This is a genomic window from Pedobacter nototheniae (assembly GCF_004335085.1).
Lineage (GTDB): Bacteria > Bacteroidota > Bacteroidia > Sphingobacteriales > Sphingobacteriaceae > Pedobacter > Pedobacter nototheniae.
Genome location: NZ_RQRS01000010.1, coordinates 115,343 through 173,013 on the forward strand (window position 1 = coordinate 115,343; position 57,671 = coordinate 173,013).

Annotated in this window: 51 protein-coding genes (2 of these 51 running past the window's edge); 27 read left to right on the plus strand and 24 right to left on the minus strand. The window is 34.9% G+C overall.

Annotated elements, in window-relative coordinates; all coding sequences use genetic code 11:
• Positions 1 to 247, plus strand: partial view of an NADH:flavin oxidoreductase gene (locus EHC72_RS10710; protein WP_131537687.1) — the 3' end only. The gene continues 854 nt to the left of window position 1, outside the view; 247 of the gene's 1,101 nt are visible here — the last part of the coding sequence; its start codon lies beyond the left edge, outside the window; the stop codon is at positions 245 to 247.
• A 109-nt stretch (positions 248 to 356) separates the two neighbouring features.
• Positions 357 to 1,247, plus strand: a complete 891-nt coding sequence (locus EHC72_RS10715; protein ID WP_131537688.1) for a pirin family protein — start codon at positions 357 to 359, stop codon at positions 1,245 to 1,247.
• On the opposite strand, the gene EHC72_RS10720 is transcribed toward EHC72_RS10715, so the two are convergent.
• Both EHC72_RS10720 and greA read right to left on the minus strand, forming a co-directional pair.
• On the minus strand, positions 1,244 to 1,642 hold the full coding sequence (locus EHC72_RS10720) for an HIT family protein (RefSeq protein ID WP_131537689.1): 399 nt from the start codon (positions 1,640 to 1,642) through the stop codon (positions 1,244 to 1,246). The two genes, EHC72_RS10715 and EHC72_RS10720, sit on opposite strands and share 4 nt — an antisense overlap.
• Before the next feature lie 88 nt (positions 1,643 to 1,730).
• Complete coding sequence (gene greA, locus EHC72_RS10725; protein ID WP_131537690.1) at positions 1,731 to 2,204, minus strand: transcription elongation factor GreA; 474 nt, start codon at positions 2,202 to 2,204, stop codon at positions 1,731 to 1,733.
• A gap of 1,343 nt (positions 2,205 to 3,547) precedes the next feature.
• Between greA and EHC72_RS10730 the strand changes: the two genes are divergently transcribed.
• Positions 3,548 to 5,434, plus strand: coding sequence for a M1 family metallopeptidase (locus EHC72_RS10730; protein WP_131537691.1), 1,887 nt, complete (start codon positions 3,548 to 3,550; stop codon positions 5,432 to 5,434).
• 75 nt (positions 5,435 to 5,509) lie between these two features.
• Here EHC72_RS10730 and EHC72_RS10735 read toward each other — a convergent pair whose 3' ends face one another.
• Positions 5,510 to 5,986, minus strand: coding sequence for an OsmC family protein (locus EHC72_RS10735; RefSeq protein ID WP_131537692.1), 477 nt, complete (start codon positions 5,984 to 5,986; stop codon positions 5,510 to 5,512).
• Positions 5,987 to 6,126: 140 nt separating this feature from the next.
• On the opposite strand from EHC72_RS10735, the gene EHC72_RS10740 reads away from it, so the two are divergent.
• On the plus strand, positions 6,127 to 7,047 hold the full coding sequence (locus EHC72_RS10740; protein ID WP_131537693.1) for a tetratricopeptide repeat protein: 921 nt from the start codon (positions 6,127 to 6,129) through the stop codon (positions 7,045 to 7,047).
• A 96-nt stretch (positions 7,048 to 7,143) separates the two neighbouring features.
• Here EHC72_RS10740 and EHC72_RS10745 read toward each other — a convergent pair whose 3' ends face one another.
• The gene (locus EHC72_RS10745) at positions 7,144 to 8,067 is read right to left on the minus strand and encodes an NAD(P)-dependent oxidoreductase (protein WP_131537694.1); all 924 of its coding nucleotides are present in this window, start codon (positions 8,065 to 8,067) and stop codon (positions 7,144 to 7,146) included.
• Between the two features lie 243 nt (positions 8,068 to 8,310).
• On the opposite strand from EHC72_RS10745, the gene EHC72_RS10750 reads away from it, so the two are divergent.
• From EHC72_RS10750 to EHC72_RS10760, 3 genes are all read left to right on the plus strand, one after another.
• Positions 8,311 to 10,794, plus strand: coding sequence for a TonB-dependent receptor domain-containing protein (locus tag EHC72_RS10750; RefSeq protein ID WP_131537695.1), 2,484 nt, complete (start codon positions 8,311 to 8,313; stop codon positions 10,792 to 10,794).
• 104 nt (positions 10,795 to 10,898) lie between these two features.
• The gene (locus tag EHC72_RS10755) at positions 10,899 to 11,453 is read left to right on the plus strand and encodes an NUDIX domain-containing protein (protein ID WP_131537696.1); all 555 of its coding nucleotides are present in this window, start codon (positions 10,899 to 10,901) and stop codon (positions 11,451 to 11,453) included.
• Between the two features lie 29 nt (positions 11,454 to 11,482).
• Complete coding sequence (locus EHC72_RS10760) at positions 11,483 to 12,226, plus strand: lysophospholipid acyltransferase family protein (RefSeq protein ID WP_131537697.1); 744 nt, start codon at positions 11,483 to 11,485, stop codon at positions 12,224 to 12,226.
• A gap of 23 nt (positions 12,227 to 12,249) precedes the next feature.
• Here the strand turns inward: EHC72_RS10760 and EHC72_RS10765 are convergent, their stop codons facing one another.
• Entirely contained in the window at positions 12,250 to 12,999 is a 750-nt protein-coding gene (locus EHC72_RS10765) for a LytR/AlgR family response regulator transcription factor (protein ID WP_131537698.1), read from the minus strand.
• 39 nt (positions 13,000 to 13,038) lie between these two features.
• Positions 13,039 to 14,070: a sensor histidine kinase gene (locus tag EHC72_RS10770; protein ID WP_165585803.1), complete on the minus strand. Its 1,032-nt coding sequence runs from the start codon at positions 14,068 to 14,070 to the stop codon at positions 13,039 to 13,041.
• Positions 14,071 to 14,270: 200 nt separating this feature from the next.
• Here EHC72_RS10770 and EHC72_RS22665 point away from each other — a divergent pair, with 200 nt between their 5' ends.
• From EHC72_RS22665 to EHC72_RS10800, 7 genes are all read left to right on the plus strand, one after another.
• On the plus strand, positions 14,271 to 14,444 hold the full coding sequence (locus EHC72_RS22665) for a hypothetical protein (RefSeq protein ID WP_165585804.1): 174 nt from the start codon (positions 14,271 to 14,273) through the stop codon (positions 14,442 to 14,444).
• A gap of 5 nt (positions 14,445 to 14,449) precedes the next feature.
• Entirely contained in the window at positions 14,450 to 15,358 is a 909-nt protein-coding gene (locus EHC72_RS10775; RefSeq protein WP_131537699.1) for an ABC transporter ATP-binding protein, read from the plus strand.
• Between the two features lie 2 nt (positions 15,359 to 15,360).
• Complete coding sequence (locus EHC72_RS10780) at positions 15,361 to 16,158, plus strand: ABC transporter permease (protein ID WP_131537700.1); 798 nt, start codon at positions 15,361 to 15,363, stop codon at positions 16,156 to 16,158.
• A 165-nt stretch (positions 16,159 to 16,323) separates the two neighbouring features.
• Positions 16,324 to 17,886 carry a M28 family metallopeptidase gene (locus EHC72_RS10785; RefSeq protein ID WP_233166925.1) on the plus strand — a complete coding sequence of 521 codons (1,563 nt, stop codon included), beginning with the start codon at positions 16,324 to 16,326 and terminating at the stop codon, positions 17,884 to 17,886.
• A gap of 140 nt (positions 17,887 to 18,026) precedes the next feature.
• Positions 18,027 to 18,404 carry a BlaI/MecI/CopY family transcriptional regulator gene (locus EHC72_RS10790; protein WP_131537701.1) on the plus strand — a complete coding sequence of 126 codons (378 nt, stop codon included), beginning with the start codon at positions 18,027 to 18,029 and terminating at the stop codon, positions 18,402 to 18,404.
• Complete coding sequence (locus tag EHC72_RS10795) at positions 18,401 to 20,092, plus strand: M56 family metallopeptidase (protein ID WP_131537702.1); 1,692 nt, start codon at positions 18,401 to 18,403, stop codon at positions 20,090 to 20,092. The genes EHC72_RS10790 and EHC72_RS10795 overlap by 4 nt, the downstream gene beginning before the upstream one ends.
• 48 nt (positions 20,093 to 20,140) lie before the next feature.
• Positions 20,141 to 20,569, plus strand: a complete 429-nt coding sequence (locus EHC72_RS10800) for an energy transducer TonB (RefSeq protein ID WP_131537703.1) — start codon at positions 20,141 to 20,143, stop codon at positions 20,567 to 20,569.
• A 352-nt stretch (positions 20,570 to 20,921) separates the two neighbouring features.
• On the opposite strand, the gene EHC72_RS10805 is transcribed toward EHC72_RS10800, so the two are convergent.
• The 3 genes from EHC72_RS10805 to EHC72_RS10815 form a co-directional block, all read right to left on the minus strand.
• A complete protein-coding gene (locus EHC72_RS10805; RefSeq protein WP_131537704.1) occupies positions 20,922 to 21,692 on the minus strand; it encodes a succinate dehydrogenase/fumarate reductase iron-sulfur subunit in 771 nt (256 codons plus the stop codon).
• Positions 21,693 to 21,778: 86 nt separating this feature from the next.
• On the minus strand, positions 21,779 to 23,758 hold the full coding sequence (locus tag EHC72_RS10810) for a fumarate reductase/succinate dehydrogenase flavoprotein subunit (RefSeq protein WP_131537705.1): 1,980 nt from the start codon (positions 23,756 to 23,758) through the stop codon (positions 21,779 to 21,781).
• 18 nt (positions 23,759 to 23,776) lie between these two features.
• On the minus strand, positions 23,777 to 24,457 hold the full coding sequence (locus tag EHC72_RS10815) for a succinate dehydrogenase cytochrome b subunit (RefSeq protein WP_131537706.1): 681 nt from the start codon (positions 24,455 to 24,457) through the stop codon (positions 23,777 to 23,779).
• Between the two features lie 346 nt (positions 24,458 to 24,803).
• On the opposite strand from EHC72_RS10815, the gene EHC72_RS10820 reads away from it, so the two are divergent.
• Together EHC72_RS10820 and EHC72_RS10825 are read left to right on the plus strand one after the other, a co-directional pair.
• Positions 24,804 to 25,622 carry a DUF695 domain-containing protein gene (locus EHC72_RS10820; protein ID WP_131537707.1) on the plus strand — a complete coding sequence of 273 codons (819 nt, stop codon included), beginning with the start codon at positions 24,804 to 24,806 and terminating at the stop codon, positions 25,620 to 25,622.
• A gap of 30 nt (positions 25,623 to 25,652) precedes the next feature.
• Positions 25,653 to 26,036 (plus strand): DoxX family protein, encoded by a 384-nt coding sequence (locus EHC72_RS10825; protein WP_131537708.1) that lies wholly within the window; start codon positions 25,653 to 25,655, stop codon positions 26,034 to 26,036.
• 100 nt (positions 26,037 to 26,136) lie between these two features.
• Here the strand turns inward: EHC72_RS10825 and EHC72_RS10830 are convergent, their stop codons facing one another.
• The 10 genes from EHC72_RS10830 to EHC72_RS10875 all read right to left on the minus strand — a co-directional run bounded on the left by EHC72_RS10830 (position 26,137) and on the right by EHC72_RS10875 (position 35,489).
• A complete protein-coding gene (locus EHC72_RS10830) occupies positions 26,137 to 26,328 on the minus strand; it encodes a cold-shock protein (protein ID WP_121952386.1) in 192 nt (63 codons plus the stop codon).
• A 108-nt stretch (positions 26,329 to 26,436) separates the two neighbouring features.
• Positions 26,437 to 27,060: a tetratricopeptide repeat protein gene (locus EHC72_RS10835; protein ID WP_131537709.1), complete on the minus strand. Its 624-nt coding sequence runs from the start codon at positions 27,058 to 27,060 to the stop codon at positions 26,437 to 26,439.
• Positions 27,048 to 28,190 carry a tetratricopeptide repeat protein gene (locus EHC72_RS10840; RefSeq protein WP_131537710.1) on the minus strand — a complete coding sequence of 381 codons (1,143 nt, stop codon included), beginning with the start codon at positions 28,188 to 28,190 and terminating at the stop codon, positions 27,048 to 27,050. The genes EHC72_RS10835 and EHC72_RS10840 overlap by 13 nt, the downstream gene beginning before the upstream one ends.
• Positions 28,169 to 30,313, minus strand: a complete 2,145-nt coding sequence (locus EHC72_RS23240; protein WP_131537711.1) for an urea transporter — start codon at positions 30,311 to 30,313, stop codon at positions 28,169 to 28,171. Before EHC72_RS23240 ends, EHC72_RS10840 begins: the two co-directional genes overlap by 22 nt.
• Positions 30,314 to 31,657 carry a type III PLP-dependent enzyme domain-containing protein gene (locus EHC72_RS10850; protein WP_131537712.1) on the minus strand — a complete coding sequence of 448 codons (1,344 nt, stop codon included), beginning with the start codon at positions 31,655 to 31,657 and terminating at the stop codon, positions 30,314 to 30,316.
• A gap of 32 nt (positions 31,658 to 31,689) precedes the next feature.
• Entirely contained in the window at positions 31,690 to 32,739 is a 1,050-nt protein-coding gene (locus tag EHC72_RS10855; RefSeq protein ID WP_131537713.1) for an ATP-grasp domain-containing protein, read from the minus strand.
• A gap of 16 nt (positions 32,740 to 32,755) precedes the next feature.
• Positions 32,756 to 32,998, minus strand: coding sequence for a PqqD family protein (locus tag EHC72_RS10860; RefSeq protein WP_131537714.1), 243 nt, complete (start codon positions 32,996 to 32,998; stop codon positions 32,756 to 32,758).
• Between the two features lie 2 nt (positions 32,999 to 33,000).
• Positions 33,001 to 33,705 (minus strand): LytR/AlgR family response regulator transcription factor, encoded by a 705-nt coding sequence (locus EHC72_RS10865; protein WP_131537715.1) that lies wholly within the window; start codon positions 33,703 to 33,705, stop codon positions 33,001 to 33,003.
• Positions 33,706 to 33,723: 18 nt separating this feature from the next.
• Complete coding sequence (locus tag EHC72_RS10870) at positions 33,724 to 34,908, minus strand: sensor histidine kinase (protein ID WP_131537716.1); 1,185 nt, start codon at positions 34,906 to 34,908, stop codon at positions 33,724 to 33,726.
• Between the two features lie 71 nt (positions 34,909 to 34,979).
• Positions 34,980 to 35,489 (minus strand): hypothetical protein, encoded by a 510-nt coding sequence (locus EHC72_RS10875; protein WP_131537717.1) that lies wholly within the window; start codon positions 35,487 to 35,489, stop codon positions 34,980 to 34,982.
• Positions 35,490 to 35,705: 216 nt separating this feature from the next.
• Here EHC72_RS10875 and EHC72_RS10880 point away from each other — a divergent pair, with 216 nt between their 5' ends.
• Positions 35,706 to 36,050 (plus strand): four-helix bundle copper-binding protein, encoded by a 345-nt coding sequence (locus EHC72_RS10880; RefSeq protein WP_131537718.1) that lies wholly within the window; start codon positions 35,706 to 35,708, stop codon positions 36,048 to 36,050.
• Between the two features lie 57 nt (positions 36,051 to 36,107).
• Here EHC72_RS10880 and EHC72_RS10885 read toward each other — a convergent pair whose 3' ends face one another.
• Complete coding sequence (locus tag EHC72_RS10885) at positions 36,108 to 37,658, minus strand: trypsin-like peptidase domain-containing protein (RefSeq protein WP_131537719.1); 1,551 nt, start codon at positions 37,656 to 37,658, stop codon at positions 36,108 to 36,110.
• A 244-nt stretch (positions 37,659 to 37,902) separates the two neighbouring features.
• On the opposite strand from EHC72_RS10885, the gene dapF reads away from it, so the two are divergent.
• The 4 genes from dapF (at position 37,903) to EHC72_RS10905 (ending at position 44,873) form a co-directional block, all read left to right on the plus strand.
• Positions 37,903 to 38,685: a diaminopimelate epimerase gene (dapF, locus tag EHC72_RS10890; RefSeq protein WP_131537720.1), complete on the plus strand. Its 783-nt coding sequence runs from the start codon at positions 37,903 to 37,905 to the stop codon at positions 38,683 to 38,685.
• 383 nt (positions 38,686 to 39,068) lie between these two features.
• On the plus strand, positions 39,069 to 40,238 hold the full coding sequence (locus tag EHC72_RS10895; RefSeq protein WP_131537721.1) for an efflux RND transporter periplasmic adaptor subunit: 1,170 nt from the start codon (positions 39,069 to 39,071) through the stop codon (positions 40,236 to 40,238).
• Positions 40,239 to 40,283: 45 nt separating this feature from the next.
• Complete coding sequence (locus EHC72_RS10900) at positions 40,284 to 43,460, plus strand: efflux RND transporter permease subunit (RefSeq protein ID WP_131537722.1); 3,177 nt, start codon at positions 40,284 to 40,286, stop codon at positions 43,458 to 43,460.
• Between the two features lie 12 nt (positions 43,461 to 43,472).
• Positions 43,473 to 44,873, plus strand: coding sequence for an efflux transporter outer membrane subunit (locus EHC72_RS10905; RefSeq protein WP_131537723.1), 1,401 nt, complete (start codon positions 43,473 to 43,475; stop codon positions 44,871 to 44,873).
• A 135-nt stretch (positions 44,874 to 45,008) separates the two neighbouring features.
• Here EHC72_RS10905 and EHC72_RS10910 read toward each other — a convergent pair whose 3' ends face one another.
• A complete protein-coding gene (locus tag EHC72_RS10910; protein ID WP_131537724.1) occupies positions 45,009 to 45,950 on the minus strand; it encodes an EamA family transporter in 942 nt (313 codons plus the stop codon).
• 10 nt (positions 45,951 to 45,960) lie between these two features.
• Positions 45,961 to 46,443 (minus strand): Lrp/AsnC family transcriptional regulator, encoded by a 483-nt coding sequence (locus EHC72_RS10915; RefSeq protein ID WP_170311725.1) that lies wholly within the window; start codon positions 46,441 to 46,443, stop codon positions 45,961 to 45,963.
• Between the two features lie 227 nt (positions 46,444 to 46,670).
• On the opposite strand from EHC72_RS10915, the gene EHC72_RS10920 reads away from it, so the two are divergent.
• Entirely contained in the window at positions 46,671 to 50,207 is a 3,537-nt protein-coding gene (locus tag EHC72_RS10920; protein ID WP_131537725.1) for a gliding motility-associated C-terminal domain-containing protein, read from the plus strand.
• Here the strand turns inward: EHC72_RS10920 and EHC72_RS10925 are convergent.
• On the minus strand, positions 50,204 to 51,214 hold the full coding sequence (locus EHC72_RS10925; protein ID WP_131537726.1) for a PorP/SprF family type IX secretion system membrane protein: 1,011 nt from the start codon (positions 51,212 to 51,214) through the stop codon (positions 50,204 to 50,206). The genes EHC72_RS10920 and EHC72_RS10925 overlap by 4 nt on opposite strands.
• 255 nt (positions 51,215 to 51,469) lie before the next feature.
• On the opposite strand from EHC72_RS10925, the gene EHC72_RS10930 reads away from it, so the two are divergent.
• The 4 genes from EHC72_RS10930 (at position 51,470) to EHC72_RS10945 (ending at position 56,307) form a co-directional block, all read left to right on the plus strand.
• The gene (locus EHC72_RS10930) at positions 51,470 to 54,361 is read left to right on the plus strand and encodes a DEAD/DEAH box helicase (protein ID WP_131537727.1); all 2,892 of its coding nucleotides are present in this window, start codon (positions 51,470 to 51,472) and stop codon (positions 54,359 to 54,361) included.
• An 85-nt stretch (positions 54,362 to 54,446) separates the two neighbouring features.
• Entirely contained in the window at positions 54,447 to 54,758 is a 312-nt protein-coding gene (locus EHC72_RS10935) for a YgaP family membrane protein (protein ID WP_131537728.1), read from the plus strand.
• Between the two features lie 66 nt (positions 54,759 to 54,824).
• Positions 54,825 to 55,607 (plus strand): 3-keto-disaccharide hydrolase, encoded by a 783-nt coding sequence (locus EHC72_RS10940; protein WP_131537729.1) that lies wholly within the window; start codon positions 54,825 to 54,827, stop codon positions 55,605 to 55,607.
• 109 nt (positions 55,608 to 55,716) lie between these two features.
• Positions 55,717 to 56,307, plus strand: coding sequence for a TMEM175 family protein (locus EHC72_RS10945; RefSeq protein ID WP_131537730.1), 591 nt, complete (start codon positions 55,717 to 55,719; stop codon positions 56,305 to 56,307).
• A gap of 26 nt (positions 56,308 to 56,333) precedes the next feature.
• On the opposite strand, the gene aat is transcribed toward EHC72_RS10945, so the two are convergent.
• Positions 56,334 to 56,963: a leucyl/phenylalanyl-tRNA--protein transferase gene (gene aat / locus EHC72_RS10950; RefSeq protein ID WP_131537731.1), complete on the minus strand. Its 630-nt coding sequence runs from the start codon at positions 56,961 to 56,963 to the stop codon at positions 56,334 to 56,336.
• A 73-nt stretch (positions 56,964 to 57,036) separates the two neighbouring features.
• On the opposite strand from aat, the gene EHC72_RS10955 reads away from it, so the two are divergent.
• Positions 57,037 to 57,671: the 5' end (the start) of a DUF1800 domain-containing protein gene (locus EHC72_RS10955; RefSeq protein WP_131537732.1), read on the plus strand. Its footprint extends 793 nt past the window's final position; only the first 635 of its 1,428 coding nucleotides appear in the window; the start codon lies at positions 57,037 to 57,039; its stop codon lies beyond the right edge, outside the window.

A 57,671-nucleotide genomic window follows, 5' to 3' on the forward strand; every position in this document is an offset into this window, starting at 1 on the left:
TGGAAAAGCAACTATTACCGTTGGTTCTGTTGGCTTGGATGGCGATTTCTTCGGCGCTTTTGCCGGACAAAGCTCTCAACCTAGCTCATTAGATGAACTGGTGCGCAGAATGGATAGAGGTGATTTTGATTTAGTTGCTGTTGGAAGACCACTTTTGGCAGATTCTCACTGGGTTGAAAAAATTAAAAATAATCGTACCGACGAGTTGAAAGGCTTTAGTAAAGAGTATTTAGCTCAACTGGTATAATTCTAAAATAATGAAGGGCATCCTGAAAGGGATGCCTTTTTTTATCACTCAATTTTCGGTAACCAGGAAGATTTACTTAAATTACGTTATCAAATTATTAAGCAAAGTTATGTCAAACATCAAGCTCATTATAGAAGAAAGACCAGCCAATATTGGCAATTTTATGGTTGGCAGATTGTTACCTTTCAGAGAAAAAAGAATGGTTGGGCCATTTTCTTTTATCGATCATATGGGGCCAGCAGCTTTAAAAGATCACCAAAATCTTGATGTTCCTCCGCATCCACATATAGGTTTATCAACGTTAACATTTCTTTTTGAAGGAGAAATAACCCATAAAGATAGCCTAGGTACAAACGTAGTTATTAAGCCCGGGCAAGTAAACTGGATGACATCCGGAAGTGGTATTGTACACTCAGAAAGAACCCCAGAATATTTGCGTCATACGGATAAAATGCTCCATGGTTTACAAATTTGGGTGGCTTTGCCTAAAGATTTAGAACAAATGGAACCTGCATTTTTTCATGCCGATGAAACTGATATTCCATCGTGGCAACAAAATGGTGTTGACTTTAAACTAATTGCTGGCGAAGCTTTCGGAAAAAAATCTCCTGTTCCGGTTTATAGTCCATTATATTTTTTGGAACTAAAAAGTAAAAGCAAACAAACTATAAATATTGGTAGTGATTTATATGGAGAAAGTGCCTTATACATTTTGGAGGGTGCAATAGAAAGTGAGGGCCACGTTTATGAACCTAAACAAATTTTAATTGCCAAAGACGCCAAACTTTGCTCTTTTGAAATGCACGAAAATACAACGGTTTATATTTTTGGAGGAGAACCTTTTCCTGAAGAACGTTTTATTTATTGGAATTTTGTTTCTTCCGATAGAGCGCTAATTGAAAAAGCCAAAACTAAATGGCTTGAGCAATCATTTAAACCTGTACCTGGCGAAACGGATTTTGTTCCTTTACCAGAGCAGCATCCACACATTAAAAACTAAACGGCGAGTAAAGCCTCTCTAATTTTTGTAGCGGCTTCTGCTAATTCTTCTTGTGTTGGATTAAGTTTTTCCTTACTAAAGTTCATATCGCTTACATTATTCATCGGGATTAAGTGAATATGTGCATGAGGAACTTCTAAACCTATAACAGAAACACCAACCTTTTTACAAGGAAAGGCAACTTTTAATCCTTTCGCTACAATTTGCGCAAACATCCAAAGGCCAACGTATAAATCCTCTTCCATATCGAAAATATAATCTCTTTCAACTTTCGGAATCACCAATACATGTCCGGCTGTTAAGGGCTGTACATCTAAAAAGGCTAAATATTCTACGGTTTCGGCAACAACATGTGCGCTAATTTCTCCGGCAACAATTTTCGAAAATATTGTCATTGTGTTATGAGGATATAAGGTTAAAGAAAAAGGTTTATAAATAGCGGAGAGCAATAATTGGTTACTAAACCCTCCGCCTTTTACCTTATTATCTTGAAATCTCTAAAACTTCAAACTGCATTTTACCTGCAGGCACTTCAATTTCGGCAAACTCACCAACAGATTTACCTAATAAACCTTGTGCAATTGGAGATTTTACTGAAATTTTTCCTGTTTTTAAATCAGCTTCAGTTTCGGCAACCAATTGATAAGTCATGGTAGCGCCGTTTTTAACGTTTTTAATTTTAACTATAGATAATGCAAGTACTTTTGAAGTATCCAACTTAGATTCATCAATTAAGCGTGCATTTGCAAGCGTATTTTTTAGTTTAGAAATTTTAGCTTCGTGCAAACCCTGCGCTTCCTTAGCAGCATCATATTCTGCATTCTCAGATAAATCACCTTTATCTCTCGCCTCAGCAATTGCTTTAGATATTAGCTGACGGCCGGTGGTAGTTAAATAATGTACTTCCTCTCTTAGTTTATCTAAACCCTCTTGGGTATAGTATGTTACCTCTGTCATTGCTCAATTAATTTTTATGTAATCCTATAAAAAACAAACAAGACTACATCGGCTTTAGGCCTACATAGTCTTGCTTCAATTATAACGAAGATAAAATGCTCAAATTACAAAAGCAAATAAATAATCATGTTTTTAGGTTTATCTACTTCTAAACTATAAAAAGCAATAGATTTTGACCTCATTAATACTAAACGAATAAGATTTATATTAAAAAAGATGAGTTCTTCCTTTTTAAAGAACACTTGGAAAGGCCCATTAACTTTTATTAAATAAACCCGACCAAAAGCGGTATCCCCGATTCTTCATCGGGATTTAGCAAAGGGCGGGACTGCTTTGAGCTAAAAGCCACCACCGATAATTTTCTAATGGTCAACCTTTGTTAAATAAACCTCTCGCTTGTGTCCTTATACTAAAGCCTGGGTACTTGTAATTATGGCTCATTAATTAAATATATTGTAGCATGTGTTACTACCTGACTACCACAAGCGGGATGCTTGCGGTAGCGGCGGCGGATTTAAGTAATGTATTATAATGTGATTATATGCGATTGGTTATAACATCAACCGCAAGGGTAACAACAGATAAGATTTAACTTTTTACCTCAATTTTGATACTATTAGTCTATAATTAATCACTAATAGTATCAAAATATATACTAATAGTATCAAAATATAGATTAATAGTATTTAAGCAGTTACTAATAGTATCTACTTAATACCGCAGAGTATCAAATTATATACTATTAGTATTTAATTAATAGCTATTAGCCTTAAGTTAATTTCTAATTGTATTTAAGAAAGTGGCAAGTGAAAAAGTTGAGGAGCGTAATTAACGACTAGCAGCTGTTTATTTTCGTTAAGTAGCTAATGCTTTTTGCTAAGCATTATAATTTGGAAATGAACGCTTCGGTGTGCATGGCAATTGAAGTCAGGCTTTCCTCTATATCCCGATGGAAAAAATCGGGATGCCGTTTCAATCCTGTTTAGATACAATGTTTGTGCCCTTGATTTGACAAATTTATTGCTGCCTTTGTTAAATAAACCAGACCAAAAGCGGTATCCCCGATTTTTTCTATCGGGATTTAGCAAAGGGCGGGGCTGCTTTGAGCTAAAAGCCACCACCGTTAATTTTCTAATGGTTATTGTTAATTTAGTATTTAGAAAAGCATGGTCAGTAATTTTTTAAAAAATGTGTTCCTGCTAACGTTGCAAGTCCTCGCTATGCTGTGGGCTTTCCACTTATATCAGGTTTATGAATTAAGATAGTGCAATAACTTTAAGCCAAGAGTTTAAAACATTCGATCAATTTTATTTAGCTTAGCTTTAAATTATTCAAAAAAAATCATGAAGAAGTTATTCTCTGTATCGATGATTCTGTTTTTAGCCAGCGGAAGCATCTTTGCGCAATCCCTTTATATGCCAAGAAATATTAAGGCTGCGTACGATAAAGGCACCCGATCTTATGACGGGAAACCTGGCAAAAATTATTGGCAAAATCATGGTAAATACAACATGGATTTAACCGTTGATGCCGAAACAAAAGTTGTAACAGGTAAGGAAGAGATTATATACAGCAACAATAGTAAAGACACGTTAAAAAATTTAGCCATCCGCTTTGTTAACAATTTGCATAAGCCAACTTCGCCACGAAATGGTAGTGTAAGCGAAGACTTTTTAAGCACTGGATTAAATATACAAGCCTTTTCTGTAGATGGCGAAGTATATAAAGTAGATAGCAAAAACTGGGGAACGGTGGGTAATGTTAAACTAAAAAAACCTTTGCTTCCGGGCACTAAAATTACCGTTAAAATAGATTGGGATTATCCTTTATCTAAAGAAAGTGGCAGAGAAGGACAAATAGACCCAAATTCTTTTTATGTAGCATATAGCTATCCTCGTATTTCTGTTTACGATGATTATAATGGATGGGATAGAATTCCGCATACGGATAGGGCTGAGTTTTACAACGATTTTAATGATTATGTTTTTTCTGTTAAGGCACCAAAAAACTATGTTGTTTATGCTACAGGCGATTTCTTAAACCCGGATGAAGTGTTACAACCAGAAATTTCTGCCCGATTAAAAAAATCTTATCTAGGGGAAGAAGTAATCCACATTGCAAACGAGCAAGAATTAAAGGATGGAAAGGTTACTTTACAAAACGATTGGAATACCTGGAAATTTTCTGCCAACCACATTACTGATGTATGTTTCGCTTTAAGTAATCATTATTTATGGGATGCGGCGAGCGTTGTTGTTGATCCAAAAACCAACCGAAGGGCAAGTGCTCAGGCAGCATACAATGGCGCAACAGGCAAAGATTTTATCAACTCCGTTAAATATAATGTTTTTGCTTTAGCCTGGTTTTCAAACAACTGGCCTGGTGTTCCTTATCCGTTTTCTAAAATGACAGCTTTTCAGGGCTTTGCAGATATGGAATACCCAATGATGGTAAATGATTCTAACTTTGGCGATCCTGTTTTTGCACAATTGGTACAGGATCATGAAGTTGCACACACTTATTTCCCTTTTTACATGGGCATAAATGAAACTCGTTATGCTTATATGGACGAAGGTTGGGCTACAACTTTTGAATATTTAATTGGCATTGCCGAGCACGGCAAAGAATCTGCTGATAAATTTTATAAATCATTTAGAGTTAACCAATATATTAACGATAAATCTACAGAAGAAGACCAACCAATAATTTCAATGTCTGATCAGGTTTCGGGTGCAGGTTACGGCAATAACTCATATGGTAAGGCATCTTTATCTTACTTAGCATTAAAAGATATGCTTGGCGATGATTTGTTTAAAAAAGCATTACATACTTATATGGACAACTGGAATGGTAAACATCCAATTCCATGGGATTATTTTAACTCCATGAACAGTGGTTCTGGTCAAAACTTAGACTGGTTTTTTAATAACTGGTTTTTCACTAATAACTATATTGATTTGAAATTAAATTATAGGATAAAGAAAATGGCAAACTCACCTACTACGGTAGAAAATGTTGGCGGTTTTGCTATTCCTTTTGATTTGGTTATTACTTATCAAGATGGCAAGGTTGATAGAATTCATTACACCCCAGCTATATGGAAAAACAATCCTAAAGCGGCTACAGTAATTGTTAAAAATAACGGCAAAGCGATGAAAAGTATAGCCATTGATGGAGGTATTTTTATGGATGCTACCCCAAAAGATAATATTTACGAGTTTAAAAATTAAGATACAGTTGGCGGTTTTCAATATAGAACACCGCCAATTGTTATTTATAGTATTTGAAACTGTTTACAGAAGCTATTAACTGTTTTCTGCCTTAGAGGTTGCTTCGTGCTTTACCGGAAAATTAAGCGAATTAGCAATAAAACACATTTTATTTGCCTCCTGATGTAATGAATTAGCCAGCTCTAAATGTGCCTTATCAGCGATTAAAACCTGTGGGTGCAAGGTAACTTCTTTAAACTTTCCACTCCCATCTGCCAATTCTTCCATTACGCCTGCGGCATCATCTTTATAATCAATAACCACAATTTCATTTTTTGAGCATAGGTGTAAATACCAAAGCATGTGGCAGCTCGATATTGATGCCAATAATAAATCTTCAGGATTATGTTTTGATTTATCGCCTAAAAAGGCAGAATCTGATGAACCTGAAATATCGGCTTTGCCATTAACAGAAATAACGTAATCGCGGTCGTATGAACGGTAATCCATTGTACCCGAACCTTTATTGCCCGTCCAGGTTACTGTGGTTTTGTATAAATGATCTTTCGGCATGATATAATGAGTTAGAATGTATAGCCAATTTAAGAAATTAAGATTAATTTGATGGTAGATTTTTAAGGAAAGATTAGTAGGCTATTTCAAATACGTTAATATTAGATAGCAAAGTTTATATTCGTATTTAATGCTTAAAAATGAAACATAAAATATTAACGCTATTTTTATTATTAACTACATTAATCGCTTTGGGACAACAGAAAATTGAAAATACTTTTATTACTACGGATAATTTTAAAAAACATTTGGGTGATGAGATGGCAATATCAGGAGCCGCTTTTAGTAGAATGTCCAAAAGTGGACTTAAAGACAACTGCTTAAGCAAAATGGATTTCACGTTTGTTTCTGACAAAAAAGAAAATCTGCTAAAATTAGGTGATTTTATAAAAACACATTATCCCTATTCAATTACAAAAGTTAAAAAGAATGGTAAAATTTGGGAATTGAATGGGGAAACTAACGAAATTCCTGTAACAGCAGATAATCTGCTGTGTTGGTGTTTAGATATGTACAAAAGAGGATACGAATTCGACTCAAAACTTGAAGCTTATGGTGGGCTGTTTGATCATAAAAATCAAAAATTTCTAGAATTAGATGAATCAAAAGAAGATTATTATTTTGACAAAGGGCTTGAATGTTATAACCGGGGAGATTTAAGTGGCTCGATATTCAACTGGTCGTTAACTATTGCTATTAATCCTAAAGAGGTTAATGCATACTATTCAAGAGCAATTGTGAGAAACGAACTCTACCTGTGGAAAGCAGCACAGGAAGACTACAACAAGGCAATAGAAATAGCACCAGATTTTGCTAGTGCACTTATTAACAGAGGTGCATTAAAAGACGAGAATAGGGATTATCAAGGAGCAATTGCTGATTATGAGAGAGTATTAAAGTTTGGAAACTTAGAACTAGAAGACAAGCAAAGCGTGTATTTTAATCTTGGCAATACAAAATTAAATCTAAAAGATAATAATGGTGCTTGCGAAAACTGGAAAAAAGCATTGGAGCTTGGTGCAGATTACGCAAAATCTCGTATTGATAAATATTGTAAATAAAACACCAACCCCACATTTAAAAGGTCCGAAATATCTTTCGGACCTTTTAGTTCTAACGGAAAGATTCTGAAACGAGTTCAGAATGACGCTTAATTGTTATATATTTTTCAACTTCTCTGCTAATACCTCAGAAATTTTGCGGTAAGAATCAAATGTCCAGCCACCAACATGAGGGGTTAAAATTACTTTATCATTTGTTTTTAAATCATTATACCAGCTTTGCTCACCAAGCGCTGGAAATTTTTCGGCCTCCAAAACATCTAAGCCTGCGCCTAATATTTTTCCTGATTTAAGGTTATTAAGCACCGCTGTAGTATTCACAATTTCTCCCCTTGCAGTATTAATAAAGAAAATTGGCTTTTTAAAATGAAAGAAATATTCATCGGTAACCATTTGTTTAGTTTCTGTGGTTAACGGAATGTGCAAACTTAAAATATCACTGTGTTTCACAATTTCCTCCATGCTTACCTCACGGGCAAAAGCATCACTAAAACCAGTTTTATATTTATCATAAGCCATTACATCAACTTCAAAGCCTGCCAGTTTTTTAGCAAAGCTTTGCCCCATAAAGCCATAACCAATAATACCTACTTTTTTGCCTTTAAGTTCGTAACCGCGGCTTCCTTCTCTATCCCAAATTCCATTTCGTATTTCAATATCTGCCTTGCGAAAATTATTCATTAAAGATAAAAGCAAACCAATGGCATGCTCACCAACGGCATCACAATTACCTTCAGGCGCATTAATGAGTTGTATATTGCGTTCAAAAGCAATTTTATCATCAATATTATCCAAACCAGCACCAGCACGGGCAACAAACTTTAAATTTGGCGCTGCATTAAAAATTTCGGCGTCAATTCTAAATTTTGTTCTAACAGCTATACCCACGTAATCCTTTATTTTATCTAAAGTTTGTTGTCTGGTAATTAATGGCTCATCATCTACCTGATAGCCCATGGCAATGGCCTGCTCTTTAAAAGCGGGATGCAAATCATCAACAATTAAAATTTTTTCACTCATGATAAGGCAAAAGTAACATTTACAAATAGATCATATTGGCAAAATTGTGTCATTATTCATTCACTTAAACTAGTAGCTATTGAACTGGTTTTTAAGGTGGATATCATTATTTATACCCTTTCTATAAACCCACAAAAATATTACGCTAAAATAGCTGTAATAAAATAGTTACGGCTATTTTTTTAAACTTCCATGCCGTTACTTTGTCTCCCTTTACAAAAACACGCAAATTTTTAATATTTAATGAGAATACTTCAATCAAAAACGACTAAAATATCCCTTTTACTTTTTTTCATATCATTTAGCTTGTTTGCCCAAACTGGTGGAAAAGCAAAAATTACCGGAACATTAAAAGATGCCCAAACGCAGGAAACTATTCCATTTGCTTCGGCAGTACTAATAAACAAAACAACAAAAGCCAACGTAAAAGTTGCTCAAACCGATATTAACGGTGCTTTTGTAATGGCAGATATTCCTGCCGGAACTTTTACTTTTAAAATTAGCTACGTTGGTTATCAAACTATGGTTAGAGATAACGTGGTAATTACAGCTAGCAGCGGTACATTAAATTTTGGCGATATTAAAATGAATGCTTCAAAAGGAAATGTATTAAGCGAGGTTACTGTTACAGCGCAAAAGGCACCAATGCAAATGGGGATCGATAAAAAGGTATTTTCTGTAGACCAGAGTTTGGTAAGTGAGGGTGGTTCTGCAGGAGATTTATTGCAAAACGTTCCTTCAGTTTCTACAGATATTGATGGAAATGTAAGCTTAAGAGGATCAACCGGCGTAAAAGTTTTAATTGATGGTAAACCATCATTAATTGCAGGCGGTAATGTGGCTCAAATTCTTCAATCTATCCCTGCAAGCTCAATAGAAAGTGTTGAGGTAATTACCAATCCATCTGCTAAATACGATGCAGAAGGTCAGTCTGGCATCATCAACATTGTGTTAAAGAAAAATACGAAGCTTGGTTTTAATGGCTCCGCTGCTGTAACGGCTGGTAACCGCGATAATTACAACGCAAATACTAACTTAAGTTTCCAAAATAGTAAGGTAAATCTTTATGGAAATTATAGTTATCGTTATGGCAATCGTATTGGTGGCGGCTATCAGGATATTTTTTACAAACAACCCACTAATACCACTGTATTTGCAAATCAAAATACAACCTCTTCTTCTTTAGACAAAGGACACAATGCTAAGGCTGGTTTGGATTATTATTTAACTCAGAAAAGTGTAATCAGTTTATCTGGTAGTTATAACTCCCGTGAGAATGATCGCGACGAGCTTACAGACATTCAGCAATTATCGTCATCAAGAAACACTGTTTTAAACAGCTACACTACCAATAAAAATAATGGCAGTGGAAATAGCTACGATTTAAATCTTGATTTTAATCAGAAGTTTAAAAAACCGAAAGAGGAACTAACCTTTAATTTTGGTTATTCACATGGTGATAATGATAACTTTCAAACCTACAACAGCAACGTAACAAATTTAAATGGTACGCCTGTAGATTTACGTCAGAGTTTACAACGTACAACCAATAATGGAAATAACACCAACTACAATATCCAACTTGATTATAGTTTACCTGTTGGAAAAGCAGGCAAGGTGGAAGCTGGATATCGCAGTCAAATTCGTTTAAGCGACAATAATCAATATGCCGATTCAGTTTTAACAACAGGTGTTTACGATCCAAATAATAAATTGATTAATGATTTTAGCAGCAAAGATCAGGTGCATGCGCTGTACTTAAATTATCAAAATCAAATTAAGGATTTTGGTTATCAAGTTGGTTTAAGAGCTGAAGATGCTCAATTAAATACGCATTTGAATGGCTTTACGGGTAATATTTTAACCGGTTCTGATGGTAAAATTGAATATAAAAGATTATATCCAAGTGTATTTTTAACGCAAAAATTAAAAGGAGATCAGCAAGTACAATTGAGTTATACACGTCGTGTAAATCGTCCACGCCCTTGGGATACAAACCCATTTTTAGATGTTTCTGACCGTTTAAATTACAGAGCTGGTAATCCGAATTTATTACCTGAAGATGTACATTCATTTGAATTAGGTTACAGTAAATATTGGAAAAAGGTAACCTTAACATCAAGCTTATATTTCCGCCAAACAAATGATGTTATTCAAAGGGTAAGAAGCATTCCTGTTAATGGCATTATTACTACAACACCGCAAAACTTAAGTCACCAAATTAATAGCGGTTTAGAATTAATAGGTCGTTTCGATTTAATTAAAACCTTAAACTTTACCACAAACGTTAACTTATACCAAAGTAAGTTTGCAGGTGATGATAGATACAATATCCCTAGTAATAGTGGTTTTAGCTGGAATGCAAACGTAACAGGAAACCTAACGGTTGTTAAAAATGTATCGTTACAAATGCGTGGCGATTACAGAGCGGCAGAAGTTATGGCTCAAGGTAAACGTAATGCAATGTATGGCATTGATGGTGGCGCTAAATACGATTTCCCTAATAAAAAGGCTTCGCTTAGCTTTAATGTGAGAGATATTTTTAATACTCGTAAATGGAGCATGACAACCGATGACAATTACACAAATGTTGATTTTGCCCGCCGCATGCAAGGCACAATGGGAAACTTGACTTTCTCTTACCGTTTCGGAAAAAGTACTTTCAACTTTAAGAAAACCAAGAAAGACGATCAGCAGGAAAACCGACCTGATGAAGGTTCATTCTAAAATTATCTAAAAAAATAAAAGCCACTTAAGTGGCTTTTATTTTTTTAGATGAAAGTTATACCAGTTGGCTAAATAAGCTAAGTTCATATTTTATATATTGCGGTATGGAAGAAACAAATCCTTGGCAAACTTTATCAAGCGAGACTAAATACGACAATAATTGGATAAAACTGACCGAACATCAGGTTATAAATCCTTCAGGTGGCAACGGCATTTACGGTGAGGTGCACTTTAAAAACTACGCAATTGGTATTTTACCACTTGATGAAAATTATAATACCTTGCTGGTTGGCCAGTTTCGCTATCCTTTAAAAGCTTACAGTTGGGAAATTCCTGAAGGTGGCGGACCATTAAATGAAGAACCATTAGAAAGTGCCCGTAGAGAGCTATTGGAAGAAACAGGGCTAAGTGCTAAAAATTGGAAGGAAATTCAACGTATGCACCTTTCAAACTCAGTAAGCGATGAATTGTCTATTTTATATATCGCTACGGATTTGATTGAGGGTATTGCTATGCCCGAAGAAACAGAACAACTTATAGTTAAGAAAATTCCTTTTGAGGAGGCTTATCAAATGGTTATAAAAGGAGAAATTACAGATTCGATGAGTGTTGCCTCCATTTTAAAAGCTAAGCTGATGATTTTAAACGGTGAGTTGTAATTCTTACATTTGCCAAATTTCACTACAAAATGAGCAAGTTCTTCGGATATATTTTAAGCCCAATATTTTATTTCTTTTTTGGATTAACCCTTTGCATTTTCCATCCAATACAATGGGTGTGCTATAAATTTTTTGGTTATAAAGCACATAAGATTTCTGTTGATGCACTTAACTTTTTCCTTACTTACTGTCAAATATTTCTTTTTAACTCTATTAGTTTTAAGAATGAGCATGACTTACCCTCCGATAGGCCAATTATTTTTGCCGCCAATCATCAAAGCATGTATGATATACCTTCTTTAATTTGGTTTTTACGTAAGCACCATGCAAAATTCATTTCTAAAATAGAATTAACTAAAGGCATTCCTTCCATTTCTATAAACCTAAGGGTTGGCGGTGGTGCAAACATTAACCGTAAGGATAATAAACAAGCCATTTCTGAAATTATTAAACTTGGCCGCAGAATGAAAGAAAACAATTGGAGTGCAGTTATCTTTCCAGAAGGAACAAGAGCGAAAGATGGTCAATTAAAAACTTTCCAGTTTGGTGGTGTAGCAACCTTATTAAAAGCGGCGCCCAATGCACTTGTGGTACCTGTAGCCATTGAAAATTCTTGGAAAATTGTTCGTTTTGGTCTATTTCCTTTAACGACTGGGCATGCGCTAAGATGGACTGTTTTAAAACCTATTGAGCCTGCAGATAAGCCAGCAAATGAAATTACACTGGAAATTGAAACTGAAATAAGAAAAGTTTTAAATCAGCCATTAAGCTAATTCTTTATTTCTTCTTCAAAATCTTAGATATTTTTGTTACCAATTACTTTAAAAAATTCATCACGGTAAGTATCGCCTACCGGAATAATTTTATTGTTAATGGTAATACGGCTTCTTTCTATACTTTCTATTTTATCAACCGCTACAATATAAGATTTGTGCACACGGATAAATTGGCTTTGAGGTAAAGCCTCTTCCATCTTTTTCATACTTTGAAGCGTAATAATACGCTCATCCTTAGTAAAAATAGAAATGTAATCTTTTAACCCTTCAATGTATAAAATATCGTGAAGGTATATTTTTTGTATTTTATGCTCTGTTTTAACAAAGATGAAATCCTGAACTGGGTTTGCCTGACTAGAAAATGGAGCAGGTGTAACAATGGGTTGAGCTACGCTTGCAGGTGCCTCAACGGGCTTAAATTGATTGTGTACTTTTTCTACTGCTTTATAAAAACGATCAAAAGCAATAGGTTTTAATAAGTAATCTGATACATTAAGGTCATAACTTTCAAGCGCATATTCAGGATAAGCTGTAGTTAAAATATAATGGCATTTATTACCTGCAATTTTCAAAAACTGTATACCCGTTAATTCAGGCATTTGTATATCCAAAAAAACTAAATCAACACCACCAGCTTGCACAATTTGTAAAGCTTCAATAGGATTTTCGCATCTCTTAACCATTGTTAAAAATGGCACTTTAGAAATATAATCTTCTAAAATATCAAGCGCTAAAGGCTCATCATCAACAACAATACAGTTTAAGTTCATTTAAAGAGGTTTTTAGTAGTTAGTTTATAATGAATAATATTAAATATCAATCATTAGTTCGCAATTGTAATGCGTAGCCGAATTTACAACATTTAATTTATATCTATCTGGATATATCAATTGCAACCTTCTTTCTACATTAGTTAAACCAACGCCGCCTTGTGCATCTTTATTTTGCTGGTTCTTTTTATTAATAACGCTAAAGTGCAAAATCTTTTGGTTGGCAATAATATTAATCTTAATGGGTTCTTCCGGATCATTAACCACACCATGCTTAAATGCATTTTCTACAAAAGAGATTAGCATTAGAGGTACAATCTTCTGATCGTCTATCTCCCCATTAAGATTCATTTCTACATATGCCCCATCCTTAAACCTTATTTTTTGCAGTTCGATATAACTTTTTAAATAATCAACTTCCTTGCTTAAAGAAACCGTGGGCGTATTACTTTCATAAATCATATAACGCATAATTTCTGAAAGCTTCATAATTGCATCTGCCGTCTTATCCGATTTCTGGTAAGCCAAAGAATAAATATTATTAAGTGAATTGAATAAAAAGTGTGGATTAAGCTGCGATTTTAGAAACTGTAATTCCATTTCACGACCTTCAGATTCAAGATTACGCTTTATCCTTTCGCTGTTAAACCAATCTATAGTAAATTTGATAATACAACTGGAAACTAAAAAGAATCCACTTATAAAAACTTGTATAATGTAATATAATGTTACGGTAAGATTGGGTTTTTTCTCAACTTTTGAATGATTGAAAATCTCATTATGCATTAATACCGTTAATGTTGTTTTAAGTAATGGAACAACGGCAAGCAAAGCAATAAATGCCAGTATGTAAATTAAATAACGCCTTCTTTTACCTATTAGCTGAGGGATGAGAATAATGTAATTTATATAAAATAAAGAGATATTGATTATTCCAAGTACTACTGTGCCATAAAAAAAATCCTTAAGATCAAATTTTTCTTTACTAAAAATAACACTTACAACAATTAGCACTAGCATTAACCCCCAAAATATGCCATGGAGTACAAGTGCGCCTTTACTTTTTTTCATGCTTCCAAAATAACTAAACTTTCAAAATAAAGACAAAACAATCTACCAACGGGCATTTTTTTTCTACGAACGGTCAATCTGGCGAATTTTATCGACAAACGCCAAAAAAGCCTGTTTATCTATAATCATTAACACTTGGTATAATAGATTTTAGCAGCTTAATTTTCTTGCCTTTCTTTGAATCATCAAAACGAAACAACATGAAAAAATTAACTAATACCTCGCCATTCTTACTTTTATTATTGCCAGTATTTATGATGATTGTTTTAACATTAACAATCAACACAAATCAAAATAATGATGGAGAAATCGTTGTTAAGCCAGCTAAAACTTCAGGCTCGATTGTGAAACAAGCAACTGCAATTTTCAAATAGAACTGATGAGTAATTACGCGATCGAAACTGTTGGTTTAAACTTTAACTTTGATAACCAACCAATTATTAAGGATTTATCCTTACAGGTACCAAAAGGAAGTATTTATGGTTTCTTAGGTCCAAATGGAGCGGGTAAAACCACTACCATTAAAATATTATTAAACCTGCTGAAATCACCCGCCGATCAGGTTTTTATTTTCGGTAAGGAAATTAACAGAAATCGTACAGCTATATTAAAACGAGTTGGTGCGCTTGTAGAGCAACCTGCTATATATGCACATTTAACAGGCAGGGAAAATTTAAATAACCGTTGTCTTTTATTAGGCATCAAAAAAAGCAAAACAGATGAAATGCTTGCTTTAGTTGGCTTAACAGAAGCAGCTAACAAAGCCGCATCTAAATATTCTTTAGGGATGAAACAGCGTTTAGGTATTGCGCTGGCATTGGTTGCTGATCCTGAACTTTTACTTTTAGATGAACCTACAAACGGTCTTGATCCAAACGGTATTATTGAAGTTAGAAACTTAATGATAGATCTAACAACCAACCACAATAAAACCATATTAGTTTCTAGTCATTTACTAGCAGAAATAGAGCGTACAGCAACATATGTTGGCATTATAAACAAAGGCTCCCTTGTTTTTCAGGGTACCATTAATGAACTACACCAACTAAGTAAACCAATGTTAGAAGTTGAAGTAGATCAAATAGAGAATGCATCTAATTTTCTTAAAAAATCTGGCTATAACGTTGTGGAACAAACCGAAAAAAGAATTTCCATTCCATTTACAAACGCAAAAGATAGTGGTCAAATAAATACGCTGTTAATTCAAAACGGCTTTACTGTAAGCAGTCTTTATCAGGAAAGAAAAGATCTCGAAAATTTATTCTTAGACATTACTAAAAACAAATAATTATGCGCTCACTATACATATCTCTTGCTTCCGAATTTTACAAATCGCGAAAAACGCTGGCTTTTTGGGCAGCTATAATTTTACCTGTTGTTATTTGTGGCTTAATTACCTTTGGCTTTTATAGTGGTTCTGATAAAATATTAGGCCTGCATTACCCTCCAATGATATTATGGCTTCGTTATATTGGTGCTGCTCTAGGTGTAATGGGCGTATTAATTCTGCCGTTCTATGTAATTTTTATGGCTTTCTCTGTTAACAATATTGAACATAAAAACGATACCTGGAAAACGCTATTCGCTCAGCCTTTAAATAAATTTTCCATCTATGCAGCAAAATATCTTTTTGCCGTAATTCTGATCTTCATCTGTCTATCATTATTCGGCCTTTTAACTTATGCCTTCGGACAATTACTGCAAGTTTTAGTACCAAAATATAATTTCAATGGTTATGATCCATCAGGATTATTGACTAAATTTTATCTTAAACTTTTTCTTTCTTCTCTAGGGATATTATCTTTCCAGTTTATATTGAGTTTAATTTGGTCAGATTTCTTAAAGCCAATGGGTATCGGTTTTGTAGGAATAATTATGGGGATAATAACAGCAAATGTAGGTTGGAAATATGCTTTTTTAATTCCATACAGCCTCCCAACCTTAGTTTTAAATAGCAGTTCGGCAAAAGTAGTAAAGAACCCTGCTGATGTTTTAATTTTTACCCAAGAAATTTGGACAAGTTTAATCTTTGCTGTTGTGTTGTTCATTCTCGGTTATTTTATCGTATCCAAAAAAAGTATAAAATAAAATCGCTAATCACTATAAATTACATCCGCTATATTAATTTGTAGCGGATTTTTTTATTTAATTCCCTGCAAATGCAACCTGGTAACGATGTAAAAATATTACGATAAATAGCCATTAAACAGCATAAAGCGTACTTTTATTCATAATCAACTAACTAATTTAAATATGATTAAAAGATTTACAACAACCGCATTGGCCTTAGGCTTTTGCATTTCTGTTTTTGCACAAGATACTCCAGATGCAGCTATTGTTCAAAAAATTAGAAAAGAGGGCTTAGAAAATTCAAAAGCAATGGATATTGCCTTTAACTTAACTGATGTTAATGGCCCACGTTTATCAAACTCTCCAGGTTTAAAAAAAGCTCAAGAATGGGCTGTAAAACAATTAACCGAATGGGGCTTAAAAAATGTTCATTTAGAAGAATGGGGTACTTTTGGTAAAGGCTGGCAAATTGATAAATATTATGCCGCAACCACCTTGCCATATTACCATGCAATTATTGCATCACCTAAAGCATGGACTCCAGGAACCAACGGTCCAATTAAATCAGAAGTTGTTTTAATTAAAGCCGATAGCGTTGCTGATTTAGCCAAATACAAAGGAAAACTTGCAGGCAAAATTGTAATGTTAGATCAGGGAAACCCTCTTCCAAGTGGCACCAAACCTGATTTTGTACGTTATGCAGATACAACTTTAGCTAAAATGGCTGATGCAAAGCCACAAGCGGCCGGAGATCGCCAACGTTTTGGAAACGGCAATAATATGATGGCTCAAATGATGAAACTTCGTGAAGTTAGAGCCGCTATATCTGCCATGCTTCTTGAAGAAAAAGTAGGCTTAATTTTAACTTATGCCCGTGGCGGACAAGGAACTTTTTTTACAAGCAACGGTGCTTCCTATGCCTTAGATGCAAAACCAGTTTCTCCTGAATTGGAAGTTTCTGCTGAAGATTATTTACACATGTTGCGCTTGCTGCGTGGTGGTAAAGCGGTAGAAGTTGAAGCAGATGTTAAAACCTCTTTTTACGATCAGGACCCAAAAGGTTATAACGTAATTGCTGAGATACCTGGAACAGATAAAAAATTAAAAGACGAAGTAGTTATTATCGGCGGTCACTTTGATTCATGGCACGCTGCCACAGGTGCTACAGATAATGCAGCAGGCTCTACAGTAATGATGGAGGCTATGCGCATTTTAAAAGCTATTGATTTTAAACCAAAACGTACTATTCGTATTGCACTTTGGAGCTCGGAAGAGCAAGGTTTATTTGGCTCAAGAAACTATGTACTTAAACATTATGGAGATCCAAAAACTATGGTTTTAACACCAGATCAAAAAAAGGTATCTGCTTATTATAACCTCGATAATGGAACAGGAAAAATCCGTGGAATTTATTTGCAAGGCAACGTTGCAGCTGGCCCGATCTTTAAAAGCTGGTTAACACCATTTAATGATTTAGGCGCTAACACTGTAACAGTAAGCAATACTGGCGGTACAGATCATCAAGCTTTTGATGCTGTTGGAATCCCAGGTTTTCAGTTTATTCAAGACCCGATGGATTACAACACCAGAACGCACCACAGCAACCAGGATACTTACGATAGATTGGTTGAAGATGATTTAAAACAAGCGGCAACAATTATTGCCTCATTCGTTTACAACACTTCACAGCGTGATGCACAGATTCCAAGAAAAGATTTGCCTACGCCTCAACCTGCAAGACAATAATTTCTTTTATTTAAATACATATAAAAGTCTGCCCAGTATTTAGGCAGACTTTTTTTTTGCAATAACGCTTGGAAAACTAAGCAATTAGTTTTAAATTTAATCAGGGTAATACTATTCCCTATCCTTATTATAAAATTATTATGGAAATTAAAGATTTAACCAAAGCCGAAGAGCAGATTATGCAGGTATTGTGGCAGTTAGAAAAGGCATTTGTTAAGGATGTGATTGATGAATTGCCTATCCCAAAACCAGCTTACAACACTGTTTCAACAATTATCAGAATCCTCGAAACCAAAGGTTTTATAGGGCACGAAGCATTTGGAAAAGCACATCAATATCATCCGTTAATTAGCAAAGAAGAATATAAGCGGCATGCAACTGAAAAACTATTGGGAAATTATTTTGAAAACTCCGTAGAAAGCATGTTCTCATTCTTTGTTAAAGAAGAAAAATTGGATTTAAGTGATGTGGATGAAATTTTAAAAATGATTAATAATATTAAACATAAGCCAAGATGAGTTTTGCCCACTACCTGCTTCAGGTAAACTTATACTTAATTGTTTTTTACGGTTGCTACAAATTACTTTTAGATAAGGAAACCTACTTTACGTTAAATCGTATTTATCTTGTTGCTGCTGGCGTGTTATCGCTTTGCATACCTTTTATACGTTTGGAGTGGCTTACGGAGCAAAAAGCAGCACAATCTGTTTATGCATCAGTAAATTGGGAAAACGTTTTGCAACAGGCCACAATAGTAACCGAAAATAGAACTGGTTTTAACTGGGGAAGCATGCTGGTTTATATTTATTGTGGTGGTATTGTGTTTTTCCTGTGCCGGTTGGTGTATAATTTATTTGCGGTTAAAAAGCTAATCCAAACGGCCAAAGCAGGTTCAGCATTTTCTTTTTTTAGCCAAAAAGTTATTGATACCGAACTTCCTGAGGTTGATATTATCGATATTCATGAGGAAGCACACATTAAACAATGGCATACGATAGATATTCTTTTCTTTGAAATTATCGGCATTATAACCTGGCTTAACCCCGTTATTTATCTTTATAAAAACGCAATTAAAAATATTCATGAGTTTTTAGCAGATGAGCAGGCGGCAGAATTTCAGGGCGATAAAGCAGAATATGCCATGCTTATCCTTTCCAAATCTTTTGGCATATCCCCCAATACCCTTACAAATGGCTTCTTTGATAAATCGTTGATTAAAAAACGAATTTATATGCTTCATAAAGAGCCTTCAAAAAAGACAGCTATTTTAAAGTACGGTATTTTTATACCGCTCTTCGCAATTTTCATCGTATTTTCTTCTGCAACTGTTCGTAAAAATGAAAAATTAATCTCTTTTGCTGAACAAATCCCACTGGAAAAATCTATAGAAGAAGTTCAGGATATTGTAAATGAACCATTAAATAAAAACACTAAAACTACGACAGAAATTCCTGCAGAAATAGTTAAGGAAGATCAGCTTACACAGGAAACTAATTTAGATAAACAGGAAAATACAGCAACGGAATCTAATGAGTTGCTAGAGCCTGCAACCATTGAAGTTCCTAAAGAAAAGGATGATAAAGTTTTTGATTTTTTATCGATCGAAAAAGCACCCAGTTTTCCTGGCGGAATGAACAAATTTTACGAATATTTATCTAAAACCGTTAAATATCCTAAAGCAGCTATTGAAAATAACATCCAGGGAAAGGTATTTTTAAGTTTTATTGTAGAAGCTGATGGTAGTTTGAGCGATGTAACCATTACACGCGGTTTGGGTAGTGGCACGGATGAAGAAGCATTACGCGTAATTAAGGAAAGTCCGAAATGGTATCCCGGTATTGCCTCAGGAAAAGCCGTAAGGGTGAAATTTAATATAAATGTGAATTTCACGCTAAGTGATGCAGATACTAAAGTATTTAAACCTGAGCCTCCATTTAGATCACAAAATTTGCTCTATAAATTTAACAATACCGATCAGGTAAAAATTGGTACTGCAGATTTTAAAGGCATTGTTATTATAGACGGCGTTATACAATCAGATAAAACAGTATTAAACACCATTAATGTACAAAATATAGCCTCCATTTCGGTTCTTAAAGATCAATCAGCAACTAGTATTTATGGATCTAGAGGTGAAAATGGCGCAATTGTTATAACAAACAAACCAACTACGTTGAATTTGGTAAAGAGAGCTGAGGTGAAGTAGATAACTACCAGAGAACAAAATCACACTAAAAAAAATCTAAATAAAACGATGAGAAAGCTAGCAATTTTAGCCTTATTAGGGATTGTAATCTCTTTTACCGCTGCCACCGCACAAGTTAAAGGCAAAGGCAAAAAAGTTTACGATTTTACCTCTGTAGAGAAACAACCTTCCTACCCAGGCGGAATCGCAAAGTTTTACGAATATCTGGGTAAAAGCATTAAATATCCTGAAGTTGCTAAAAAGAATAAAACTGAAGGCAAGGTGTTTCTTTCCTTCATTGTTGAAGAAGATGGTTCCTTATCTGGTATTGAGGTATTAAAGGGGCTCTCCAAAGAAACAGATGCAGAAGCAGTCCGGGTTTTTAAAGCTGCTCCTAAATGGAATCCTGCATTAGTTAAAGGGAAACCAGTACGTGTAAAATACAATATCAACATTAATTTTGCTGACCCTACTGGAAAGCAAATACAAAAAACTTAAACTATAAACATCAATTTAGATTTAGCTAATGCTGAATCATTTTAAATAAATCTTAAAGCACAAAACCCCAGCTAAAATAGCCGGGGTTTTATGTTCTCTCTCCTGTCTCGGAACACTAAATCTATTAAAATTTTAAATTATAACCAAATTTTGCCAAATAAAATTTCCGATAGATATAGGTTTAATATGCTTACATAGAATTATTCGATTCAAAACGAATTATAATTTGCCACAAATCACTTATTACCCTACAAAACAGATGTTTATATATTTTGAATATTTAGACATCTAAATTGTACAAAAAAACCCAAACTACTTTCGCGATTTGGGTTTACAATTGAAGGCAATATTTTTAAACTTCCTCTTCTGAAATAAACTTTGCTGTTGCAAAATCACGGTTCATTCGAGCGATATTTTCTAATGAAATTCCTTTAGGACATTCGGCTTCGCAAGCTCCAGTATTGGTACAGTTACCAAAACCTTCTGCATCCATTTGAGCAACCATGCTTTGTACACGGCGATAGCGTTCTGGCTGACCTTGCGGCAATAAAGCCAATTGAGAAATTTTTGCAGAAACAAATAGCATTGCTGATGCATTTTTACAAGTTGCAACACACGCACCACAACCAATACAAGCAGCAGCTTCAAAAGCAGCATCAGCCTGTTTTTTAGGGATTGGCAAGTTGTTTGCATCTTGAGCATTACCTGTGTTTACAGAAATAAAACCACCAGCTGCAATAACTCTATCAAATGCTGAACGATCTACGGTTAAATCTTTAACTACCGGAAATGCTGCTGCTCTCCAAGGTTCAACCGTAATGGTATCGCCATCCTTGAAAGAACGCATGTGCAACTGGCAGGTTGTTACTAAATCTTTTGGCCCGTGTGGACGACCGTTGATAAACATAGAACACATACCGCAAATTCCTTCACGACAATCGTGATCGAAAACGATAGGTTCTTCGCCTTTATTAATTAATTGCTCGTTTAACACATCGAACATTTCTAAAAAAGACATGTCAGGTGAAATATCGGCAAGTTTATAATCTACCAAAGCACCTTTGGTATTGTTATTTTTTTGACGCCAAACTTTTAGCGTTAAGTTCATATTTCCTGTACTCATGATATTGAGATTTAAGTATCAAGTAGCGAGAACCAAGTATCAAGATTTTAACTCAAGTCTTGATACTTGATACCTACGTCTTGCTACTATTTATAACTTCTTTGTGCTACTTTAATATTTTCAAACTTCAACTCTTCTTTATGAAGTTCGAAGTTTACACCTTCTTTAAATTCCCAAGCTGCAACGTATGCATAATTTTCATCATCACGTAAAGCTTCGCCTTCTTCTGTTTGATATTCTTCACGGAAGTGACCGCCACAACTTTCGTTACGGTTTAAGGCATCAATACACATTAATTCGCCAAGTTCGATGAAATCGGCTACACGGCCAGCTTTTTCAAGCTCAGTATTTAACTCATCAGCTGTTCCAGGTACACGAACATCTTTCCAAAATTCTTCGCGTAAAGCTCTGATTTCTAAAATCGCTTCGTTTAATCCTTTCTCATTACGGGCCATTCCACATTTCTCCCACATAATTAAACCTAATCTTTTGTGGAAATGATCTACTGATTTTGTTCCTTTAATGTTGATCAGCTTATTTAAAATACCTTTTGCTCTCTCTTCAGCCTCAACAAACGCAGGGTGATCTGTAGGAATTGCCTTTACAGAAATTTCTTTAGAAAGATAAGCACCAATTGTGTATGGTAGTACAAAATAACCATCAGCTAAACCTTGCATCAAAGCAGAAGCACCTAAACGGTTGGCGCCGTGATCTGAAAAGTTAGCCTCACCTGTGCAATATAAGCCTTGTACGCTAGTCATTAAGTTATAATCAACCCAAAGACCACCCATAGTATAATGAACCGCAGGATAAATACGCATTGGAGTTTCGTAAGGGTTTTCTCCGGTAATCTGTGCATACATATCAAACAGGTTACCATATTTTTCCTTAATAACCTCAGTACCTAAGCGCATGCAAGTTTCTTTATCAGGATTATGATTACCTGCTTTAGAAGCTTCAATTTTACCGTAACGCTCTGTATTCGCTTTAAAATCTAAATAAACCGCTAGTTTTGAAGCACCTACACCATAACCTGCATCGCAACGTTCTTTAGCCGCTCTCGAAGCCACATCACGAGGTACTAGGTTACCAAAAGCAGGGTAACGGCGCTCTAAATAATAATCTCTTTCATCTTCAGGAATTTCTGAAGCCTTACGAGGATCATCTTTTTGTTTTGGAACCCAGATACGTCCATCATTACGTAACGACTCAGACATTAGGGTTAATTTTGATTGATGATCTCCAGAAACGGGGATACATGTAGGGTGAATTTGAGTGTAGCAAGGATTTGCAAAATAAGCACCTTGTTTGTGTGCTTTCCATGCTGCCGTTACATTACTTCCCATTGCATTGGTAGAAAGATAGAATACGTTACCGTAACCACCTGTTCCTAATACTACCGCATGACCGAAGTGACGTTCAATTTCTCCTGTAATTAAGTTACGGGCAATAATACCACGGGCTTTACCATCGATTTTAACAACCTCAAGCATTTCATGGCGGGTATACATTTCTACTTTACCCATACCAATTTGGCGTTCTAAAGCAGAATATGCACCTAATAATAATTGCTGACCAGTTTGACCTGCTGCGTAAAAAGTACGCTGAACCTGAGTACCACCGAATGAACGGTTATCTAACAAGCCACCATATTCACGAGCTAAAGGCACCCCTTGCGCCACGCACTGATCTATAATGTTAGCACTTACCTCAGCTAAGCGATGCACATTGGCTTCGCGGGCACGGTAATCGCCACCTTTAATTGTATCGTAAAATAAGCGATAAGTGCTATCGCCATCATTTTGATAGTTTTTTGCTGCATTGATACCACCTTGAGCTGCAATGGAGTGTGCTCTACGAGGTGAATCCTGAAAACAAAAACATTTAACTTTATAACCCATTTCGGCTAAGGTTGCTGCTGCCGAAGCACCTGCTAAACCAGAACCTACAATAATAACTTCTATACTTCTTTTGTTCGATGGATTAACCAAAGGCACAGAAGACTTAAATTTAGTCCACTTTGAGGTTAATTCCCCTTCAGGTATATTTGAATTCAAATCTGACATATTCTTTCGTACTAAAAATTAACTAATCCAACCAAAGTAAACTGCAATAGGCATTGCGGCAAAAAGCAGTGAAATGATAATAGAATACCAAACGCCTAACCCTTTAATTATACCGTTATATTTTGTGTGGTTCCAACCTAAGGTTTGGAAAGCTGAAGCAAAACCGTGTAATAAATGGTAACATAAAGAGATCATTGCTAAAGTGTAAAGCACAACAATTAAAGGACTTTTAAATGTTTCACGCATTACAGCATATAAATCTTCGTGTCCGTTTGCATCTACCGTAGGAATTCCTGTAAAACGAGAAACTACCCAAAAGTTAGATAAGTGAACGATTAAGAAAATTAGCAACAAAGTACCAAGTAAGCCCATTGAACGGCTATACCATTTACTATTTGCCTGACCATCGTTTACAGCATATTTAACTGGTCTTGCTTTTTGATTTTGCAACGTTAACCTTAACGCTTGAAAAATATGTGCAAGCAAACCAATAAATAACACAATTTCGCCAGCCCGGATAATCCAGTTGGTGGCCATAAAATGTGCGCCAATGTTAAAAGTTAAACCATTATCGTTAAAAAATATTAACGCATTGATAAAACAATGTACTACCAAGAAAAGTACCAGGAATAAACCTGTAATACCCATGATGAATTTCTTCCCGATTGAGGATGAAAGAGCATTTCCGAAACCACTCATTTGATTAGGATTTTAATAACTATTTTCTGCAAAAGTATCTAATTATAGCTTTAATTTATAAAGCATTATGACAAAACGGCGATAAAGTATTTATTTAGAAACATTCTAAAGCGGTTTTTAAAAAAAACAGAAGTAAATCCATTATTTATGGTTTTATTTAGATTTATTCTTCTTTCTATAGCTACTAATACATACTTACAATTTCTGTTTTAGAACTTAAATTTATAATTTAGTTTTTGGACTTTTTTATAATTGATTGATTAACAACCAAAGCTATTTTAACTAAAGTCCATTTTTTTGAATCCTGATTAAACCATCGGTAATAAATAGAAATTAAAGACAGATAATGGGAATTTTTGACAAACTTTTTGGAGATAAAAAACAACCTGAACAGGTAAAGCAAGTTCAGCCACTTCAACATATTGAAGACTGGGATACATATTTTACAAATGTAGATAACCAGTTAGGTTCTATTTTGGTTGATTTAGGTATAGCTAAAATTGCTCCAATTGCAGAAAAACCAACTTTAATTTGGATTTCAATCAAAATGAATGCCCCAAGGGAGGATGGTTTATCCTCGAACGAGGAAAGTGAAAAACTTTATGAAATTGAAGATCACCTGGCAGATCAGTTAAAAAGTAAAATGGACAGTACTTATATAGGTCGCTTAACATCTGAAGGCAATCGTGATTTATATTTCTATTTCGATAATCGCTTGTTATTTGATAAAGCCATTTCGGACGTGATGGTTAATTATCCGGATTATGAATACGATTTTGGCACAAAGGATGATTCTGAGTGGTCGGTTTATCTGGACTTTTTATTTCCTCTTCCGCAGCAATATCAGGCTATACAGAATAGAAGGGTTTTAACAAATTTAGAAAGTAATGGCGATGACCACAATAAGGCAAGAGAAGTAGACCACTACCTATATTTTAATACGGAGGATGGCAGAGAAAACTTTGTATCCTCTATCCAAAACGAATCGTTTACAGTTAGAAATAAAGATACCAAAACAGAAGGTGATCATCGTTACATGCTACATTTAACTGTTTTTGAACCAGTAGATTACGACAGTATAAACAAGCGAACGATAGGTTTATCTGAAAGTAGTGCTAATTTTAATGGTATTTATGATGGCTGGGGCTGCCCAATCGTGAAATAACTAAACAAATCTGGATTAACCTCTTCTATAATGTACAAAAAAAATAGTGCCTTATTGCTTGTGCGCATAGCCATAGCAATGGTTTTTCTTAGCCATAGCCTGCATGGAATATTAAATAATACTGTAAATACTTTCGGCGAATCGTACTTAAACACGGTTGGCTTTAAGCCTTATGGCGTGTTTCTGGCTTGGGCAATTATAGTATATGAAATCATGGCTTCTTTTCTAATTTTAATCGGGAAGTTTGTTAAATGGGTAACTCCGGGTTTAATTTTGATATTAATAGCTGGAATTATATTAGTTCATTTTAAAGAAGGTTGGTATGTTGTAGGGCCAGGCCGAAATGGAATGGAATTTAGTTGCGTACTTATCCTCCTTCTTATTGCTATTTCCTTACCACATAGAAGGCGTTAGTTTCTGTTTAAAAAAGAATTAAAAGGAAATAAAAATATCTGGCACAAAAAAAAGTCCCAATTTGCATTGGGACTTTTTACGATTTATGTGTTGAGTTTTATTAAGCTACTTTAACATTTACCGCGTTTAGGCCTTTTCTTCCTTCTTCTACGTCGTAGGTTACAGAATCATTCTCGCGAATGTTATCGATTAAGCCTGAAGCATGAACAAAAATTTCGGCATCGCCATTTGAAGGTGTGATGAATCCGAAACCTTTAGTTTCATTAAAAAATTTTACTGTTCCTTGTTGCATTGTATTCTATTTAATTTTGACAAAGATACTGTTAAATACCTATAAATCAATTTTTTATTTTTAATAGTGTATTTTATGCTAAATATATTGATTGTATGCTTGTTAGGGCTATTTTATTGCTCTATTTAATCCATCAATACTTGATGTATCCTCTGGTTTAATAAGCAAAGCTCGTTCAAAACAGGCCTTTGCTTCTCCATTTCTGCCCAAAAATAGCAATGACCATCCAAGCATATGATTTCCGTCATAATCAAAAGGATAGAGTCCTACTACTTTAGCAAAGTATTTTGAAGCCGCGGCGTATTGTTTTCGATTATAGATAATTACACCCGCCCAATAATTGGCCTGTGTATTTTGAGGATCAATTTTTAAAATATCACTGTATTGCTCTAAAACCTTAGTCCAATTACTTAACAGAGATAATGGTTTAATGAAACCGAATTTAGCTTCAACAGAATTTGGACGAATACTTACTGCCCTTGAATAATAATTTTGTGAGGCCGTATAGTTTTTCGCTAAATAATATAACCACCCCAAACGGAGATTAGTTTCATAATTATTTTCCGAATAAAAGGGCATTACATCACTAATGGCTTGAGTATAACTTTTTTTAGCTTCGTTGTTATAGCTATTTTGAAAAGCCTTTTGCATGGCGTTGCTTACCTGAGCATTTGCTTCAAACACAGATAAACTGATTAAAGTAAATAATGTAAATCGCTTTAAAAGCTCCATGTAATACCTCCGTTAATTGAGTGTTGTAAGTAGTTAAATTTAAAAATATTATCTGATTTACGCTCAAATGTATAATTCAAACCTAAAAGTAGGCGCTGTTTTAACAAAAAATAACAATTTCCTCCTAGCTTAAACTTCGTTTTATCAAAACCGTTATAGATGTAAAGCGCATCTGTTTCTGCATAATTATATTGATTACCTAAGGTTACCACACCTTCAAACCATAAATTACGAATGGGTTTAATGCCAAATAATTGCTGAAATACCATTTCCTTTTCTTCAACAACATCCATGAGGGTTAATCTGGTACTGCTGTAAAAATTAAGGTTTCCGGATATATATCTTAAAAACTTTACATTGTACTGCTTGGTTTGTTCATTTCCCAAATGGGACAAAATTACATCTCCTTGCAAATTATTATATCCTGCCGAATAATTTATGCCAAGTAAATAGGTGTTGCTTTGATAAATAGATGACCTTAAATTGGACCTCATATAATGATAAGCGCCTATAAAACTAAATTTTCTAAATGGCGAATAATTTATTTTTGCATAATAACCGGGCTGCTCAATATTATCGTTATGAATGGGTTGGTTAAAATAATCAAATGATTGTGTTAAACTCAATTTGTAAGCTAAACGCATATCAATAAAGGCTCTTGAATAGCTTGAATTTCCTCTTTCAAAAACATTTGTAAATTTTAAACCGCTTTCTATTCCAGCTGTTATGAGTTTAAAAGACTTAACTTTTATTGCTTCTACAGTTTTATTTTCCAGTCGTGATGCCAAAAAACCGGCACTATATGGCTGGTTTAAATAAACATTGCACAAGTAAGCATAATATAAACCAGTTTGATTGTAAGGATCATCATTTAAAACTCTATCATAATGGATTAAGGCGGCACTATAATTCCCTCTAACAAAAAATGCGTAAGCGAGCTTAAGTCTTAGTTCTGGAAAATCATCTCCATTTAGAATTGCATTATCGCCAAAATCAATAAGGTTTTGCCATTCGGCAGAGTTATATAGTGCAGTGGAAATACTATCAGTTTTTTGATAGCCAATCTGTGCTTTTCCAATCGTTATGAAAACAATAAAAAGCAGAGTTGTTAATCGAAGTTTGTTTCCCATTTAACTTTGATTTTATTGCTTTTAAATTGTATATCGAAACCAATAATATTACCATCAGCAATAAATATTTCGGCATTCATAATAGGTTTATGATTACTGAAAACTTCATTAACTGCGGCGGATTGAATTACGTAGCCATCATTTTTGGAAATAATAGAATTTGAATAGGTGTTTTTAATAAAAATAAGAAATGGAGCAGCTAAATCCTGAATCCATAAATTAGGCTTAAAAATTTCAGAATTTAAAGCGAAAATATCATTTATACCATGTTTAGAATAACTGATTTTGTAAGCTGCCTGATAGAAAAGAAATAAAGCAGAATTCGTATCTCCATAAAATCGGGTAAAATAAAACAGATTGTTATGGTTTACAAAATAAGCAACTGCCTGCGTTTGATGACAAAAAAAGTAGGTACAATTTAAATCATCTTTAAAAACTTCCCACGCTTCTATTTCTCCCCCATTTTTGATTACTTTAGCTACATATCCTGGCTGAAAATTGAACGCTCGCTTTAGATTAACATCAATATCTGGCGACTGAACAATTTCACCATTTTCGGGCACTTTAAAAGTCTTTAATTCATTTGTAGCCGTACTTACAAAATAGCCCATTGGATAAGCCAATGTTTTTGAGCCAATGTATGGTGTACACTGCACCTGAAAATGTAAATGAGGTTCTGGTGATCGACCTGAATTACCACAAAGCGCAATAATATCGCCTTGTTTAACATAATCGCCAACTTTAACCTTGGCAGAATCTTTTTTTAAATGCGAAACTTTAGTGTATAAATCTTCTGCGTGTTTTATTACGATGGTATTGCCCCAGTTTTGCTGAAGATTTATTTGTCCTATTGCATTATCATCTAAATGATTAACAATTTCTTGCACATAACCATCTGCCGCAGCCAAAACTGGCTTATTAAAGCAATAATAATTTTCTGGCAGCATGCCTGGCAGTTCGTAAGTTTTATTATCGAAATCTTCAATTACAAAATCTAGCGCCTGGCCCCATTCATTTTTATGTGTAATAGCACCATCGTAACCCTGCGAAACTGTCCAAGCTCCCATAAATGGTAAGCGTAAATTTAAGTACTGAAAATCTCGAAATCTTTTCTGTTGATTTAAGAACTGGTATAAATTAGTTTCTGGCGAATAATTTTGAACGGTTGTTAGCTGCAATTTTCCAGGCTTCTTTCTCAACATAAAAAAATACAATAACCCAATAGTTATCAAAGAAAATGGCAAGGAGAAAATAGGTAGATAATGAACTTCCATGAATCGGGACAATCCATTTACCAACAAAAATGTAAAAGGAATGGCTACAATTGCCCATAAATAGGAACGAAAAGATGGAATTAAGAAAAATCCGCCTATGGCACAACTAGCCATCATAAAATTGGCGCCCAGATGATAATTACTGATGCCTTCTGGATAAATTCCTGTTAACTGATTTATTAAACAAGCCGTAACAAAACCAATAAGAACCAAACTAAAGCCAATGCGTGAATGAATAAAAAAACCAATGCTTATAATTATTCCTGCAAGTACATTATTTTGAAACAGGACTGCACTTATTGACTTAAAAAAAAGCGCTAAATAATATGGTAAATTAATGTTGGCAGCAAGTTTACCAATTTGCGTGGAACCGTTTGTACTTAATTCAAATACCACATAACTGCTTTTCTGCATCATGCCCATTCCTGCGTAACCGTTAATAGCTAAAAGCACAATCCAAAAGGTAAAAACAAATGGAATTGACAGTGCTGGCAAAGAATACTTACGTAACCATGCTGTTAAATTAACGCTTAAAACTATGCAAAGTAAGCAAGCGGAAATGAGCCAAAACCAAAACGCATAATTAAAATTAAAAAAGGAACCAAAGCCAATACCAAGCAAAATTGAATTAAAACTATATATGCCCGTCTTTATTTCTTCCTTATCGAAACCTAAAATGGATACGACTAATAATGAAATAACTAAACAAATTAATCCGGCAATACCAGCCGATAAATTAAATAAAGAAACCAAAAGCAATAACGCACCAAAAATTTTATTTTGCGAGAAAAACAAAATTGCGTAGCTATTTAAAGCTGCATTAAGATAATATTGAATTTGTTTTTTCAATTATTTTAAGTGTTCTGGTAATTCTTCCATCATTTCTAAATAAGCCAAAGTTTCTGGCTTTCTAATTTGATGGCTTTGCCCCTTTTGATCTATTAAAACCACTGCTGGGCGCATGTTTATAAATTGCATCCACTGGGTCATATTGTAAGCGCCAACTTTATGCACTACCACCTGATCTCCAGGTTCAAGCAAAGGGAAATTTATACTTTCCCTTATTACATCAATATTCATACAAAGTGGTCCAAAAAGTACCGTTTCTTCGGTGTATTGTCCGCCCTCCTGAGCCACACTAATTTTATGATCGTACCAATTTGAGGTAAACAAAACATTGATACCAAAATCTAAAATAGTGGCTCTACGTCCATCACTTAATCTTTTATTGGCTATTACACTACCCAGCAAATATCCTGCATCATCAATTAAAACTCTACCACTTTCTAAAATTAGCAATGGTAATTCTTCTTGTTTAAAACCGAAATTCAAGATAGTATCAGTTATAGCTTCAGCAAAATCATCAACGGATGGTACGGTATCTACTCCAGGTAAATAAGCACCTTTTAAAGTATTTGTTGAGGGGAAACCACCACCTAAATCTATATACTGAATTGGGGTATTAATGGCCGTTTTACAACGCATTGCCAAATCGCAAAGTTTGGTTGTAGCGATAGCATAAGCATTTACCGAGAGCATAAAAGTACCTATATGGCAATGTAAACCAACAAGTTCTAACTGCTTAGCGCTTGCAATTTTCTCAATAGCCGTCCACGCTTGTCCGTTTTCATAATTAAAACCGAACCTATCCCATTTTGGATAAATTCCAGTATCAAAATTTACCCTAACGGCAACTTTAGCTTTTTTATTAATCTTTTCGCAAATGCGGATTAGTAAATAAAGTTCATCAAAATGGTCGATATGTATAAGTGAATGATTTTCTATTGCACATATTAAATCGGACTCCTTTTTATCGGGGCCATTGAAAATTATATGATTTCCTGGAACGCCGTTCCTTAAAGCCTTTTGATATTCGAAACCAGAAACCACTTCTGCCCAACTGCCTTCCTGATGGAAAATTTTGCAAACAGCATTTAAGTAATTTGTTTTATAACTCCACGCAAACTGAACTTTAGGATATCGTGTTTTAAACGAACGTACTGAAGCCTGATAATTTCGTCGGATTTGTTTTTCTGATAATACAAAAACCGGCGAACCATATTCTTTAATCAGCGTTTTAACAGAAATTCCGTCGATAGCCAATACCGGATCAAAATCAGTACGTGTACCAAACTTATTCATAAGTCCGGTATTCATTTTCTTGATGGTTGGTCGCTCGTATTTTTGTTTCATTCTTTACTTTTTAACTACTATTTGCTTAGGTTTTAAAGTTCGCCAAAGGCAGATAGTTTTTGAAATTCTTCTACATCTACAATATTATCCCAGGCATAACGGATAAACATTTTTCCACTTTTGTAACCTTGAAATTGTTCTATAGGATTGTTTAAAGCTAAATCTACAAGGGTTTTTGGTTGGTTTTGCCCTGCGGCAGCGGTTAAATAAACCCATGCTGGAAACCTAGGATTGACTTCCATAATATATAAATCGCCATTCTCCTTACGCATAATTTCCAGTTCAAAGCCTCCACGCCACTTGGTAGCTTTTGCAAATGCTTTTGCCTGTAAGATTAATTTTTCCTCTTCTATGGTAATTCCTGCCCATGCTTTTCCTTTCTCTGTAATGTAGAGTTTTCGCATAGGGATAACGCTAATAGCATTTCCTTTACCATCTCCAAGGCCGGCAATATTAATTTCTGTTCCTTTAATAAATTGCTGAATAATTATAGGCAAACCCCATTTTGCATGAATTTTATGAAATGCTTTATAAGTTTCGGCAATATTTTGCGTAATGTGCGCATCATAAAATTTGCCTTTTACCACTAGTGGAAATCCAAATTTATCTATCGCTTTGGCAATTTCAGATTCATTGAAAATCACTTCATCATCTGGTATTTTAAATTGATGTTGCGCTCCAAATTGTTTTAAATTGATTTTATCTCTTACCTCTAATTGCTTATGAGTTGGCAAAAAAGTATGAATGCCGATGGCTAATAATTCTTGCTCTATCTTTATAAAATTGAATAACTCAGCATCAAAATTTGGAATTAAAACATGAATCTTTTCTTTTTCCTGAATATATTTTATTCTATCCATTAGCACTTTTACTCCAGCCGAAGGATATGGAATTTGATAGGTTTTATCAACTTGATTATGCATATATATTGCTGGCTCAAGCGTTTCATAAGCAAGACCAATAATCTTTAATCCCTCACCAAAACCATCGCGTAAAGCCCTTATTACGGCCAAGCCGGGCCCTGGATTATCATTGGCATTTAATCCGGTTACGGCAATAGTTAAGGGTTGAGAAACGTGCATAATTTATTTTATTTGGTTAGATTTCTAAAAGATTTGCTTCTTTTAGCTGGAGCATATAATCGTCCCAATCTCTTTCGAGCTGGCAAGAACTCACCTCGTATTTATCTAATATGCGCTGCTTAATTTGAAACTCAGTTTCTGCAAGTTTCATATATGCTAAAATCTCCGCGGCAATTGGGTTGCTTGTAAAAGAATCGCCTGTGGCTGGATTAAAAATAAATCCATTTTCGCTGGTTGCTATATTTGATTTTAATTTCATGTTTAAATATTTGCCTTTTGCTGATTAATAAAATCACTGTAAGCATCGCCTATTGGCAAATCCAAATTGCTTAAATTTACCTTTCTATTATGGATAGACTTTATTTTATTTAATGCGACTATAAAGCTACGATGAATTCTTGAAAACTGGCTTGAAGGTAATTTTTCAATCACCTTTTTCATGGTCATTAAAGTTAAAATTGGTTTATCGCTATTGGCCAGATAAATTTTAAGGTAATCGCCCATGCTTTCAATATATTCAATATCCCTAAGCAAAATTTTGATCATTTTATATTCAGAATAAACGTACAAACTTTCGTCATTTGTATTTTCCTGGGTTGTTGTTTTATACTTATGAAAATCGATTGCCTTTTCTATTGCGGCCGTAAACCGAGCAAAATCTATAGGTTTTAAAAGATAATCTACGGCCTGTAATTCATAACTTTCAAAAGCATAATTGCGGTAAGCAGTGGTAAAAATAATCATCGGGCTATTTGCCAAACTTCTCACCAATTCAACACCTGTAATATCTGGCATATTTACATCCACAAAAAGTAAATCGACTGGGTTTTGCTTTAAATATTCAGCACCCGAAAGTGCATCTTCAAAAACCTGCACCAATTGCAAAGCTGGAAACCTACTTACATAAGTTTTAATAAGCTCCAACGCCAGTGGTTCATCATCAATAGCTACACATTTTAAAGCCATAGTTATTATACTTTAGGATTAGCAATTTACACATAAATTAACCGAGAACATGCCTTCGTTACTACTAACGGTTAAGTTGTAACGCGATGGGTAAAGGTGCTCAAGGCGTTGCCTGGTATTTACAATTCCAATACCGGTACGTTCTAAATTAGATTTATGTGTGTATATTTTATTATTGCAAGAGAAGGTAATTTTTTCGGCTTCAATGCTAAGATTAATATTTATGATTGTTTTCTCTTTTTTTGTTACCCCATATTTAAAAGCATTTTCTATAAATGTCATAAAAATTAAAGGTGCTATTTTTTGTCCTTCAGGTTTTCCCTGCACGTTAAAATTAATTTCCGCATTGGCGGCTAATCTTAATCTCTGTAGTTCTATATAATCGCGTACGCAATCAATTTCGTCCTGCAGCATTACAAAATCTTGCGTAACATCATCGGTAACATAGCGCATAATGTTTGATAGTTTCATAATACTTTCTGAAGTATGTTTGCTATTAATTACGGATTGAGTATAAATATTATTTAAGGTATTAAAGAGGAAATGTGGATTAATTTGAGCCTTAAGAAATGATAATTCGGCGGTTGCTTTTTCGGCTTCGGCTTTAACTACTTTCTGTTCGGTATTTTGCCAGCGCTGCACCGTACTTGTAGATAAACTGATTCCAATTATCATAACAAAAATAAACAAGCTAATAATGTCTATATTATCTGATTGATGCAAATCCATAATACCCTTTTGCCTTTTTAGGTAAGGATCCTGCATTCTTAAATCTTGATTTGGCAACGGTCCAAAAGGCATTCGGGCACCCGGTCCTATTGTATCTTTCCCTAATTGTAGGGATTGATTTAAGCCTTTAGGTTTTGTATCCTGAAAACCTTTTAAGGATGCTAATACATTTTTATTATGCCCTAACAAATTATCATAGGGCTGTGCGTAATAAACAAATCCGAATAATAAAAGAAACGAAATAGCGTAAATAAAATATCGTTTTTTAAATACCAATTTTGGTACTAAAAAAAGTGCATTTAAGTAAAAGATTAGAATATATGTTAAGCAAAAAAGCCAGTAATATGGCGATGCCAGCAATAAAAAACTACTCTGCCCCGATTGTTCGTTATTGATAAACAAAAGCGGAAAAGTTAAAAATAAAAGCCAACCTGCTACATGAATAAAAAAGGTTGGGGTTTTAAATTGCTGCATTTTACAAATTAGTGATTTTTCAGGTTATAGTCAGCGCCGCTAAATACAACAGTTATTTCAATTAGCTTTAATTAATGATAAACCAATTCATTTACCTTTTCGTAGTTAACAATTAAATCGGAATTTATTTTAACCATAAAAGTTTCATTAATTTTCCTTTCGGCATCATAACTCACAATTAATAAATCGCCAATAATTTCGTGCAAAATAAGTTTAGGACTAACATAGGTTATCGAAACCACATGGCCTGCTTTGTTTAGTAAATCGGAGGCATAAATATGAAGTTCTGCCAAATCAAATAACAAAGGGCGATTATCGGTATCCTTTAAAATTGGCATCTCATTTTCCAAACCTTCTATTGTATTCATTACCGCATAATTAAGTTTCTGATGCAAGGAATTTGCCCTTTCATTGGCGGCACACATTTGGCTAAATGTATGTAAGCTTTGCCCCAAACTATATGCCTTAGATTTTTTTTGAAATTCTTTATAACTATCGTGATAAATTCTTCTTTCAAAATCTGTTTTACACATAAAATTGAAATATTGTTTAGAGCTAAGGTTGATGTGAGCTAAAGCCATAAGATTTGGTTTTTGTTGCTGATTCAAATATGGAACAATTAAAAAAGGATCTGATAAAGTATCGGTAAACACTGATTATCAATCGGTAAATAACGAAACTAAATCTTCAATATGAAAATTTTATGAACATGGTAAAATCTATAGATGTTATTTTTTAAAAACAGTTTAAAATGGTGTGTGTTAAATAATTTAACAAAACACTTATACCAAATTGATATGGAACAACGAAATAATCAAGCATTGATTCAAACACTATTGGATTGTGCCCTGGCATGTGAGTATTGTGCTTCATCATGCCTTGAAGAAGAACATGTTAAAATGATGACCAGTTGCATAAAGTTAGATCGCGATTGCGCTGATATTTGTTTACAAGGAGCTCGTTTATTGCAAAGAAACTCTGTAATTGCCTATCAATATTTATTATTGTGTGAAGAGATTTGCCGTTTATGTGCTGAAGAATGTGGCAAACATGACCATAAACATTGTAAAGCTTGCGCTGAGGCTTGCATAAAATGTGCAGATGCTTGTCACAAAAACCATGAAGCAATTCACCAGAATTAAAAAATTAAAGTAAAAAAAATGCCCCCAAAAATTGGGGGCATTTTTTTTGTTTCAATGTTATTGCTGTTGCGCAGGGAAACTGAAATTAAATGTTCCTTCTGGGCTCACACCAGACATATAAATCATGTTGTTTCTGGTTTGAGGCAAAGCTTTTTGAACATCAGCTACGCTGTTTACCGCCTGACCATTAACTTTAGTAATAATTAAGCCTTTTTCAACGCCAATATTATCAAAAGCCTTTCCAGTAGTAACAGATGTTACAACAACACCATTATTAATACCGTATTTAGTTTTTTGCGCAGCTGTTGCTGGAGCAAAACTTGCACCCAATTTACTTACCTCAACAGTTTTTGGTGCATTATTAGCTAAAACACCTGCATTTGGTTCGCCCTTTAAGGTTACTGTATAATCTTTTAAAGATCCATCTCTTAAAATAGATAATTTAACTTTATCTCCAGGATTTAATCTTCCGATTTTTTCTTGCAAATCTGGTGAATCATAAATTACATTACCATCAACTTTTTTAATAATATCACCGGCTTTAATACCTGCAGCCGCTGCACCACCATCCTTTACAACATCATTAACATAAAGACCATTTATTTCGCTAGTTTTTATTTCAGATGGATTATCTGCGCTTAAAGGCACAAAGTTCACACCAATATAACCTCTTTTTACAGAGCCATATTTCATAAAATCATCAACTACTTTTCTTGCCAAGTTAATTGGAATAGCAAAACCATAACCTTGGTTATAACCACTTTGAGAAGCAATTGCAGAGTTAATACCAATTAATTCGCCACTTGCATTTACCAATGCACCACCGCTGTTTCCTGGGTTAATTGCAGCATCTGTTTGGATAAAGGATTCGATACTCGTATTTGCAGGGCGATCTGGTCTTTTACCTGTACGCTGATATTCTCTATATTCTTCTTCTGTAATTTCGTTACCTTGTTGTTCTCTACCAATAATACCGATACTACGATTTTTTGCACTCACAATACCTGCGGTTACAGTGGTATTTAAATCCAATGGAAAACCTACCGCTAAAACCCACTCTCCAACCTGAACATTATCAGAGTTTCCCATTTTTACAACTGGCAAACCTGTTGCATTAACTTTAATTAAGGCTAAATCTGTGTTTGGATCACGCCCGATAACCTTAGCTTCAACTTTACGTCTATCCGTAAGCACTACTTCAACTTTCTCTGCATTTTCTACTACGTGGTTATTGGTAATAATGTATCCATCCTGACTGATAATTACGCCAGAACCTGATGCTGCAGATGGTTGACGTTGCATTTGACGACCACCGCCGCCAAAGAAATCATCAAACATATCAAACGGTGAAGACTGCGATTTTCCTTTACCACTTGCTGCATAAGTTGTTTTTATATGCACTACACCGGGTGCTACCGCGGCAGATGCTTGTACGAAATCAACCTCGCCTGATGAGGAAACTTTAAGTGGATTATTGGCAAAGTATAATTGTTGTTTTTCAGAAATTGTACTGCCCGCCTGGTTACGCTCAAAGAGCTTGTAACCACCTATTGCAGCTGCACCACCTATAAATGCAGCTAAAACTGTGATTCCTAGTATTTTTTTCATGTGTTAATTTTTTTTATTTAGTATTGTTGCAAGAGCATCAGTTTATTCTTGTTTAAGCAGATACGCTCAAGCATTATTATCTGCTTAAAATTTTTCTTTCGTAAGTTTATTCAAATTTAATACCATATAAACGATATTTGCATATTAAAAGCATTAGTTCTGTGTTAAAAAATGTTAAATGAAAAAACAATATTAATTCAGATGTTTTTGCTACTCAAATATTAAGTTAAAAAATGAAGCTTTCATGAAAATTAATTTTTATAAATATCAAGGTGCTGGTAACGATTTTATTTTAATCGATCATAGAACAAATTCTGTTGAAAATATCGATTACGATCTTGTTTCTCAGCTTTGCCACCGTCGTTTTGGTATTGGAGCTGATGGGTTGATGTTTTTGCAAAACCATAAGGATTACGATTTTGAAATGCTTTATTTCAATGCTGATGGTAAACCGGGTAGCATGTGCGGCAACGGAGGAAGATGTATTGTTGCATTTGCCAAACATCTGGGTATCATCAACAAAGAGACTGACTTCTTGGCTGTTGACGGCCCTCATTATGCCAGAATTTCAGAAAACGGTGAATGGGTTGATCTGCAAATGATAGATGTAAATACCATTAATAATGATGGTGATGCTTTTGTGTTGAATACTGGTTCTCCTCATTATGTTGCTCTGCAAGAAAATTTGAAGGATTTTGATGTTTTCCACGAAGGAAAAAATATTCGTTATAACGATACTTATAAAACTGAAGGAATTAATGTAAACTTTGTTGAAGATAAAGGCGATCACTTATTTGTTCGTACTTATGAGCGTGGAGTTGAAGATGAAACTTATGCCTGCGGAACGGGTGTTACTGCTGTAGCTATGGCGATGGCAAAACATAAAAATCAAACGGGGCACATTAAAACCGATATTAAGGTTTTGGGCGGCGATATTAAAGTGGAGTTTGATTACGATGGAACTACATTTACAAATGTATTTTTATGTGGCCCGGCCAAATTGGTTTTTGAAGGTGAAGTTGAGTGATAAAATCTAACTATTAGTTATTTTTCATCAGCATAATGAATGCTAAATAGCACATATAAACTCTACAGTTTAAATCCAATTATTAGGACAATCACTCTCTTCAAAAGGGCCTTTTAACAAGCCCTTAACATCTGTCGCAATTTATTTACACATTAAAATCGACCAAATAAAAATATTTAAATTACTAAAAATCAGTATATTTAAGTTGAAATAAGCTGTTTTTAATCAAAAAATAAATCAATCGATTGATTAAATGACAGAACTTCGACAGATTTATATTTTTTCAGGCTTTATTTTTGGGCAGTTATTGCGAAAATTCAAAACCTTATTTTGGAAAGGCAATTAACTTCCGGAAATTAAAATTTAAACACACAGAAACATCCATGAGAAAAGTAACAACTCTCTTTTTTAGCATAAGCATTGGTATGCTTTTGGCATCATGTGGAAATAATGATGCTGCGAAAAAAGCGGCTGCCGCAGCTGCTGCTGGGCCCCAAGCCTATCCTGTATTTGCCGTTAACGAACAATCCACAACACTTGATTCTGATTATCCCGCAACAATTGAGGGTATTCAAAATATAGATATCCGCCCGAAGGTAGATGGCTTTATTGAAAAAATATTTGTTGATGAGGGTGCTGTTGTTAAAAAAGGCCAGTTACTTTTTACCATCAATGCACCTCAATATCAGCAAGAGGTAAGAACAGCAAGTGCCGCAATTAGTAGTGCTGAAGCTGATGTAAATGCAGCTCAATTGCAGGTAAATAAAACAAAACCCCTTGTTGATAAAGATATTATTAGTAAATATGAGCTTGATGCAGCCCAGTTAACTTTGCAAAGCAAAAAAGCTGCATTAGCACAAGCCAGAGCATCTTTAGCAAATGCAAAAGTTAATTTAGGTTATACAACAATTACAAGTCCGGTGGATGGTGTGGTTGGGAGTTTGCCATTTAAAACAGGAAGTTTAGTAAGCAGTAGTAGCACGCAGCCGCTTACTACGGTATCAAACACATCCAAAGTTTATGCTTACTTCTCATTAAACGAGAAAGATTTATTAGATTTTTCTAAAGTTTACAAAGGTGCAACGCTTGCACAACAAATGAAAAATATTCCGCCAGTTAGCTTAGTGCTTGCAGATGGAACTATATATGCAGAAAATGGTCGCATAGAATCTATTAACGGTCAAATTAACACCAATACTGGTTCTGCAAGTTTAAGGGCTACTTTTCCAAATCCAATCTCTTTATTAAAAAGTGGGGCCAGTGCTTCGGTAAGAATTCCACGTCATGTTGAAAACGCAATTCTGATTCCACAAAAATCAACAATTGATTTACAAGGTAAAAAGTTTGTATACATTTTGGGCGATTCTGCTAAAGTTGTAAATACAGAAATTCAAATTATGAATTTAGCCAAAGGGAATTTCTACGTAGTTACCAAGGGCCTTAAAGTTGGTGATAAAGTTGTTTTGGAAGGTTTCCAAACTTTAAAAGATGGCACCAAAATTAAGCCTGAAGAAAAGAGTGCCGATTCAGTTTATGCTGATATAAAAAAATAACATTTAAATACCTACCGGTTTTTTGACCGGACGAAATTTGCATATATGTTTAAGAAATTTATAGAGAGGCCGGTTTTATCAACGGTTATATCCATCATCATCGTAATACTCGGTGTGTTAGGTTTAGCTACATTACCGGTTTCGCAATACCCTGAAATTGCACCTCCAACAGTTCAGGTATCAACCTCATACCAAGGTGCCAACGCAGATGTAGTAATGAGTAGCGTTGTTGTTCCGCTCGAAGAACAAATTAATGGTGTAGAAGACATGACTTACATGACATCTACAGCTAGTAACGATGGTACTGCAACCATTACTGTAAATTTTAAATTGGGAACAAATCCCGATTTAGCTGCAGTAAACGTACAAAATAGGGTAGCAAGGGCAACAAGCTTACTTCCTGCAGAGGTTACAAAATCCGGTGTTATTACCGCTAAAAGACAGGCCAGTAACGTACTTATCTTCGGTATTTATAGTGATGATCCTTCTTATGATCAGAAATTTTTACAGAATTACGCCAACATTAATATCATCCCTCAAATTAAACGTATTAATGGTGTAGGTGATGCAAGTGCTTTCGGTACTTTGGATTACACCATGCGTATTTGGTTAAAACCAGATGTAATGGCTACTTACGGTTTAGTACCGAATGATGTAAGTGTTGCGTTGGCTGAACAAAACGTTGAGGCTGCGCCTGGTCAATTTGGTGAGCAAGGGAAACAAGCTTTTCAGTATACGTTAAAATATACTGGTCGTTTAAAAGATGAGGCTGAGTTTAGCAACATTATTATCAGAAGTGATGCAAACGGACAAGTTCTTCGTTTAAAAGATGTAGCCAGAATTGAGCTTGGTGCACAAAGTTATGCAAGTTCTGTTATGTTTAATGGTAAGCCTGCATTGGGTATTGCAATTAACCAAACCGCTGGATCTAACGCTAAGGAAGTAATCGAAAACTCTATTAAAACCTTGGATGAAGCTTCAAAAACTTTCCCAAAAGGTGTACACTATACTGCGTTGGTTAACGTTAACGATTTCCTTGATGCATCAATTGAAAAGGTGATCCACACCTTAATTGAAGCATTTATTTTGGTTTTCTTGGTTGTATTTATTTTCCTTCAAGATTTCCGTTCTACATTAATTCCTGCCATCAGTGTACCGGTGGCAATTATTGGTACTTTCTTCTTTTTAAGTTTATTTGGTTTTACCATTAACTTATTAACGTTGTTTGCCCTCGTCCTCGCCATTGGTATTGTGGTGGATGATGCTATTGTGGTGGTAGAGGCGGTCCACGCCAAACTCGATCACGGTTATAAGGATGCTAAAAAAGCAACGATAGATGCCATGGACGATATTAGTGGTGCCATTATTTCAATCACCTTGGTTATGGCAGCCGTGTTTATTCCAGTAAGTTTTATCTCAGGATCTTCTGGAGTATTTTACAAACAATTCGGCTTAACACTAGCCATCTCTATTATTTTATCAGCAATTAACGCCCTAACTTTAAGTCCGGCTTTATGTGCCTTGTTCTTAAAACCCCACAAGGAAGAGCATGAAGTTTCGAAAAGTTTCTTACAACGTTTTTACACCGCATTTAATACATCATTTGATGCTGTTACTGGTAAATATAAAAAATCAGTGGGTTTCTTATCCCGTAAAAAATGGCTGGTTGGTTTAGGCATTGCTTTCTTTACAGTTGTTTTAGTTTGGACAATGAATACCACTCCAAAAGGTTTTGTTCCGAATGAGGATTTAGGTACCATCATGTCTGATATTTCATTGCCACCATCAACTTCTCAGGAAGCAACCAATGTGGTTATTGCAAAAATCGACAGTATTGCACACTCTATTCCAGAGATTAAAAACTCTTTAAGGGTAGTGGGTAGAAGTATGATTAGTGGTTCTGGTAGTTCTTATGGTATGGTAATCGCGAGGTTGGCACCATGGGATGAACGTAAGCGTGATGTTAAAGCCATAATTGGAGAATTATTTGCTAAAACAGCAGGTATTAAAGGGGCAAAAATTATTTTCTTTGCTCCACCAACAATTCAAGGTTTTGGTACCAGTGGTGGTTTCGAATTTCAATTACAGGATAAAACTGGTGGTGATATTAAAAAATTTAATGATGTTGGTAATGCCTTTTTGGCGGCATTAAGTAAACGTCCTGAAATACAATATGCATCAACATCATTTAACCCAAATTTTCCTCAATATCAAATTGATGTAAATGTTGCTAAAGTAAAACAAGCAGGTTTAACTGTAAGTGATGTTTTAGGTGTACTACAAGGTTATTATGGTGGTGTTTACGCTTCAAACTTCAATAAATATGGTAAACAATTTAGGGTTATGTACCAGGCAGATGCTCAGTATCGTGCCAACCAACAAAGTTTAACCAGAATATATGTAAGGAACTCTAGCGGAACAATGGCTCCAATTTCTGAATTTATCAATTTGGAAAAAGTTTATGGTCCACAAGCAATTTCACGTTTCAACTTATTTACCTCAATTGCGGTAACAGGTAATCCAAATGCTGGTTACAGTTCTGGTGATGCTTTGAAAGCTGTACAAGAGGAAGCTGCAATTCATTTACCAACAGGTTATGGATACGAATTCTCAGGTTTATCACGTGAGGAAATGAGCAGTGGTAGTCAAACCATATTCATCTTTTTACTGTGCGTAATCTTCGTTTACTTTTTACTTTGTGCACAATACGAAAGTTATATTTTACCACTTGCAGTATTAATTTCTCTACCAATAGGTTTAGCTGGTGTATTCGTTTTTGATAAAATATTTGGAGTAGATAATAACATTTATACTCAAATTACATTGATTATGCTTGTTGGTTTGCTCGCCAAAAACGCGATTCTGATTGTAGAATACGCAGTTGATAGGAGAAGAAAAGGAATGAGTATTGTTAATGCCGCTATTGATGGTGCAACAGCTCGTTTACGTCCCATTTTAATGACATCCTTCGCCTTTATTTTAGGCTTATTACCATTAATGTTATCAACAGGTGTTGGTGCTTCAGGAAATAAATCAATTGGTACGGGTGCTGTTGGTGGTATGTTAATTGGTACTATATTCGGAGTATTTGTAATTCCTGCGTTGTTTATTATTTTCCAAACGCTGCAAGAAAAAGTTAGCAATAAATCTCCTTTTGATGAGGGTATTGAGCGTGAGCAAACAGCAGAAGAGTATGAGTTAGCGGTTAACCGTCAACATTAATTTTTTAAGAACATGACATTCAGATATAAGCAATCATTATTAATCGGTTTTACCATACTTACCTTAAGTGCCTGCGTAACTCAAAAATACAATCGCCCTCAGGTAAAAAGCGAAAACCTTTATCGTGATCAAAACACTACGGATACGGCAACTATCGCTAATTTGCAATGGAAAAGCTTATTTAGCGATACCACACTTCAATCGTTAATACAACAGGGGATAGATGAAAATTTAGACCTTAAGCAAGCTATTGAGCGAATTAAAATTGCAGAAGCAACCTTACAACAAAGTCGTGCAGCACTTTTACCAAGCTTACAAGGCGATTTATCTGTAACGGATGCTAAACAATCCAAAGCGGCATTAAACTTTCCGGCAGGTGTAAACATTGATTTAGAAACCCAAACTTATAAAGCACAACTAAGCACCAGTTGGGAAGCCGACATTTGGGGAAAATTAAGCAGCGCAAAACGCGGTGCTTACGCTACTTTATTACAAAGTGATGCGGCAAAAAGAGCTGTACAAACTCAATTAATTGCAAACATTGCCAATAACTATTACAGCCTTTTGGCTTTAGATAAACAATTAGCAATTACAGAGCAAACAATCAAAATCAGACAAACTGATGTAGAAACTATGAAGGCCTTAAAAGAAGGCGCAATAGTTAACGGTGCTGCAGTTGTACAAAGTGAAGCTAATTTATATGCTGCACAAGTAACACTACCTGATTTAAAGAGAAGCATTAAGGAAACCGAGAATGCTTTGAGTATTTTATTGGCTAGAGGCCCGGGAAGCATCAATCGTACTTCACTGGATCAGCAAGTACCGTTTACCAATTTACAAACAGGTGTATCCGCACAATTGTTGCAAAACCGCCCTGATGTAATTGCTGCCGAGTTAGGTTTTAGGGCTGCATTTGAAAATACAAACGTTGCAAAAACCTATTTTTATCCTGCTTTAACTTTAACAGCAAGCGGTGGTTTATCTAGTTTACAGTTAAAAGATTTCTTTAGCAATTCTGTTTTTTACAATTTAGTGGGTGGTTTAACGCAGCCAATTTTTGCTAAAGGACAAAATAAAGCACGATTAAAAACTGCGCAAGCACAACAACAACAAGCTTTTTATACTTTTCAACAAACACTTTTAACTGGAGGCCAGGAAGTATCAAATGCTTTATATGCTTATCAAACAGCAGATGAAAAGGAAGTTACCAGAACAAAGCAGGTAGCATCTTTAACTAAAGCAGTAGATTTTACAAAAGAATTATTACGTTATAGTTCATCAACAAATTATACTGATGTTTTAACTTCTGAACAAAGTTTATTAACCGCTCAATTAAGCAGCATTAATGATCGCTTACAGAAATTACAATCTATCGTGAATTTATACCGTGCACTGGGCGGTGGTTGGAAATAAGTAATAACAACCTTAAACAATAAAGGCATCTTGGTAATCAGGATGCCTTTATTGTTTTTAAATATATGATCGCCAACTCAACTTACTACTTTCAACATTTTTCGTTGTAAATAAATAAGTCTTTCCTTCTATTCATCACAAAGTTTTGGGCTGTTTCGCTTTGCGATATTTAGAAAAGTTAATAAGTAAAACACTTGCTAAAATTACAAATAAGCCCCCGGCTTGCAACCAAGAAATTTCTTCGTTGGCAATTAATACCCCCAATAATAATGCAATAACCGGATTAACATATGCATAGGTGCTTACTTGGGTGGCAGTTTTAACTTTAAGTAACCATACATAAGCGCTGAAAGCAACAATAGAACCAAAAATAATTAGGTAAATCATAGAGTACCAAGCTTCGGCTGGAACAGCGGAAATATTAAAATGCGCTGGCTCTTTAGCAATTAAACTTACAGGAATAAATGCAATACCTGCAATTAACATTTGCCAAGTTGTATTTACCGTTGCCGAGTTTCCACTGGCTTTGTACTTGGAATAAAGTGAACCGCCAGCCCACATTACCGAACCTAAAATAACAACGCCCATTGCGGGAAGATTTTCTGCACTCCCTCCATTTAATGAGTGTGAAAATTGCTCGCCAAAAAGAAGAAGAACACCCAAAAAGCCAATAATTAACCCCACAATTGTTGGAGTGCTTTTAAAATTAACTTTCCAATGCGAAACATCCAGCAAAACAAACCAAACTGGTGCAGCGGATACTAAAATTGCTGCAACCGCACTTGGTACCATTTGTTCTGCCCAAATTAAACTTCCGTTAGCTCCAAACAAAATCATTAAACCACTAATACCAGATTGCTTAATATCCTTAATTACCCAAATTTTTTCGCCCTTAATTAAGCACCATACCATCATAATTAATCCGGCGATAGTAAAACGTACAGCGCCAAGCAAAAATGGTGGGATGCTGTGCACTGCAATACGAATAAAGAAATATGTAGAGCCCCATACAATATAAACTAATGCAAAGGCAATTATTACCTTTAATGTTGATGGTTTTTGAGATATAGATGTCATTTTGGTCGAATTATTTTTCGGGGATAACCAGTTGTTGTTGTTCTTTTACGGTTTCCAAAACAATAGTTGTTCTAGTACTTAACATGTTTGGAATTTTACTGAAATGTGTACGCATAATCTCCATAAGGGATGCTGAATCATACGTTCGGATTTTAACCAGATAACAATCATCACCGGCAATATGATGCACTTCTTGCACCTGAGGAATGGCAGTTAAACCTTCTGTAATTTTTAAATCGCCACCAGGACCAGCATTAAACTTTATAAAAATAAAGGCCAATAACTTTTGCCCCAGTGCAGCGGGATTAATCCGAGTAGTAAATTGTTGGATTACATTTTTTTGTTCCAGCTTTTTCACACGTTCCAATATGCCAGAAGGCGCCATGCCAAGTTCTCGGGCTAAATCTGCATTCGAAATACGTGCATTATCCTGTAAAAGCGATAATATCTGTAAATCTATTTTGTCCAAAGAAAATTCATTTCCTAAAATCATTCTGCAATATAACAACAAAACAGAATAATATTCAAAATAAAATAAAAATAAATGAATAATCAACAAAATAGAGACTATATACAAGGCATTCTATACATAATATTAAAAAAACAAAGCATACAGAAACCTATCTACATTTTAAAATATAAGATTAAATGCAAATGTTTTTATTTAAAGCACTGGTCACTAAATAGTTTATTTGTATTTTGGCACTATCATTTTTTAATATGCGCATCTCAAAATATCTATTGCTTTTTGCAGCACTCCTGTGTTTCAATACATTATTAGCTCAAACTTTTACCGTTACCAGCAACGCAGATAGCGGCCCAGGTACGTTAAGAGATGGTTTAACACAAGCAGCAATAGCGAATAGAACCACTCCTTTTACAATTAATTTCCAGTTACCAGGCAATCCCAGTGATAATGCAAATAGAACAATCAGGCTTAGAACGGCACTGCCCATTATTACCTCAAATGTAATTATTGATGGTTCATCACAAACCGCATGGCCTGCGCTTGGTGTTTCGGGTGCCAAGGTAATTTTAGAGCCTGAATATCCAAATTCTACCTTTTCTGGTTTAGTTATTGGCCAATATTCTTCTACCTCAATTCAAACTTCTGGCGTGGAAATTTATGGCTTATACATTCGAAATTTCGCTTCTTTTACCAACTTACAAAATGTAAACACCGCACAAGGATCAGGGATAGTAATTGATTATCGTGCGAGCGATATCACCATTGGTAAACCAGGAAAGGGAAACGTAATTGGCGGTAATATCAATGGAATTTTGATTCAGAATTCTTATTACTACAATAACAATACCGCGGCGAAAATTAAAATACAATCTAACCTTATTGGAGTTATTTATGATGGGATAACTGCAAACACAAACGTAACAGGCTTATCAGCAAGCCTATACGACTGCTCACTTGATTTAGGTGGTGATAATGCCGGAGAAAGTAACGTGATTGCAGCAAATAAAATTAACGTAGATATTAAACGATATTACTCATCCACTACTCGTTTTGATATTAACATTATCAACAATAAAATTGGTGTGGATTACACTGGCATCAAAGATTTTCATGAGCTGCCGATTTTTCTTTCATCTTCTTCACTTGAGCTTGCAGGAATTAAAGTGGATGCTTCAAATTCAGCTCTTTATATAAGAAATAACGTGGTTGGAGGAAATCGTACCGTTGGTATTTCCATTGCAAACGCAGATTTTATTTTAACTGGAAACTCAGTTGGCGCTAGTGCCAATGGAAGCATTCCAATGGGTAATGGAATCGGCATAAAAATAGAAACCAATGGTGGCGGAACAATCGGTGGCGCTACAACTGCCGAAACGAATATTATCGCCAATAACACTTATGGCATAGAAACCGTATCCACCAGACCAGTAAAAATTACCCGAAACAGTATGTTTTGCAACAGTAAATTTGGAATTGGCAAAACGTTGAGCATTTTACAACCTTATATTCAGATTTTAAAAAAGCGAGCAAATTATGTTGCTGGACGGGCAACTCCAAACTCTGAAGTAGAATTGTTCTTTTCACAAAGATGTGGAGATTTATGCGAAGGTAAAACTTATATTGCCACTGTACAGGCTGGAAGTGATGGGAGATGGGAATATAATGGTGCTGTTGCTGGAAGCGTAGTAGCTACAGCAAGTTTATTAAATGCAACAACTTCTCCATTTTCAACTGCAGATTTATTGCCAAACGAAGCAATTGTTGAGCCCGTTACTTGCAATTCTAATGGCTCTATTACTATTGCCGAACCACGTGAAGGCTTTACATTTGATTGGGTTAAAATAGAAACAGATGGTAGCCGTGTGCCAAAAGGTAGCACTCAAAGTATTTCAGGTTTGGATGTAGGCACTTATGAAGTAACTATTGATGACGGCTGTAAACCTTTTTCTACTGTTTTTATAATTAAAGATCAGAAACTTACAAAACCCACCATAAATGCGCCAACTCCAATCTGCGGGCAAACTTCATTTTCTTTTAGTGCTGAAGTTTTAAGAGGGAAAGGTGTTATCTCCTATTCGTGGATTAATACCGCAACCAACGCTGTAGTAAGCGCCACCAATCCTGCTAATTTACCAGAAGGGAATTATCTTGTTAGAGTTAAGGATGAGGCTGGCTGTACGCTTGATTCTGATCCTGTTGATATCAGAAGGAAACCAAAACCTATAATTACCAGCACAACAACACCAATTTCAGCAACATGCGGACAAAATAATGGTGCTGTGAAAGGTTTAAGAATTACAGATGTTACAGGCATAGCTACTTATAAATGGGTTAAAAACGATCCGCTTACTGGCATACCTGGAACAGCAACTATTTCGATAGATTTGGATTTAGAAAATGTAGAATCTGGTGCTTATACATTATACGTTTCTGATCAAGGGCAATGTTCTCCTAATGTTTCTCAAACTTTCTATGTTGGCATTATTAACAACATTGCCATTAGTGATGCAGGGCTTAATACACCAACAACTTGCGACAATAACAATGGCGTTTTAGATTTTATCTCCATCGCAAATGCAGATACTTATGAATGGTTTGGCCCAAATGGAGCGAGCTTAAAAAAAGGGACCTATTCAAGCGGAACTTCATTGCGAATCGCAAATCTAGCTCCAGGATCTTATCGTTTACAGGCAACAAACAGCTTATCAAGTTGTGCACCTGTAAGTAAGTCATTTGTAGTTTTAGCAACTCCAAAAACTATATATACTTATACTGCAACACCAAATAATACAACTTGCGAATTAATTAACGGTAGTATTTTAATAAATTTTTCTTCTGTTTTACCTTCAAGATTTGAATGGAGAGACGAATCAGGAAATTTAGTTTCTGGCAGCACCAGAACTGCAACAAGCATTCAACTCAAAAATATTCCAGCTGGAAACTATAAAATGTATGCTTATGATATTAATGGTTGCGAAACTATTTTCGGCCCCTATAGTATAAATGTAACACCGAAACTTAGTATCGTAGCAAGAACGGGCACTTCTGTTGATGATGGTTGTACATTGCAACGTGGATCCATTAAAGGAGTAACTGTAGTTGGCGGTATTCCTCCATACGATTTTAAATGGTTAAACGAAGCTGGTGAAACTGTTCAATCTACACAAGATTTAATTAATGTTGGTGCCGGGATTTACAGATTAAAAGTAACTGATAAAACAGAATGTGGCGTTGCATTAAGCGAAGAATACACTGTTGCTGATAAACCTTTTAAATTGGCTACTCCAGTTGCTAATGATATTCGCGTTTGTTATGTATCTGATATTACCATACCAATTATTGCCCCAGAAGAAGGTACGTATCAGTTATTTGAAAGTCCAACAGATGTTGCCCCACTTTACGAAAGCAATAAAGGTATATTTAACTTTAAAGTAAGCAAAACGGCAGATTATTACATTCGAAGAAAGCTTGGATCATGTACAAGCGAATTTAAAAAGATACATATTGAAGTTACCTTTGATAATTTAGAAATTACCAATATCATGACACCAAACGGCGATGGCTTAAATGACTATTGGATGGTAAGAGGCTTACCTGATTACAAGGGAAACAGCATTAAGGTTTATACACGCGGTGGTCAGCTCATATATGAATCTATAGGCAATTATACCAAACCCTTTGATGGTCGTTTCAGAGGCGAGGAATTGCCTGCAGGTGTATATTATTATGTAATTGATCTTCGATCGGAATGTAAACCCTTGGGAGGAAGCATTACACTTTTACGCTAAAACTGCCTAGATGGACACCTAACTTCGTAACGGTTATTTAGCAAAATACCCAAAACGATTTCATGTGTACCATTATTTACGGAGCGCAGTTTACTTGTATTAACATCGTAAGAATAACTTAAATTTACTAAGGAAGCCACGTTAAAACCTGCCAAAATTGAGAAGGAATCATTATTTCTAAAACTTCCACCAAGCCAAAACTTATCCTGATAAGCTAACTTTAAATTTGCATCAAAGGCAGCAGGAGAATTTGCCCAATAGCTTACTAAGGCAGATGGAATCATCGCAATATCTTCATCCAGAAATACTTTATATCCACCAGTTACATAAAATGCAGTACTTTGATAGGCCAAGGTTTTGACCTCGTTATTTACAATTTTATTTCTTGATCCCATTAATTGTTTAGCAGAAGCACCTACAAAAAAACGTGGACTATACAACCAAACACCAGCACCTAAATCAGGTCTTATTCTGTTATTGTAGTCCGCCGAAAATAAAGGATCAGATAATTCATCGGCCTTAATACTCAAAGCATCAACACTTAATGAATTAAAGCCTCCCGAAACACCAAGTGATAAATTAATTTCATTTGTTAAACCTAAATGATAAGCATAAGAAAGGTTAACACTGGTTTGCCTTAACAAACCCGCCTTATCAGTCATGGCAATTAATCCAATACCATGATGAGGTTCTGCCGCCGAATAACTGTTTACATAACTTCTACTCAATGGATTTTCATTTGAACCAGAGAATGAATTGACTGAACTTCTTACAAAATCTTCACCCAAAGCCGTATGCATCGATATGTATTGCGTAGTTGGCGCACCCTGCAAGCCCGACCATTGTTTCCGATACCCTAATTTTAAATCAATATAATTATCAATGCCAGATAATGCAGGGTTTAACAAATAATTATTAAAAATATATTGAGTTGTACGCGGTGTTTCCTGACCATAACAAAACATGTTAAGGCCCAAAAACAAAACAACCAAAGAGAAAAATTTCATTATGAGAGCGATATTATTTGATCTAGCTGTTCATCTGAATATATGATCAGTTGACATTAATTCATTGCTAAGATAACAAGTTGCCGTTAATTTAAAATTTTTATTTTAATCCTCTATTTAACTGAAAACAGATGGCTTACACAAAAAAAGAATATTATTTTAAAAAAAACCTTATTCCAATTCTAAAAAGCCCGATTATTTTGTAAGTTTAAAGTTTTTTAGAAGCATAACTTCTAAAAATTTTTAAGCCCATTAATGTTACGCGTCGATAGTTCTAAAGCCTGTAAAGTTGTATACTCCTTGTGTAAACATGAGTATTTAGGCTATTTAATTGAACCTCACGTAGTTCAACTAAATCCACAAGGTGATTTTTCCTTTACTTATCAGCGTATATTTACACATACAGCACAAGAGTTTAAGGCATGCTTAACTGAAATCGACCTAAAGTTGATTAAAATTTTAGATGATATTGAGCAAGATTCGCTGATTAAAAAATATTATAAAAAATTAATCAGGCCTACAGAATTTTTTACTAAGGTTTTTGACACCAAATTTTACGATAACGTAAGACCAAAAATCGAGAAAAAGTTGGCTGAAGCATTGGAGCTTTTAAAGGTTAAAAACGAATTATATGTAATGGATAAAGATGGCTGGCCAGTTGAACGTAAAATTGAACTTGCCGCCGAACCTGCATCAATCCTTTTTCATTTTAGAAGAAATGAAACAGAAACCCGTTATTTTCCCACAATAAAATATCAAAATTTACGCATCGAATTTATGTTCAAAGATGCGCAAATTATCAGCAATAAACCTGCTTGGTTATTGTTAAACGATGTTTTATACTTCTTTGATCAAGATATTGAAGGAAAAAAATTACAACCTTTTTTAGCCAAGCGTTACATTGCCATTCCAAAAGCAACAGAAGCAACTTATTTTGAAAAATTTGTAGCACCCTTAATTGAAAAGCATCATGTTTATGCAGAAGGTTTTGAAATTAAAACCGAGCAATTTGAAGCTACTCCTGTTATAAAAGTTTTGTACGTAGATGGTGGTGTGTCTCAATTACAACTATATTTCAAGTATGGAGAATATGTTTTCCCTGTAGAAAATGCATATCGTGTTACCGTACGTTTAGAAAAAACCGTTGATAATTATATTTTTCATCGCATTAAAAGATCCGCCGATTGGGAAAAGAAACAGTTTAGCCTTTTGCTTTCGCTCGGATTGAAAAAAACGAGTGCGCTCTTTAGCAATCTTGAAGTTGCAGCCGAAGAAGAAAATCCAAGTTATGGAGCAATAAATTGGGTTAATGAACATATTGAAATTTTAGAGGCCGCTGGTTTTGAAATTGAACAAGCCACTGGTCAAAAACGCTTTGTATTTGGTGCCAATAAAATCGATCTGGAAGTTAAAGAAGGCAACGATTGGTTTGATATTTATGCGACCGTATGGTTTGGAAAGTATCAAATTCCTTTTCTTTCTTTAAAGCAACATATCTTACATAAAAAACGAGAATTTTTATTGCCTGATGGAGAAGTCGCCATCATCCCCGATAAATGGTTTGCCCAATATGGAAGTTTATTTAGTTTAGCCGAAGCGGGAAAAACTTTAAAATTAAAGAAACACCATATTGGACTCATCAATGATTTGGCCGAAGATAGTTTAGCCAATGTTACCCTCGAAAGAAAATTGCAACGCCTTTCTGATTTCGAAAATATTGAAGATACTTTAATGCCTGTCCACTTTAAAGGTAGTTTACGCGATTACCAAAAAGCAGGCTATAATTGGTTTAGTTTTTTACGCGAATATAATTTTGGTGGTTGCCTGGCGGATGATATGGGTTTAGGTAAAACCATTCAAACGCTTGCCATGCTGCAAAAGGTTAAAGAAGATGATCAGCTGCTCCAAACGCAAACAACTTCCTTAATTATTATGCCAACTTCGTTAATCTATAACTGGTTAACGGAGGCTAAGAAATTTACTCCAAAACTTAAAATTTTAGCACATACCGGTACAAATCGCAATAAAGATGTGGCCAATTTTGCCAATTACGATATTGTTATTACCACCTATGGCGTAACCCGTGTTGATGTTGAAGAATTAAAAAACTTCTATTTCAACTACATTATTCTCGATGAAAGTCAGAATATAAAAAACCCTTCGTCAAAATCTTTCAAAGCCGTTAGAAGCTTAAAATCCAAGCACAAATTAATTTTAAGTGGTACCCCGGTAGAAAATTCTGTAGGTGATTTATGGTCGCAGCTAACTTTTTTAAACCCTGGTTTATTGGGTACACAAGCTTTTTTTAATGAAGAATATGTTCAAGCTATTGAAAAAAGAAAAGATGAAGAAAAAGCACGAAAGCTTCAATCCATTATAAAACCTTTTGTTTTACGTAGAACGAAAGAACAAGTTGCAGCAGAATTACCACCTAAAACCGAACAGGTTATTTACTGCGATATGAGCGAAGATCAAGCCGCTTATTATGAGAAAACCAAATCTGCCTACCGCAATGATCTTTTGCAAAGTATGGACGATGGAACTTTTGCTCAAAAACAAGTACAACTTTTACAAGGTTTAACTGCCCTACGCCAGTTAGCCAATCATCCGGTTATGATTGATGGTACCTATATCTCCGACTCGGGCAAGTTTGAAAACGTAATTCATACCCTTGACAATGTGCTTAAAGGCGGGCATAAAGTATTGGTATTTTCGCAATTCGTAAAACATCTCGACATCTTTAAAAAGCATTTTGAAGCAGAAAACATTCCATTTGCTTATTTAGATGGTGCAACAAGAAATCGAGGCGAAATAGTTTCAGAATTTCAACAGAACAACGAGCTTAAGGTTTTCCTTATTTCAATAAAAGCTGGAGGTGTGGGCTTAAACTTAACGCAGGCAGATTATGTTTTCATTCTCGATCCATGGTGGAACCCGGCAGTAGAGCAACAAGCAATTGATCGTACGCATCGTATTGGACAAGATAAAAAGGTATTTATCTATAAATTTATTGCAAAAGATACCGTTGAAGAAAAGATATTAGCTTTACAAAATCGTAAAAAAACATTAGCTAGTTCACTAATTACAACAGAAGAAAGTTTCTTTAAATCTTTGAGTAAAGAAGATATTCGTGATATCCTGAATTAATCCGTTCAAGTTATTAGCTTAATTAACAAACATTTAAAACTCAATTGCCTTGAGTTTGTTATAGTTTAAATAAAAATCTACAACTATGACAAATCAAGAAATAAACACCGCAATTTCTAATGTTAAAGAAGCATGGAAAAATCCCGATTTTTTTAACAATGTATCTAAATCTGAGAGGATTTTATCATCAGCCACAGGTGGATATTTTCTTTTTAAAGGCATAACATCTGTATTTTCTCACCCAATAATTGGCCTAGCAAGCGTTGCAATAGGCACAGGGCTATTATACAGAGCTATAACTGGCTATTGCCCAATTAAAGATATGACTGAGAAGGAGGAAATTTTTGCAGATGAAGTTTTGGTAACCGAAACTTATGTGGTAAACGATTTGGCGTAATAAATTGAATACGAAATTTCCATTTCTTAATAAACTGATTAACTTTAAAAAAGTTAATCCACAATTATGAGCAAGTACGCATTATTATTTATCCCAACTTTATTTGCTATGCAAGCCTTAGCGCAGGATAAAAAAGTTGATCCGGCAACTGAAGCAGCTAAAACTGAAATTTGGGAACCCGTTCCAAAAATTGTAACCCCTGGAAATACACCTCAGGATGCACCTTCTGATGCTATTATTTTATTTAATGGTAGAAACTTAGATGCATGGCACTCTGTAAAGGATCCTTCAAAACCTGCAGCCTGGACAATTGATGATGGTTTTTTTACTGTAAAAAAAGGTACAGGAAATATTGAAACCAACAAAAAGTTTACGGATTACCAACTGCACTTAGAATGGAAAATTCCAACAAATATTACAGGTACAAGTCAGGCAAGAGGAAATAGTGGTGTCTTTTTAGCCTCAACAGGTCCTGGTGATGATGGTTATGAAATCCAGATTATGGACTCTTACAACAATAAAACTTATGTTAACGGCCAAACGGGAAGTGTTTACAAACAAAGTATTCCATTAGCTAATGCAAATAAAAAACCAGGAGAATGGCAGTATTACGACATTATCTGGAAAGCGCCACGTTTTAATGAAGATGGTAGTTTAAAATCTCCCGCTTACGTAACCGTGTTTTTAAATGGTGTGCTATTGCAAAATAATTATGAGTTAAAAGGAGAAACCAGATGGATTGGAGCACCAGAATATAAAAAGCATGGAGCAGCCTCAATTAAACTGCAAGATCATGGAGATCCAAGTCCGGCGATTAGCTTTAAAAATATCTGGATTAGAGAATTATAGCAACAAAACAAATAACATTGACAAACCCATAATGAGCAAATCGTTATGGGTTTTGTTTTATACAGAAATTAATAGATATTGTATTCTATTAAATAATTAATTTAAATATATGAATAAGGCCAGGTTAGAAGCATTTAGTGATGGAGTTATCGCTATCATCATTACCATAATGGTTTTGGAAATTAAAGTGCCTGAAGGTGTGGATTTAGCCACCTTAAAGCCGCTTATACCTAAATTTATTAGTTATGTGTTAAGCTTTATTTATGTTGGTATCTATTGGAATAATCACCATCATTTACTTCATGCTGTAAAAAGAATTAATGGTAAAATTTTATGGGCTAACCTATTTTTTCTCTTCTGGTTATCGTTATTTCCAGTTGCAGCAGGTTGGATGGGCGAAAATCACTTTGCACTTTGGCCAGTAATTGTATATGGAATTGTGTTATTTCTGGCTGCAATTGGTTACACCATTCTTGTTATCGTCATCAAAGGAAATGGAGAAAATTCACTTATTGTAGAAGCAATCGGCAATGATAGTAAAGGAAAGCTTTCGCTGTTATTTTATGTTGCAGGCATCGGTCTTAGTTTTATAAACCCATGGCTCGGATTATTTATGTATTTCATCGTTGCCTGCATTTGGTTTATTCCCGATAAAAGAATCGAACATTTATTTGAGCAGGAAAGATTAAACGAAAAATAAAAAAAATCCTTAAAACATCGTTCTAGCTAAGGTTTTAATAAATCCATATAGCGCTCTCTGCTAATCATTTCAGCGCCCATACTCATTAAATGATCGTTAGGTAATTGGCAATCTATTAAATCGATATTCAGTTCACTCAAATAAATAAGTGCTCTTTTAGAAGCATTGCTTACCAAGCTGAACATACTTTCACCACAAAAAACCCGGTTAACTTTTATACCATATAAACCTCCAACCAACTTCTCATTTTCCCAAACCTCAATACTGTGTGCATATCCATTTTGATGAAGATTAATGTAGGCATTTTGCATTTCGTTGGTAATCCACGTACCCGCTTGATCTTTTCGTACAGTATTCGCACAGTTTTTTATAACCGCGTCAAAAGCCGTATTTACAGTAACTTTAAACTGCTCATCTCTTAAAGTTTTGCGCATACTCTTACTAATCTTAATACTTTCGGGATAAATTACACAACGTTCGTGTGGAGAATACCACAAAATTGGTTCTCCTTCACTAAACCATGGGAATATTCCATTTGAGTACGCAATAAGTAATCTATCCAAACTTAAATCACCTCCAACAGCCAACAAACCGTCCTCTTCAGCAAGCGCAGGATCAGGAAAACCAAGGTTATTATCAAGTAGTTGAAAAAACATACGCGAAAATAACAAACAAAACAAAGATTAAACCCTAACGTTTAATTATTGTCATACAGTAAAATGTCCCAACATGAACTCGAAAGATAATTTCCTTAAAGTAAAACATCTTTACAACCGCGCTGGTTTCGGCATATCATATCCTGATTTGCATAAATTGAGCAAAAAGAACCTAAATAAAGTTGTGGATAGTCTCCTCAAAGAACCAAAACAAAATATTGATATTACCTTAATTGATACGATCGAATCAAAAAAGCAACTTCTGGAGCAAGCAGGGCTTTATGCTAAAAAGGATCTTACAGATGATGAAAAGAAGATGAGGCAGGAAATTGTTAGATTACAAAATGAAAAAAGCAGAGACCTAAATATTGCCTGGATTAATCTGATGATTAATACATCAAATCCTCTATACGAAAAAATGACGCTTTTTTGGCATGGGCATTTTGCCTGCCGAAGCAATAATCCATTTTTTGCCCAGCAACTTAATAATATTCAAAGAGAAAATTGCTTAGGCAGCTTTAAAACGCTTCTAGTTGAGGTTTCCAAATCACCTGCAATGCTGCAATACCTCAACAATCAGCAAAACAGAAAAGGAAAGCCAAATGAAAATTTCGCTCGAGAACTGATGGAGCTTTTCACTTTAGGCCGTGGAAATTATACCGAACAGGATATTAAAGAATCCGCACGATCTTTTACAGGCTGGATGTA

Coding starts and splice junctions, on each gene's coding strand:
- EHC72_RS10800 (WP_131537703.1), top strand. CDS start 20,141: ATGAGAAAGCTAGCAATTTTAGCCTTATTAGGGATTGTAATCTCTTTT.
- EHC72_RS10810 (WP_131537705.1), bottom strand. CDS start 23,758: ATGTCAGATTTGAATTCAAATATACCTGAAGGGGAATTAACCTCAAAG.
- greA (WP_131537690.1), bottom strand. CDS start 2,204: ATGACAGAGGTAACATACTATACCCAAGAGGGTTTAGATAAACTAAGA.
- EHC72_RS10770 (WP_165585803.1), bottom strand. CDS start 14,070: ATGAAAAAAAGTAAAGGCGCACTTGTACTCCATGGCATATTTTGGGGG.
- EHC72_RS10900 (WP_131537722.1), top strand. CDS start 40,284: ATGTTTAAGAAATTTATAGAGAGGCCGGTTTTATCAACGGTTATATCC.
- dapF (WP_131537720.1), top strand. CDS start 37,903: ATGAAAATTAATTTTTATAAATATCAAGGTGCTGGTAACGATTTTATT.
- EHC72_RS10785 (WP_233166925.1), top strand. CDS start 16,324: ATGATTAAAAGATTTACAACAACCGCATTGGCCTTAGGCTTTTGCATT.
- aat (WP_131537731.1), bottom strand. CDS start 56,963: ATGTTTTTTCAACTACTTGATAATAACCTTGGTTTTCCTGATCCTGCG.
- EHC72_RS10925 (WP_131537726.1), bottom strand. CDS start 51,214: ATGAAATTTTTCTCTTTGGTTGTTTTGTTTTTGGGCCTTAACATGTTT.
- EHC72_RS10805 (WP_131537704.1), bottom strand. CDS start 21,692: ATGAGTACAGGAAATATGAACTTAACGCTAAAAGTTTGGCGTCAAAAA.
- EHC72_RS10750 (WP_131537695.1), top strand. CDS start 8,311: ATGAGAATACTTCAATCAAAAACGACTAAAATATCCCTTTTACTTTTT.
- EHC72_RS10740 (WP_131537693.1), top strand. CDS start 6,127: ATGAAACATAAAATATTAACGCTATTTTTATTATTAACTACATTAATC.
- EHC72_RS10915 (WP_170311725.1), bottom strand. CDS start 46,443: ATGATTTTAGGAAATGAATTTTCTTTGGACAAAATAGATTTACAGATA.
- EHC72_RS10860 (WP_131537714.1), bottom strand. CDS start 32,998: ATGAAATTAAAATCAAATATAGCAACCAGCGAAAATGGATTTATTTTT.
- EHC72_RS10755 (WP_131537696.1), top strand. CDS start 10,899: ATGGAAGAAACAAATCCTTGGCAAACTTTATCAAGCGAGACTAAATAC.
- EHC72_RS10840 (WP_131537710.1), bottom strand. CDS start 28,190: ATGGGAAACAAACTTCGATTAACAACTCTGCTTTTTATTGTTTTCATA.
- EHC72_RS10820 (WP_131537707.1), top strand. CDS start 24,804: ATGGGAATTTTTGACAAACTTTTTGGAGATAAAAAACAACCTGAACAG.
- EHC72_RS10870 (WP_131537716.1), bottom strand. CDS start 34,908: ATGCAGCAATTTAAAACCCCAACCTTTTTTATTCATGTAGCAGGTTGG.
- EHC72_RS10865 (WP_131537715.1), bottom strand. CDS start 33,705: ATGGCTTTAAAATGTGTAGCTATTGATGATGAACCACTGGCGTTGGAG.
- EHC72_RS10830 (WP_121952386.1), bottom strand. CDS start 26,328: ATGCAACAAGGAACAGTAAAATTTTTTAATGAAACTAAAGGTTTCGGA.
- EHC72_RS10935 (WP_131537728.1), top strand. CDS start 54,447: ATGACAAATCAAGAAATAAACACCGCAATTTCTAATGTTAAAGAAGCA.
- EHC72_RS10910 (WP_131537724.1), bottom strand. CDS start 45,950: ATGACATCTATATCTCAAAAACCATCAACATTAAAGGTAATAATTGCC.
- EHC72_RS10765 (WP_131537698.1), bottom strand. CDS start 12,999: ATGAACTTAAACTGTATTGTTGTTGATGATGAGCCTTTAGCGCTTGAT.
- EHC72_RS10835 (WP_131537709.1), bottom strand. CDS start 27,060: ATGGAGCTTTTAAAGCGATTTACATTATTTACTTTAATCAGTTTATCT.
- EHC72_RS10940 (WP_131537729.1), top strand. CDS start 54,825: ATGAGCAAGTACGCATTATTATTTATCCCAACTTTATTTGCTATGCAA.
- EHC72_RS10720 (WP_131537689.1), bottom strand. CDS start 1,642: ATGACAATATTTTCGAAAATTGTTGCCGGAGAAATTAGCGCACATGTT.
- EHC72_RS10780 (WP_131537700.1), top strand. CDS start 15,361: ATGCGCTCACTATACATATCTCTTGCTTCCGAATTTTACAAATCGCGA.
- EHC72_RS10715 (WP_131537688.1), top strand. CDS start 357: ATGTCAAACATCAAGCTCATTATAGAAGAAAGACCAGCCAATATTGGC.
- EHC72_RS10850 (WP_131537712.1), bottom strand. CDS start 31,657: ATGAAACAAAAATACGAGCGACCAACCATCAAGAAAATGAATACCGGA.
- EHC72_RS10815 (WP_131537706.1), bottom strand. CDS start 24,457: ATGAGTGGTTTCGGAAATGCTCTTTCATCCTCAATCGGGAAGAAATTC.
- EHC72_RS10895 (WP_131537721.1), top strand. CDS start 39,069: ATGAGAAAAGTAACAACTCTCTTTTTTAGCATAAGCATTGGTATGCTT.
- EHC72_RS10760 (WP_131537697.1), top strand. CDS start 11,483: ATGAGCAAGTTCTTCGGATATATTTTAAGCCCAATATTTTATTTCTTT.
- EHC72_RS10880 (WP_131537718.1), top strand. CDS start 35,706: ATGGAACAACGAAATAATCAAGCATTGATTCAAACACTATTGGATTGT.
- EHC72_RS10825 (WP_131537708.1), top strand. CDS start 25,653: ATGTACAAAAAAAATAGTGCCTTATTGCTTGTGCGCATAGCCATAGCA.
- EHC72_RS10905 (WP_131537723.1), top strand. CDS start 43,473: ATGACATTCAGATATAAGCAATCATTATTAATCGGTTTTACCATACTT.
- EHC72_RS10790 (WP_131537701.1), top strand. CDS start 18,027: ATGGAAATTAAAGATTTAACCAAAGCCGAAGAGCAGATTATGCAGGTA.
- EHC72_RS10875 (WP_131537717.1), bottom strand. CDS start 35,489: ATGGCTTTAGCTCACATCAACCTTAGCTCTAAACAATATTTCAATTTT.
- EHC72_RS10735 (WP_131537692.1), bottom strand. CDS start 5,986: ATGCCGAAAGATCATTTATACAAAACCACAGTAACCTGGACGGGCAAT.
- EHC72_RS10745 (WP_131537694.1), bottom strand. CDS start 8,067: ATGAGTGAAAAAATTTTAATTGTTGATGATTTGCATCCCGCTTTTAAA.
- EHC72_RS22665 (WP_165585804.1), top strand. CDS start 14,271: ATGAAAAAATTAACTAATACCTCGCCATTCTTACTTTTATTATTGCCA.
- EHC72_RS10885 (WP_131537719.1), bottom strand. CDS start 37,658: ATGAAAAAAATACTAGGAATCACAGTTTTAGCTGCATTTATAGGTGGT.
- EHC72_RS10930 (WP_131537727.1), top strand. CDS start 51,470: ATGTTACGCGTCGATAGTTCTAAAGCCTGTAAAGTTGTATACTCCTTG.
- EHC72_RS10775 (WP_131537699.1), top strand. CDS start 14,450: ATGAGTAATTACGCGATCGAAACTGTTGGTTTAAACTTTAACTTTGAT.
- EHC72_RS10855 (WP_131537713.1), bottom strand. CDS start 32,739: ATGCACGTTTCTCAACCCTTAACTATTGCCGTAACCGGATTAAATGCC.
- EHC72_RS10795 (WP_131537702.1), top strand. CDS start 18,401: ATGAGTTTTGCCCACTACCTGCTTCAGGTAAACTTATACTTAATTGTT.
- EHC72_RS10920 (WP_131537725.1), top strand. CDS start 46,671: ATGCGCATCTCAAAATATCTATTGCTTTTTGCAGCACTCCTGTGTTTC.
- EHC72_RS10945 (WP_131537730.1), top strand. CDS start 55,717: ATGAATAAGGCCAGGTTAGAAGCATTTAGTGATGGAGTTATCGCTATC.
- EHC72_RS10730 (WP_131537691.1), top strand. CDS start 3,548: ATGAAGAAGTTATTCTCTGTATCGATGATTCTGTTTTTAGCCAGCGGA.